Source organism: Sulfuricurvum sp. (genome assembly GCF_028710345.1).
In the GTDB taxonomy this organism is placed as follows: Bacteria; Campylobacterota; Campylobacteria; order Campylobacterales; family Sulfurimonadaceae; genus Sulfuricurvum.
Genome location: NZ_JAQTUH010000006.1, coordinates 115344 through 173014 on the forward strand (window position 1 = coordinate 115344; position 57671 = coordinate 173014).

Sequence of the window (57671 nt, forward strand, 5' to 3'; positions counted from 1 at the left end):
TACAACCCAATAGCCATAATTCCCAAAACATACAAAATACCGATATTAACGTCAGCGACAATCGGGTGAACGGTATACCCAAACACAGTAAACTGCGGCCAAAACGGAATAGCCGCTGAAGCCATGAAAGCAGTTGCCGCTGTTATAACCGGAGCAATTTTAAAAATCGGTTTGACAACGTTTTGAGGGACGATATCCTCTTTGGTAAAGAGTTTAATACCATCGGCCGCTACTTGAAGCAATCCAAACGGCCCAACGTGCATTGGTCCAAGACGACGTTGCATAAACGCCAAAACCTTACGTTCAAAATAGGTACCCAATCCCGCTAATGCTGAGAAAACCAATAATATGACAACGATTTTAGCAATCGTTTCGATGATAAATGCGATATCCATCGTTTACACCTTTTCTATCGTGACATTATTAAAACGGTAACCGCTAAACAATGCTTGAGAATTAATTTTGGAATCAAATGTCGGGAGATAGGTTATATCTCCATTGATTTTTGAGTCGATCATCGCTTTTAGCACCATCTCACCCATTTGCGTTTTCACACGGACACTCTCCCCTTCATTCAAACCGTTTGCTTCCATAAACGAAGAAGATCCGTATAAACCACCCTCTTCGTTAAGTTGGTGAGCACGTGCGGTAAATGGAGTGAATTGCAATACCGGATTAGCAAGATAGACAATCGAACCGCTAAGAGAGAGATTTTCATCCAGTTTTTCAACCGATTCATCACCGTTACAACTAACAACCTTAGTTTCAAGGAGATAGCCGCGAACCTCTTCACCGCTATTGGTGTAATGGTTTGGTAAACAATCAAACGCCACGTTTTTAAATCCTGCTTCAACAGGAAGTTGTGCCGTATAATCAACTGTCAATTCGGTACAGACACCTAATGCACACGCAATATCTTTAAGAGTATATCCACCGTACGGTAATGCCGCATTGGTTGGATTTACCCGTTTATCGATACTCGTTAATGTCCCCTCTTGCTGATTAAGTGATGGCATATCCAAATCACCCTCCCCTAGCGCACTAAGGGTAAAAGAACGTGGTGTATTATAACCAATTGTTTTACTTCCCTCAGTTGAATCCAGTTCACAAATGAGGGCAACACCTAGTGTATTGGCAATATTAGGAATCATTGTAACACTAAAGCGTGTATATTTCTCGATCAATGCCACCAAACGGGCACAATTGGTCGCATGTGGATGGGTGTAGAGGTCTGGTCCCACCATCAACGCGAACTTCTCTTTTTTCGCTAAATATTTGGTCATAGTGTCGGCAAATCCTGCTGGGGCATTTACCAAATCAAAGAGGCGGTTTTCATCTACATCCACCTCTTTAGAGACTTTTTTCTTGATGGTTTTAGTGACCTCTTCACTCACCTCTTCTTCCACACCGCTCTCTTCATTCAACACTTTTTTCACAACTGTTTCAGTCACTTTTTCATCGACGCTCTCTTCGATTGTGATTGTTTTAGTAGAGTGGAATGTTGCGAGATACTCTGTTACGGATGTCGGCATTGTTGCTTTATCCCCGAAAAGATCGAGCATAAGATACAATGCCGCCTCTTCCATCATCGGTGCATGGTTAAGCTGTGTGAGATTTTTGGACATCCCCTCAATCACAGGATCGTTAATCGGGTGGAAGTAAAGCCCCGCACCTTTGTTCATCGACAACGCATTATTCATCGCAAAGCGAGCATTGGGGTTATCGGTTTTGAGAGCACTTCCGATGGAGACCACGAAATCGGCTTCATGAACCTGTTTCAAATCACCATTGTAGAGAGCTTTACCACTCACACCGCTGTAACTCATCAAGAATTTTTTCAATGCAAGAGCTTCGTTATTCACTAAACGGTAACCGAATTTCTCTTTAAGACGTTGAAGAATCATCGCCTCTTCGTTCGTGATGGTGGAGGTAAAAGCAATCGTATCGCTATTTTTAAATACTTCAATCGCACTAGTAAACGCTTCAGGATTTTTCACTACATCCCGATTCTCAAAATCGAACCCGTAACGTCCTGCACCACACAGTGATACATAGTTCCACTCATTTTTCACACGGTAGATTTTCGGATCAGAATTTTCGATAGAGGTGTGTTTAATATCGTAGCTGATTTGACATCCTGCACTACAGTGGGCACACGTTGCCGGAATTTGGGTATGTTCCCATGCATTTGAGGTGTATTGGTAGTCACTGCTCACCAATGCACCGACCGGACACACAGAGCTACACTCTCCGCAATTGGTACAATCGAGTGTATCACCGCCATTAGGAGCAATCAACGATTTGTTAAGTTTGTTCCACATCGCGTAGGCATCTTTAGGCATACTCTCTTTAAATGTTGCTTCAATCGCGTCACTTCCACGAGCCGAGGTAGAGAGTGCCCCATCCCCGATCATATCTTTACACACCGTAATACAACGCTCACACATGATACACAACGCCGGATCATAGTGGATTAAACCCCAGTTTTGGGCTGGTTTATGGGTATCTTTGATTGAATAGTTTTGAGAATCTACCCCTATTTCTAACGTATAGTTTTGCAGTTCACATTCACCTGATTGGTCGCATACTCCACACTCTAATGGGTGATTGACATCATAAACTTCCATAATGGCACGACGTTCAGCCAAAATATTTGGGGTTGTCGTGACGATTTCCATCCCTTGTTTTGCTTTTGCATTACACGCATAGACCTGCTTACCATCCGCTTCCACCAAACAGACCCTACATGCCAAGGTTGGTGAACAACGGGTCAGATAACAAATGGCAGGGATAAATATCCCATTGGCACGTGCCGCATTGAGGAGATATTCACCCTCTTGCGTCGTGACCAATTTGCCATCTATGGTGATCGTTATTTCGTTCATGATTTAACTCCCCATCTTTTTAAGTTTAATTTTTTCAAACCGATACCTTTTAGGCATTGCACCAAATGCCGTATCATAAGCAGGCACAAGAGCAATAGTCCCTTTTAACGTTTCATCCAACACAAAAGTTCGTACTTGGTCGCATCCCTCTATTTGAACACTCTCACCATCTTGAAGACGTGCAGCAGCGGCAAATTGTGATGATCCACGCAACGCCGTATCCTCTTCTAGTTGAGATGTTCGTGCCGTGTAGCTATTGAATTGATTAATAGGATTACAATAGTAGGCAACCGTTCCATTGAATTCCGGTAAATCCTCTATCTCTTCGAGTTCACCACTAATCGGAGATTCTACACTCTCCAACATGTACCCTCGGTTATCCTCACCTAACACTCCGTAAAAATTGCCCAGTGTATCAAATTCAGCACCGCTAAACCCTTTTGAACGTGGCAGTTGAGCCGTATAATCAATCGTATACTTCGACACAACACCTAATGCACAAGCGATATCATTGAGGCAATACCCCTCAAAAGCGACCGCTACATTGGTGGAGAGAAGCTGATAATTGAGACTTACAAACGTCCCCTCTTGGCTATTGAGTGCCGGAAGAGCCATATCTACATCCCCGATAGAACCGACAACAAAATCTCCCGAAGCGTTATATCCGATTACAGGGGAGATCGCTTCATCATTGTCCAAATCACAGATGAGTGAAACACCAACGGTATTGACGTTTTGCGGTACTACCACCAAAGAAAAGTCGCTATTCGCTTCTATAAGCGCACACAGTTTTGCGATATTAGAAGCACGGTTATGCGCCAATACGTCTGAACCAATAATGAGTGTTTTGCGTTTTAAACGTCGGAATGTTGTTGTGATACGGCTAAACTCTTCATCACCGACATTACTTTCAGCACACAAGTATCCATCATCCAAGCCGTCCAAATAGCTTTTGAGTTCATCACTCAAATCACCGCTTTCCAAAAGTGTTTTTGCGAGCATTGCCATAACACCCTCTTCTGAACCCGCTTCGTATCGGATGTTTTGGGTGATTATATTTTGCAGCAATGCATCTTCCATCGGATGCATATAGACTACTTTTGCTCCGTTATGGCGTGCGGCGGTGGTCATTGCGTAACGGATGGCAGGATTATCACTGCTGATTCGTCCCCCTAGTACAATAATTCCATCGCTTTGCTTAATCGCATCGAGAGTTCCGCTAAAAGCACTTTTTCCACTGATAGAGCTGTAAGCACTCATAAACGATTGATACGCACGTGCTTCTTCGTTGAACAATTTCACCCCAAGTTTCTCTTTGAGACGTTGCAGTATCATCGCCTCTTCGTTGGTAATGAGTGAACTAAAACGGATCGCTTTTGCCTCGCTAAACGCTTTAAGTGTCTGGTTGAATAGGGCTTCATCTTTAGAGGATTGAATGTCAAAATCAAACCCAAAACGTCCCGCCCCACACAACGTTGCGTATTCAAAGTTATTCGTAACACGGTAGATTTTTGAGCTCCCGCCATTGGCAATCGAATCGTGTTTGACTTCATACATCAACGAACATCCCGCTGAACAGTGGGCACACGTAGCAGGGATTTGACTCAATTCCCAAGCGTTGGCAGTATATTGGAAATTAGAACTTACCAACGCACCAACAGGACATACCGCGATACACTCTCCACAGAAAGTACAGTCGAGTTTGTCACTGTTTTTAGGGACAACAGCAGATTTATACCCCCCAAACTGTAAGGTAATCGCATCGTCTCCGATAACTTCATTACAAACGTGAACACATTTCTCACACAAAATACACAATGAAGGGTCATAATTAATCAATCCCCAATGCTCAATGTGGCGATGCTGGTCTTTGGCACTAAAATGTTGTGAAGATACCCCAAACTCTAATGTTTTATTTTGGAGATCACACGCTCCCGATTTATCGCACACTCCACACTCTAAGGGGTGATTGACATCGTAAAGACGCATGATATTAGTTCGCTCGTTTTTCAAACGTTCAGAATCGATGGTTACCTCTAACCCTTCGGTCGGAGGTGTTTGACAGCTGAGGATGAACCCCTCAGTGACATTGGTTTCAACAACACACAAACGGCACGATGCACACGGTGTTGTTTTTTCGATGTAACACATTGTCGGGATATAAAACCCTGCCTTACGCGCCGCTTGGAGAATTGTTTCACCTTTTTGGGCGGTTACGGGTTGGTTATTGATTGTAAAATGTATCATGCCCGCCTCCATTAGTGCGCTACCATCGCGATATAATAACAACGCATACAGCGTTCCGCTTCTGCGAGTGCCTCTTCTTGGGTAAAGCCGTATTTCACCTCACGGTTATTATCCCGTCGTTCACCCACGGTAAGAACTTCACTGTGTTGACGCGGCAATCCCGGAAGCCAACCAGCAATCTTCTCTTTTTTGTTATAGACTTTGAGTTTGCGCAAGTGATCTTCCATAATCTCATCGTTCGACAATGTGATTTCACCACTCTGGACATAACGACTCATCACTGACGCGGCACGCTTAGCTTGACCCACGGCATTAACGATGGTCATTGGACCATACTCACAATCCCCAGCCGCAAAAATCCCTTTACGAGAGGTCATGTAATCTTTACCGTTGGTTTTGATCGTCGCCCACGAAGTACGTTCAATCTCCCACTCTTCAGGAATCAGTTTCAAATCGGCACTTTGAGAAACGGCAGGGATGAGATAATCACACTCCATCTCAAAACTAGCCCCTTCGATTTTTTCCAACGTTGCACGTCCACCGTTAGGATCAGGTACGAGTTCAAATCGATCAATCAACAACGATTTGAGAACATTATTCTCATCACGCATCTCCGCAACCGCAGAGTGGAAAATAAATTCTACACCCTCTTCTACCGCTTCATGATACTCTTCATAGGTGGTGTTATTGATGATGGTTCGCTCATCACGACGATAGATCATTACCACTTTTTTGGCATTGGCACGGATTGAACAGCGAACTACGTCCATAGAGGTAAATCCACCCCCGACACACACAACTGTTTTACCGCTCAAATCGACATAATCTTTATCCAACATATGTCTTTTTTGATCCGCTTCGGGAACCATAATGCCGTATTTCACTTCGAGATTCACTTTATCGAGAAAATCGATTGCTCCCCAGTACCCTTGAATCTCAGAACGTTCGTTATCACAATAGACTTTTTTCGAAATACGGGTACCCGTGGCGACCAATACCGCATCATAATCTGATTCATATTGACGCATCATATCGGCGGTCACTTTCGTATTCGTGATAAAGTTCACCCCCAAAGAGCGTACCGCTTCGATGTCTTGATTATATTTGTCAATCGGCATACGGTATTCCGGTACACCAACCGCAACTTCACCGCCAAGAACCGGAAGTTCTTCGAAGACATCCACATCGATTCCATCGAGTGCGAGATAATACGCCCCCGTTAGTCCCGCAGGACCGGCACCAATAACCGCCACTTTTTTACCAATCTTCGGTTTTTGCTCACTTGGGTGAAAAAACCCAAAACCGTGATCAGTCTCGTAATCGGCACCCAAACGTTTAAGTTCCATAATTGAAATCGGCTCATCGAGATTGGTACGTCGACACTCAGTCTCACATGGATGGGGACAAACACGTCCACACGTATGAGCAAGCGGCATTGTTTGACGCGTCGCCATCAACGAATCATCAAAACGCAAATCGCGAACACCCTCGATATAGGCAGGAATATCGACGTGTGCAGGACAAGCATCCATACACGGTGCGGTAATTTTCGCAATGTAGCTAGTATCTTCCAAATGGTAATGTTTGGACGGTGTTTGGTTCTCGATACACGCCATGAACTCAGACTCAAAGTGGGTCATAAGATCTAGCAATGGATTAGGAACCGTTTTGCCGATTTCGCACTTAGAAGTCTCTTGCATCGTCCGAGAAACCTCTTTGAGGTGTTCCATATCAGAAAGCGCACCCTCACCGCGAGCGATTTTATCGAGCAAATCGTACAATATACGTCCGCCCCATCGCCCAGGTGCACAACGACCGCATGCTTCGGAATAGACCTGATACTGTGCAGCATATTCAGTGGCTAAACGGACAACATCAACATCGGGGTTAAACAACGCAACACCGTCCCAACCGATAAACGCTTTGGAATGGGCATGCTCGTTATACTGCTCCGGAAGATTGTAGGCTGATTTTTCCCACTCTTCTTCGGGCTTACCGATATTGTTGATCTGCTCTCCGCGCCATGTGGAGAAATAGACTTTACTCACATTTAGTCCTTAAGCTTGACCACGATGGTCCAATCGACTTCATTGAATTTCAATGAGTTTACAAGTTCAAATCCGTTCTCTTTGACCACATCGGCTGAACGCTGAATAGGGGAAAAATCACCGATCTCAAACAAGAAAATTAAAACCTCTTTTGGCTCTTTCTCTTCTTTTAAAATCTCAACCATGCGGTTTTCAAAAGCACCTTTTAGGTGACGAAGGTCGTAACGTTTCATAAAGTGCTCCTCTTAGCGGTCAACTTCACCGAAGACGATGTTGGTCGTCCCGATGATCGATACTACGTCTGGGATATAGTGTCCCGGTAATAAGTCTGTCAAAATTCCGGTGTGCCAAAATGACGGTGCACGAAGTTTTAGACGATACGGATAAGCTCCACCTTGGCTATTGATGTAATACCCAAGCTCCCCTTTAGGTGATTCGGTTGGGATATACACCTCTCCTACCGGAGGACGCATTCCCTGAGTCACAAGGACGAAATGTTGCATCAATGAGTAGTTTTGGGTCATGATGTCGAGTTTCGGTGCAGAGATATATTGCGGTGCGTGTGCCATCAATGCCGGTTCAGTCCCCGCATACATGTCGATTACTTGGTACAAGATTTTTGCCGACTCACGCATCTCTGCCATGTAAAGTTTATAACGTGCGTAGTTGTCCCCTTTATCCGAAACCGGAACATTGAACTCAACTTCATCATAAAGCTCATACGGCTCCTCTTTACGGATATCCCACTCAACACCCGAAGCACGGAGCATTACCCCTGAACATCCCCAACTAAGCGCCATCTCTTTAGAGATTACACCCACATTCTCCATACGCATTTTCCAGATACGGTTTGTATCGAGCAAGTCTTCGTAGTCTTTGATGTTTTCCGGTAATTTATCCAAAAATTTACGGAGATCACCCAAGAAGTTATCCGGTAGATCAAGCGGAACACCACCGATACGCACTGCTGAATGGGTTAAACGGGCACCACAGTAATCTTCGATCAAATCCATCAAATATTCGCGCTCACGGAAAGCAAACAAGAAAACGGTCATAGCACCGATATCCAAAGCGGTTGTCGCCAACCAAAAGAGGTGTGACATCAAACGGTTCGTTTCCAACAGCAACATACGGATTACTTTCGCACGACGTGGTACTTCCAAGCCGATTAAACGCTCAACTGCCAATGCAAACCCGTAGTTATTTGAGCTTGAAGCGATATAGTCCATACGATCCGTTGTCGGCATGAACTCATTATAGATCATGTTTTCCGCCATCTTCTCCATACCACGGTGAAGATATCCTATATCGGGATGCGCTTTGGTGATTTGTTCTTGTTGCATGTGCAACATAAGGCGTAATTGTCCGTGTGCCGATGGGTGTTGAGGCCCAAAGTTGAGGATCATTTCATTGTCAGCACGATCAAACGTGATGTTTTCAAAAAAGGGTCTAAGACGATTGGATTGTTGCATTCATAGCTCCTTAACGGTCACGATCAGAGATCACAACCGATTTCTCTGCATCAAATTTTTCGATCAAGAATACACCTTCAGCTTCTTGATAAACAAGCGGGGTATCCGGTTCACCATTCGTGATATCTGTTCCACGAGGCACTTCGTGACCCAAACGGGCAAAACGTTCCGTATCATAACGATCGATTCGGGCTGGATCGCGGTTTTCAGGTCCGATAATCTCACGCGCCTCTTTACCGAAGATTTTGTCCACTTCATACCATGCGGCAAACTCATCCCCTTGGAGTGGGTAGGTTTTACGCAATGGGAACCCTTCCCAATCATCCGGCATCAAAATACGTTTCATAAACGGATGGTTGTTGACCACAACACCGAACATATCGTACATCTCACGCTCAGACCAATCAGCGGAGCGGAACAATGATGAGAGGCTTTGGATCGACTCTTTCTCATCGATTTTGCATTTCACCCGAACACGTTTGCGTTTGGACATACTGAGCATTTGGTAGAAAATTTCAAATTTCCCCTCTGCCGCTAACCAATCGATGGCTGAGAGCTCAGAGAGCTGATTATACTCAAGCTCATTTTTCATCAACTCGATAACGCCGAAATTATCAGCAGCCTTAATAATGACTACCATTTGGTCTACTTGGATATACGCATCCAATACGTCAAATTTTGCTTTAATCGCTTCGAGGTCGTGCGTAAACACATCATCACTGCTCACATCGTGTTTCGCCACTTGCGGAGCAACCCAAAAACGGTCAGTATAATACGGTTTTGCTTGGACGTTGTCTTTTGGAGTATACGCTCTCATTACATCAACCTTTTTGGCTTTTGAGCACGAGACGCACTCTCACGACGAATTTTTTGTTGGAGCATCATCACCCCATATTGCAACGTCTCAGGACGTGGGGCACACCCTGGAAGATACAAATCGACAGGGATAACACGATCTACCCCTTGAACCGTTGCGTAAGTGTTAAACATCCCGCCGGTATTCGCACATGAGCCCATAGAGATGACCCATTTCGGCTCTGCCATTTGGTCGTACAAACGGCGAATAAACTCAGCATGTTTTTTGGTCAACGTCCCTGCAACGACCATAAGCTCTGCTTGACGCGGAGAAGCACGGAAAATCGTACCGAAACGGTCAAAGTCATAGCGTGATGCACCCGAAGCCATCATCTCGATACCACAACACGCCAAGCCGTATGTCAACGCCCAAAGTGAATTAGATCGACCCCAGTTAACCACTTTATCAATCGTGGTTAATGCGACAGGTAGACCGCCGTCTTTTAAATAATTTACTTGATGTTGTGCCATTCGAGGGCTCCTTTCTTCCACGCATAAACAAATCCGATAGCCAGTAGCAAGATGAACATCATCATCTCAACAAAACCAAACCAACCAAGCAATTTAAAATCAATCGCCCACGGAAACATAAAAACGATCTCGACATCGAAAAGCAAAAATAGCAATGCAAACAGATAAAACTGTGTCGAAATACGGTTAGGTTGTTTACTCACCTCAGGTCCGCATTCGTACGGAGAGAGTTTTATTTTTTCCGTATCTTTAGCCGCGAGCGCGCGACTGGCTAAACGTGCAATCACCGTGGTTGCATAGAATGCCCCGAAGGTGAGAACAAACAGTACAAATACCCCAAAATAAGGATTTGCTACGTTGTAGTGCTCCATGAATCCGACCTTTTGTGTTGATGGTATCTCCGCAGTTTTACGTGCGGGAAATTAACAATTATTGCACTATAGCCAAGTTTTAGTTAAACATCCCCTTATGCAAAAGAACTTATATCCCTTCTGTTACCTTTCTAAACACTGATGTTTAATTCATAAGTTATCATGTTAAATTATGTCTGGCAACTGTGATTAAAAGCTCATTTAAGCCGTGAATAGGAAAGTTAAGGGGAAGTTATTATTCTCTTTTCGAATAGTTTATGCATTAGGAGATTGTTGAGATTAACAAAAACGTTACTAAAGGGAACAAAAATATTTTGATTTCTTCGATACTTTTAAGAAACTCATTTTTTTGATCTCATTCTCGGCATCCCATGCACCGACACAGAACCTAACTTTGGAAATAAAAGAAGTTGATTGAGTAAAAAGATTACTGCATATATACTTGAGAAAACTCTTTTGCTTTACTTTCATCGGTATAGAATCTTACATCACCCATCATTATATCGCCAGATCTAATAAAAGAAGTTATAAAATAATCTTCTGTTTTTTCGCGTAGCATATATCTATCCGCAAATATTATGTAACCGAAAACAATAGTAGGTCCCTCTATGCTAAATTGATAACTTCCTGCATCAGAATAGCTATTGTCACTATTATCAAAACGATGAACAGATGTTGCATCTGCATTAAATACCCATTTTGAAAAATAACCTAGCTTTCGTCCATATTCTGCTGATACACTATATAAAGTTTTACCAGCAATCATAGATTTAAATCGTTGTGCTTTTGTTTCATTAAGATGAGATTGTGTTTCTTGTAAAGATTTCGCTTTTCCAGTGTATCCAGGAATATTTTTTACTGCTTCGTGCAATGCTATTACATCTGATTCATTCGTAGGAAGACTAATACCAGTAGATTTTATTACATCGATAACATCTGATGTAATGATGATACCATTTGTAGCATTTCCATCTGTATCCAGTGTCTGAAGCATTTGTGCTACAGATACATTATCTTCAAAAATATCACCTTTATCGATGAGATCTTTTGCACTAATCGATCGTAATACAATCTCTCCTATTTTAAACGTACAATCTTTCCCTTTTTCAAATTGAAAACTTCCGTCTATACCTGTCGTACCATTTTGCTCACCACAAACATAATTAATACCACCTACTGCTGAATCAATATAATATCCTACCCCAATTGTAGAATTTTGACTCATGGTAGTGCCCGCATCTGAACTGCCCCCGCAACCTGTAAACAATAATCCTACCCCAATTAATAAACAAAAAGATTTAAATTTTTGACTCATATTCATTCCTTTATTTTGCTATTTTTTAGAATATCAAATATAATATAATAATCATATTAAAGTTGAATTATATTATTTATAGAATCATTTTTTATTCTAATACTATTACAATCTTTAGAGTAACATATTTTATAATGCTAGAGAATCTCATTTTCGATACACTCCTTCAATCAATATTAACTCGTATAACTCATTTTAAACTCAATGCTAAAACTATTTATCATTGTGACTACAAAAAACTCACTGGCACTGCCAAGCAATCCTCTCCAAACGATAAAACGTTTTCACCCATATAAAACACAATCCCCATTACGTGATTTTGACTATTTTTTTGAAAATCTCGGATGTGTTTAAAATCTTCTTTTCCAACACTCATAGATGCTTTGACTTCAATAGCGATAATCTGATTGTCACGTTTTAGGATAAAGTCAATCTCTTTTTTGTCGTTGGTTCGATAGTGATAGATATCGGTTGAGATTTCAGTGAAACTCAAATGTTTCATTAGCTCATTACATACTAATGTTTCAACCAATGCACCTTTATACATCGATTCCTCAAAACTCTGTTGGGTAGTTATTTTCAAAAAATAACTCATCACCCCTGTATCGTTTAGATACAGTTTGGGAGATTTTACGAATTGTTTTCCAATATTCTCAAAATACGGTCTGAGCATTTTTACTTGGAATGTCTGTTCTAAAATGGACAAATAGTTTTCAATCGTCTCAATACGAACTCCAACCTCTTTGGCTAAATCAGATTTCACCAACATCTGAGTACTTCGTGGAGCAATAATGTTCAAAAAGCGAAAATAGCTGTCGATATCGCGTAATTCGGCTAAGTCTCTCGCATCTCTCTCAACGTAGGTGCTAATGTAGGAGGAAAACCATAATCGACGCTCCATCGGCGTAATAAGCTTGAGAGCTTCGGGATAGCCACCCCGTATGATTTGCTCAACTATGTCAGCGTAAGCAATATATTTGCTCTCAAAGGAATGCTCAAACAATGCATCAATGATATTGGTTTTAGGCTCATGGGATTTTTCTTTGAGACTCAAAGGATAAAGCTCGAGTTCTATGATCCGCCCTGCCAACGTATCTTTAGCTTGTTTCATGTCCAATATATTGGCACTTCCGGTGAGGAGGAAATCGCCGTTGCGGCGGTTAGCATCCACATAGAGTTTCAATGCTTCGAGAAGCTCTGGTGCTTTTTGTATTTCATCAATACATGCCGGCTTAGGTAATCGTTGAATAAATCCAATAGGGTCTTCTTTCACGCTAATACGAACACTAATATCATCTAAAACAACATAATGGAGATTAAGATGCGTCGATAAGGTGGACTTGCCCACTTGACGAGCACCTTTTAAAAGGACAATAGGAGAAATTGAAAGTGCTGTTTTTACCAATGTATCAATGCTACGTGCTAACATGATTCAATCCTTTAAATAATACTAGTATAATAGCATATATTATACTAGTATTACAAAGATTGTTATCTTAGCACGACTGATTTATTCTTGAGAGAGATTTTATCGGTTCAAAAACCCAACCGATTTTTCGTTATCGAAGCTTCCCGCTTTCTCTTTTCGTATCTCATCTTCAAAATCGCTCAACATAAAAATCGCGTTATCGCGTGCGGCTACGTTGTAAGCGGTATTTTTTACAATCAGATTAATTTGCCCCCCCGTTAGTGGGTGCGATGTCAATTTGTTCACATCAAATCCCTCTTCAAACGGAGCATTTTTCGGAAGCATCATCTCCCACAGTTTTAAGCGTTGCGATTGATCGGGCTTTTTAAACTCGATTTTGTAGTTAAAACGACGAGAAAATGCTTGGTCAATGTTTTCGAGGAGGTTGGTGGTTGCAATCAAAATCCCTTGGAACTTCTCGATTTGCTCTAAAAAGATATTTTGCATCTGATTGTGCATTTGATCGGCAGATGAGCCTACTCCTGCGGAACGTGATGCTAAAAACTGGTCGGCTTCGTTGAGGAGCAAAATCGGCTCAGTTTTGGTCTGTGCCGTCAAATCGGCATAGGTATCGAAGATTTTACGGACATTTTTTTCCGATTCTCCCACATACATCGAGAGGATTTTGGAACAATCAAAACTAAGCACTTGACGCTTGAGTGAACGTGAGAGTGAGTGGGCGGTTAATGTTTTCCCAGTACCCGGAGGGCCGTAAAAAATAATACGGGCATCAATCCCCGCTTTTTTATCTTTTACCCCCCACGCATGGAGACGGGCAATCACTTCGCGATCCAACTGACGCATCAGGTTTTGGAGGGTTTTTTCGGTTGATGGATTCAGTACCACGTTCTCCAAAGAGGTGATCGGTTCGATGAGTTCAAAAATCTCCTGCTCTTTAATGAGCATATCGAGTTTAAGTTTGCTCGCTTTTTTCTTTTTTTGGGGATGCATAATCGACTGAAGTACCTCATCGACAATGTAAAATGCCCGTGAAATCCCCCCAAATGGGTTGAGCATCTCTTCATAATCGATCACGTCATCGTTAATAAGTCGCGCCCCATCTTCGAGCAACGCACGGTTTTTGATCCGCTCATAATCATCAAAACTAATCAAATCGATGAGGGTATTCATCTCTCTTAAATTCCCCTCGGTCGCACTGTACTCCTCTTTTAGCAGTGCTAAAAAAATCACTTGCTCTTTGGGCTCAAGCTTTTTTTGTTTAAAAAAACGATCCAATACCACATCTTGAGAGGTTTGTGCAATCCGCTCACCGATCCGTTTTTCGAGTAAGTCCAGTTTGCTCTGAATACGGTTCACTCCAAGTGAATGGTCGTTTCCGCTATGACGGACAATCGACATTTTTTGGTACAACTCGATACGAAAAAATTGATCTTGGAGATACTCCAAATGATCGGCATAAGGTTTAATCTCAGGGAGTGTCATCTCTAATGACCCCTCTTCGAGAAGTTTCATAAATATCGACGTCAATGCCACGGGAGTATTAAAAAGCTCCAACTGAGACAACTCACTAATTTTAATCGGAGTAAAGGAGTGGTGGGTAATCCATCCCAATTCCAAAAGGGTTTTGACTTCGTTAAAATGGGCAAGGTAATCGTAGCTTTCTGCTCCGTAAATCTCTTGCAATAGCTCAAAAACGGCTACGTCCTCTTGGGACTGCAAAAATTTTCGGGTGAGAAGCTGTAAAATTTTTGCCTCATCTATCGTACATTTGAGTTGGGCAAAAATGTGGGTTTTCTCGATATGTTTGTTCTCTAAAAAATCAATCAGATATTTCAATAGTTTCCTTGTTGTTTTAACACTCGTTTGAGTACTTTTCCGGTGGCAGTTTTCGGGAGAGATTCTACCACAGTTATCGTTTTAGGGATTTTAAAGGCGGCGAGATGCTCTTTGAGTTGAGCTTTGATTTGAGCGGGAGTTGTCTGTTCAAACCCCTCTTCGAGTTCGATAAACGCAATCGGAACCTCTCCGCTGTGCGGATCGTTCATACCGATTACCGCCGCAAGCTTAACACTGGGTAACAGCATCATCTGCTCTTCAATCTGGCGTGGATAGATATTGATCCCTTTCGAGATAATCAAATCTTTAATACGATCGACGATATAAACGTATCCCTCTTCGTCCACTTTGGCGATATCACCGGTACGAAGCCAGCCGTTTTGGATCGTTTCGGCACTCTCGGATGGATTGTTCAAATACCCCTGCATAACACAGTCCCCTTTGACAATCAACTCACCCGCTTCACCAATAGGGAGCTCAACCATCTCCTCATTGACAATTTTTACCTCATACCCATAGAGCGGTAATCCGACTGAGAGGGTTTTTTGTTTCTCTATCGGATTAATAATCACCGCAGGAGAACATTCACTCAATCCATACCCCTCTAACATCGTAGCACGCTTAAACGTTGCACGAAATCGGTTAAGGGTGTCTTGGTTTAGCGCCGATCCCCCGGAAACAAAAACACGAATACGGTTAAACCACAAAAAATACCACGGTAATTTCGCGCGGATAAGGGCATTGTAAATATCAGGTACACCCATAAATATCGTTACTTGTTTGAGTAATGTTTGCTTAATAATATTACTAAACGGCAGAATAGAAGGGATGATCACAAAAGAGGCCTGCACGAAAAACGGGAGTATCACCATAATCGAAAACGTAAACGAATGAAACATAGGGAGATAGACGATGAAACGATCCCGTGAACTCAAATCAAAACGCTCACGTGCAGCGACAAGGTTTGAAAAAAGGTTTCGATTACTAATCATCGCACCCTTTGGATGTCCCGTCGTACCGGAGGTATAAAAGATGACGGCGGTGTCATCGAGTTTTGCTGAACTTGGGGTATGGGTGTGTAAATGGGTAGAGAGAATCTCATCCAATACCAAATGGCATCGATCCTCTTTTGGGGCTTTATCAATCCAGATAGTATGTTCTAATGATGCGACGGCTGTGCACAGTGACTCAACCTCTTTGGCAAATTTAGAAGCAGTAATCAGTAGTTTCGCACCGCAATCGTCTAAAATATAGGAATATTCCTCATTTTTAAGCATCGTGTTAATCGGTACGGTTACCGCACCGAGCTTACTGATAGCAAAGACACTTTGGACAAACTCTACACTGTTGGGGCAGATAAGAGCAACCCTATCACCCCCTCCGATCCCTATCAGTTCTAATGCACGGGCAAGTTGATCAACACTCTCTAAAAATTGTGTATAGGTAAAGCTCTTATCCTCGATAAAGATAACCTTTTTGGAAGATTTCTCTTCCGAAACGGAGAAGAGCATTTCATAAAAGTTAGAATACGGATACGAGATCAAAAGCGGTACTCGATTCCGGCGGTAACCAAATAGGCTTTTGCGTTAGAAAACTCTCCATTGACGGGATTACTACCACTACTCTGGTGTACTTCACGTGATTCTTTCATATCAACTAATCCGGCTAAACCGATATTCCATGAAGGGGTGATTTGATAACGAGCACCAAGAGAAAAAATCCATGCATTAGAATCGGGAAGTTCATACCCTAATGTTGCTTCCGGTGTTGGACTTTCATCATACGCAATCCCTGCCATTGCCGTTAGTTTATCAATTTTTTGAGTCAAGCCAAGACGGTAAGTATTAGTGTTTTCATAATTTTTTGGTATAGGAGTCCCAAAAGCAACTGTCGCGGCATTTGGTGTTCCACTGTAGTCAAAATCCAAATTTTTATACGCTGACCAATAGGTTCGCTCATATACCGCTTCTACGGTAGTCTCCGTTTCAAACGTATAAGCTGTCGCAAGGTTGAGAGCAGCAGGCAGTGGAATAGAAACACTGGCTGGACCGCTGTAAGCAGCATGTGTTGGATAAGCAGATGGAAGATAATTAAGCGTTGCACTTCCCTCAACATCCAAAGAAATTTTTGAACGATAGGTTGCCGCAAGTGAAAGATTATTAAGAGGTCGATAATTAAGCGCCAAGTTATAACCATAATCGATTGCATCTCCGGTCAAATCGCGAGACACCTGTGTAGCTCCGGTATTACTTTTTACAACACCGTCTGTCCGAACGATTCGAAAGCCAACCCCTAAACTCATCGTATTACTCAACGGCACTGCCATAGTAGGGTTAACCTCTATCGTTTGAAGGGTAAACTCTTCCGCACTCGATTTCGCCGGTTGAGAATCCCACCGTTTTGACAATCCCGCCGGAGCAACAATACTCAACCCTACACGAGCACCGTTATCCCCCAATTTTTTAGAGGTAAAATGGAGTGTTGGAACCAAAAATGATTCACTTTTTGAATCAATATTATATGCACCACTGGTTGATGCATAGTGAATTTTAGAGAGTCCTATATAGGTTGCATCGACTTCGAGCAACCCCGCATCATCATTATAGACCATTGCAGCAGGATTATAATATGCCGCATCCGCGCCGTGTGCATTTGCCACATACGCTGCACCAAGTGCCGTTGCATTGAGTGAACTCTCTGGGATTTTATACCCCCCTGCCAATAGTGTTGCGGCAGTCAATACCGATAAAGTGATGATACGCATTATTTCTCCTGTAGTGAATATAAAAGTGCTATCTCTTGAGCCCAAATCGTCTCATCAATGGTTTCAAGGACGAGTGGAATATCATCCATCCGTGAATCATTCATGATAAATCCAAACGCTTCCAAACCTATTTTCCCTTTACCCAGTGAATCATGGCGATCCACATGGCTTCCTAGGTCTGGTTTAGAATCGTTAATGTGCATCCCTTTGAGATAGTTGAACCCTACAATTGTATCAAACTCTTTCCATGTTGCATCATACGCCTCTCGAGTTCGAATATCATAACCTGCTGTAAACATATGGCACGTATCGATACAAACACCTACTCTTGATTTGTCCTCTATACGCTCTATTATGGCATTTAGATGTTCAAAACGCCATCCTAAATTTGACCCTTGACCCGCCGTATTTTCGATTACGAGTGTGACACCATTCGTAACACTTAACGCTTCATTCATACTGAATGCGATACGATCAATACACTCTTCTTCACTGATTTGTTTCAAATGACTCCCCGGATGGAAGTTCAACCGATCCAATCCCAGCTGAGAACAACGATTCACCTCATCAATAAATGCTTCGAGCGATTTTTGCCGTTTATCCTCTTCGGGATGACCGAGATTGATGAGATACGAATCGTGAGGAAGAATGTGTTTTGGCAAGATTCCGCTTTTGGCAAGATTGGCTTGAAACAGTGCTATCGTCTCATTATCGAGAGGCTTCGCCGCCCACTGTTTTTGGTTTTTGGTAAAAAGGGCAAACGCTTTTGCCCCGATTTTCATTGCATTAAGAGGGGCGTTAAAAACACCGCCCGAAGCGGAAACGTGAGCACCGACAAATTTAGACATTAATATTCCTGATTATTTAATATCGCTATTTTAGCGCAATTTTCGAATTCGCATCATAGCCTCTTCGAGTATATCAAGCGGTTTAGAGTAGCAAAAGCGCACCATATTTTTCCCTGCATCATCGTGATAAAATGCCCGTCCCGGTACCGAAGCAACCCCTGTTTTTTCTAAAATTTCCATCGCTTTTTCAAAATCATCATTACCACGCACACTGCTCACGTCGCACATGACGTAATAGGCACCCGAAGGGACGCTTGGAATCAGCCCCGCATCACGTAACGCGTTACAAAAGAGGTCACGTTTATGCTCATGGATGATAGAGAGTTTCGTGTAATAACCATCGCCTATACTCTCTAATCCAACCGCTGCACCGATCTGTAACGGTGCGGGGGCACAGACATAGATGAGATCGTTGAGTTGTGCCATCGCTTCGATAACGCTCACGGGTGCTATCGCGTATCCCAATCGCCATCCTGTGATGCTGAACACTTTCGAAAAGCCTGATAGCACGACACATCGCTCTCTCAAACTTTTCACACTAAGTGCGGTGATATGGAGTGCATCGCCGTATACAAAGTGCTCATACATCTCATCGGCAAAGACTATCAAATCGTGTTTTTCGGCAAATTGCCCTATCTCTTCGAGTTCGTCGCGGGTGTAGACTTTACCGCTTGGGTTGGCGGGGTTACAGATAACCATGGCTCTCGTTTTTGGGCTCACCACTGCTTCGAGGGCTTCCATATCGAGTTTCCATTCAGGTGCTTCGAGACGGACAAAGGTAGAGACAACTCCCAATGATGTCAACGTGGAGCGGTGATAACCATAGTAAGGTTCGAACAATATCACCTCATCGAGTGGGTTGAGCAATGCCATACACGCCGTATAAAACGCTCCCGTCGCCCCATCAGAGACCAATACCTGCTCAGGCTGAATCTCAACCTCGTAAAACCGTTTCATTTTAGCGGTTATTGCATTGCGTAATCGTGGTAACCCTTCAGTCGGGGTATAGATATTCACCCCATCATTCATCGCCGCATACGCCCCCTCAATCACTTCACGAGGCACTTCGAGATCGCACACCCCTTGCGCCATATTGATTCCATCTAGGGCATTACACGCTCGTGTCATCGAGCGGATATGGGATTGTTCTACATGAGAACTTCGTTCACTCAGTCGCATTGTTCTCCTTTACATCTTCGATTCGTATCATTAGATTGTTCAATCGGTCTTTAAAATAGATCTCTCCCGCTGTCCGTTTATAGACAATATCCATCGCATCGTTACGTATGTATTGATAGATATTGCCACCACAACTCTCGCGCTTTCCCTCTCCTTTGAATATGTCCATATTTTGGAGGATTCGACGCATCGTATCACTCGGATAAGCAGGATTCAGATACTCTTTGACAAACTTCTCTTCGCTCATACACCCTGCACTAACACACACATCACTATCCAATGTAATCTTTTCGATAGAGACCCCGGCTGTGAATAACTCCACCTGCACGGCATCGTTGTCGTAGCGGAGATATCCCATGTCGGAATATTTGATTTTGGGTGTTTTTAGTGTTATTAGCTTGGGTTGACTGATAGTGAAATGGTGTGAGGAACACCCACTTATCAGAACCACCAATAGACTAACCCATAGGATAGAGAATTTTTGCATGTACTTCATCCAATTTTTGTAACACCTCTTGCGATAGGCTCACTTCCATCGCTGCCAACGAGGGTTCGAGTTGCTCAACCGACGTTGCTCCGATAATCGTTGAAGCGACAAAATCGAACTGTTTGCTCCACGCTATCGCCATTGTTACAGGATGAAATCCGGCTTCATGGGCAATTTTTAAATACTCTTGCGTAGATGCTAATGTTTTATCGTTCAAAAATCGTGCCGCCATAAGACGCTGACGACGATTAGGAGAGTTGACGTAATCACTAAAACGCCCTTGTGCAACACTGGATTGATTATACTTTCCACTCAGCACCCCTCCCCCCAACGGTGAATACGGAAGAAGTGAAATTTTCTCTTCACGGCATAACGCCCCTATCTCAGTTAAATCACGACGATTTAGGAGAGAAAAGTTATTTTGAATCGATTCGAATCGGGCAAGTGTTTCATATTTACTCACCATGAGCGATTTCATCGTCCCCCGCGCAGTATCGTTTGATGTTCCGATATAACGTACTTTTCCACTTTGCACCAGTGCATCAAACGCCCTCATCGTCTCCTCTATCGGCACTACCGAATCGGGCCAATGCATCTGATAAAGGTCGATATAATCAGTACCTAACCGTTTTAATGACCCCTCTATCGCTCGCTCGATATGAAACCGATCACACGCCGTATATCCGTGACGGATTGGGGGGACGAACCACCCAGATGCGGCACCGGCTACTTTGGTTGCGAGGATAACACTCTCTCGTGGTTTGGTTTTGAGCCACCGTCCCACCATCTCTTCAGTCAATCCAGATAGCTTCTCCTCTGGTGGGACAGGGTAAAGTTCGGCGGTATCGAAAAAGTTTACCCCCGCATCATACGCCCTATCCATGATCTTAAAAGCCTCTTTTTCATCGCACTGGCTCCCAAATGTCATTGTCCCCATGCACACAGGAGATACCCGTAAACCACTCCGTCCGATATAACGATATTCCATAGTTTCTCTTTTCATCAAGTAATCATTTAGTAATTGTATTCTACCGTTTTTAAGCTACAATACTTAAAATCATAAATATTAAAACAGGAGTATATAATGTTGGAAATCGTTCGACAAGCTCAAGCACAGTTTATGGAGATAGAGTCTATCCTTAGCTCAAATGTTGCTAAAGATCAAAATTATTTCACAATTTTGAGTGAAATGACCGACAAAGCCTACGTAACCATGAATAATGGGATGAGTGAAAGTGCTACCGTGTGCCATGAGTGTGCACAACACCGTGACTATCTTTTATCGATGCTTGATTTGCTTGAAGAGTTGAGTGCAGGTAAAGAATTCACATCGGACGATAAAGAACAACTTGATGCTTTTGCCCAAAAAATCGGTGAGATTCTCTCTAAAATTTCATCCGCACTGGAAGCTTAACTCGCAGCTCTGAGAGCGTCATACGCCTCTTGGAGGAGTTTAAATTTTTCAGTATATCGATTGACTACTTCAGGACTTTGAGTGCTGACGCTGTCGGGATGGTATTTTTTTGCCAACTGCCGATAGCGTTTTTTCAAATCATGAGGTTTACTCCCCATCGGCAGTTCAAAAATCGCATGATAACGGATCATTTTATCCATCTCATCGCTATTAAAACTCCATCCGCTAAATTGTCCGTATAACTTACTCATAAAATCATCGTCATAGCTGTAATTGATTTGGTAATGAAGTACTTCGCGACGGTTAAGTGCTTTTTCGAGACGCGTTTTTGCCGACATGGAACTTACATCGATATAAATTTGGTTTGACGTACTACTGAGAACCAACGAAGAGAGTTGTTGTTTGAGATAGCGCATAACCCAGCGATTATCACTCAAAAAAGTGATTTTAACGCGACTCGGGCCAAAGGCATACAACTCTACGTCAACTTTTTCACTCTGTCGATACGGCATCTCTATGCGTACCGCAGCGGTACGACATTTTTTGAGGGAACGACGATAAAAATGGCTGTTAAGATCATGTGCTTTGGTGTAACGATCACTTAAAGAGTCTAAAAATTCCTCTTTTTGCTCTGATGATGCGTCACTGTTGAGTACCAATACTCCATTATCCAAGAAAAGGGTATTTTGTATATGATGATCGAAAAACTCTTCCATCCACGGCTCTTCGAGGGTTGTATTTTCCCCTTGAACAAAGATAGCGTTGTTGCGTAAAACGACTCTCACGGATACCCCCCGAAGTAATTATTTACTTCAAGTAAAGCAAAAAGAGTTCCAAAAAATATTTTTTTCGCAATCAATCTATAATCATCCCTTGTACACTTTCTAACTTTATTAGAGGCTGACCTTACGCACTTTACCAAAAAGAGCGTATAAATACCACTGAAATTCTCAAAAACGTAGTTTTTGTAGCTTTAGGGGGTTGCAAGGGACATTTGTCCCTGCCACTAAAACGGATGCATTCGTTTCTATAGACGGGAGATTTTATGCTCGACCATGATGATGAGGGCAATACATTTTTAGCTATTTAACTTACTATATCTCTCGTAAATCAGCTTTTCCATTACACCTCTCACTAGCTTTTCAATTTCTCTTTTTTTTCCTAACTTTATTGCTTAGCCATTAAAAATATAGTCATACCACCAAAAAGACACTTTATTTTTCTACAGTTCTCTATTCTATCTTCAAGGAGTCTATATGTCTTATGCGACTAAACGATATTGGTTCTATGCCTTTGTCACCCTCTTTATCTTCACCGTTCCGTTTATGAGGGTCAATGACAACCACCTTTTGCTTCTCTCATTTGAGAAGCTCCAGTTTCATTTCATGGGATTGGCATACGATGTCAACGAGTTTTACATCATGCCGTTTTTGCTCATGTTTCTGTTTATCGGGATTTTTGCCCTCACCTCCATACTTGGTAGAGCGTGGTGCGGATGGGGATGTCCTCAGACAATTTTTCGAACCATTTATCGGGATTTGATTCAAGGAACCCTCCTCGATTTGAGAAATAATGCGAACAAACAAAAGCGGATGAATACCTCATCTCTTGAAAATAAGGTCAAAGTCGTTGTCGGTTTTTTACTCTGGGCACTGATCGCCATAACTGCATCGACCAACTTTATCTGGTACTTCGTCCCTCCCGAAGATTTCTTCACCTACATACAACACCCGCAAGATCATCTCTTTATTGTTATCTTCATTGCTACAACTGCGGCATTTTTGATTTATGATATTGTCTGGATGCAAGAGAGTTTTTGTACCTATCTATGCCCCTATTCACGTATTCAAACCGTACTTTATGATGATAATACCAAACACGTCGTCTATAACACCAATCGAGGCGGTGTGATTTATGCAGAAAATCAAAAACGAATTACCGATGTCAAACAGTGGATGGGTTCTGAAGAATGCACCACGTGCGAAGCATGTGTCAAAGTATGCCCTACTCATATCGATATACGAAAAGGGTTGCAGCTAGAGTGCATCAACTGTCTAGGATGCGCTGATGCTTGTACATCTGTCATGGGTAAACTGGGTAAAAAATCGCTGATCGAGTGGGGAAGTCCAAAATCGGTTTTACAAAATTTACAAAGTAGTATTTTTTCAAAACGCAACATCATGTATTTTATTGCTATGGCAGGGTCATTGATTTTTGCAGCGGTATTTGCATCGGAACAAGAGCGGGTGTTGGTCAATATCAATAAACCAAACGAACTCTACAAAGAGCAAGAGGGTATCGTGAGCAACAACTATATTGTCAATATTCACAATACCCAAAAACAAACCTATACCTACGATGTCAAAGTGGACGATAAAAACTTCCATATCGATAGCTTTGAAGCGCTACGTCTCAAAACCGACGGTATGCGAAAACGGATATTGGTGATCTCTACGAATCAGAATCTATCGCAGTCGGATCGAAGAGACACCGCGTTGAAAGTCAAACTGACTATCTTTGCAAAAGAAGATCCGAAAATCTCTGTCGACAAAGAGATCTCCTTTATCTATCCGCGAGCTCAGTGATAGAGCACCATCGAGAGGGTAAACGCGCTCCCCTCTCGAACCTTGCTCTCGACCTCTATTTTTCCTCCGAAGCTCTTTTCGATGATCATTTTGCACAAATAGAGCCCGATCCCGCTCCCTTGTGATTTCGTCGTAAAATAGGGGTCAAAAATCTTTCCGAGCGTATCGCTTGAAATCCCGCTCCCGTTATCTTCGAGTCTAATCATTGCTTCGCTCCCGTTGCTGTGGCTACGAAGGATGATCTTTGGTTCACTCACCCCGCTCAATGCATCCGATGCATTCGAGATCAACGCCAAAAGAACCTGTGAGAGCTCATTCTTTTTTCCAAAAATAGCGATCTCTTCATCACAACCAACAACCTCCAATACGATTCCCTTACTCTTCAAATCGGGGGCAATAACAGCAACACTATTGCGGATCGCTTCGGTGAGGGAAAAAGGCTCTTTCGCTTTGGCAGGGGTATAAAACTCTTTGAAATCATCAATCGTCTTGGATAAAAACTGCAACTGTTCCTGCGCCGAAGCGATTTTCTTATCAAAATATGCATCGTCTATCGTACGGTTTTCATACCGATTTTTCAAATTCATCAACAGGTAGGAGAGGTTATTGAGGGGTTGACGAAACTGGTGAGTGATATTGGCGATCATCTCACCGCTTTTTGCCATTTTGGACTGTTGAAACAACATATTTTGATGATCGAGCGCCTGATTTTTGAAAAGATTGTATTTATACGAAATCGAGATCGTAAACAACACCGCTTCCACTGCAAATGCCACCAATACAATATCGATATAGCCGTGTTCAACGTACACCTGTTTGAGCTGAAACACAAACAGCAAAATACATAGCAACGACCATCCGATGACATAAACGATCGTCGGTTTAAACCCTGAGCGGAGATTAAATACGATTGAGAGAAACAAAATCGCATACACCACCGTATAGGGAAGATATTCAAAAAGGATATAGTGATAAAAGGCGGTCAAAATGACGACATTGAGCAAAAGGGTATTGATCACCAACTCTTTAAAATTAGCAATCTTTGGAATCAAATTTCCCTCATGAAACGTTATCGCAAAGATAACGGCACTTAGCGTTGCTAGCAGAAGAAAAATCTCCTGCACAAAAGGAGCAAGAGCGAAAAGATGACTATAGGCGCTGATATATCCCAGAGAGAAAACCTGCATGGCGCAATAGCTGATATACATGATCTCTTTGGAGTAGACATAGCGCACAAGCGTATAGACGATACTCATCAGCAAAATGCCGAACGTTGCGCCGTAGGCTAAGTGGGTGAACGCTTCAGCACTCAATTTTGTACCCTGTCCCTGAGAGGTTGGAAATGAGATTTGCAGGGAGTTTTGCCTTGAGATTTTTCATCAGGGTTTTAAGGGCATCGCTACTCATGGCACTCTCTCGCCAAACATGGTTTTCGATCTCGCTATAGGTGACATAGCGGTTTTTATATTTGAGGAGCAGGCTCAACATTTGAAGTTCTTTCGTCCGTAAAGCAACAACGTCACCATCACGTACAAGGGTCTGATTGTACGTGTCAAAATAGGTGTTATCCGGAAGGTTGATGATATTCGAATCTTTATGATGGATGCTTTCGATACATTGATGCAACGCTTCTTTAAAAGCGCTCTCCTGCACCGGTTTAATGAGGTATTTGACTAACTGCAACTCTATGGCCTGAAGAAGATACGTCGTGTCACTGTACGCGCTAATGACAATAATTTGAGTCTCTTTATTCTCTTTACGGATTTGTTTAATAAACTCTAAACCGTTGAGTTTAGGCATCTGAATATCCGTAATGATGATTTCGGGATGAACCTCCCGATAGAGTTTTAATCCTTCAAAAGCATCCGAAGCGGCATGAACATGATCGAAGTAGTTTTCGAGGTACTCGATACCGTTTTCACGCGCGACATCATCGTCTTCGACATATAAAACGTGAAGATTTTTTGTGGCTAACTTTTCCATATCGTTATTGCTTTACAATCTATGATTGGCGATCACGGACTAATACCCCTGAATCATAAAATCATAAGCACCCAATAGGATACTTCGATCTTTTTCAAGATTTCCAATAACACTACCGTATTCATTGATCGGATACGATGCCATCAAATGAAACATCACCATGTAGTTTTTACCATTAACTTCGATCATAGGGGTAAAGGGTAAACTTTTATACTGTTTCGGAGATACAGCTAACGGCACGGTTAGCCTTGTATTCAGATCACCTAAAATATCGGATTGAATATCTAAAAGAAACGGATACATTTCATTGGTTTGCGTGTTTTGGTTCTCATACAAATCAAACTGTGCCATCAAAAAGCTCTATATTCTGAGGCAAATACGCCCGATTTCACCGTAAAATCGTTCAACGCTTCAATCGCTTCTTTGTTTTCCGCACGCCAACGCTCAGCTTTTTGCTCTCGTTCATATCGTATTTCAAACGTTTTGAGACGTTCAAGTCGCTCAGCATCGATAATAGAGAGCGTTCGAGCTTTTTGGTTTTTTGGTTTGATTTTAACGATAATCTCACCCATCGCATCGAGCATTTCCCCCACAACATCCGCTTTTAAATGGCTAAATGTACCGAAAGATACTGTTTCCATTTTAGCACTCCTTTGTCGATAAAATATCGATAATTTATCGATAGTATAGCATGAGAAATAATGTATAGAGTTTAATTTCTCTCTGTAATTTTCCCATAACACTCCGGACGGCGGTCACGAACAAGACCCCAATAATGGCGATGTTCGCAAATAGATACAGGATCAAACTCGCTGTAGAGAATCTCCTCACGATCTCGCGATGCTTCCGCTACTTTTTGCCCCGTATGATCGGTGATAAACGAAGAGCCATAAAAGGTCAAAGTACAGCTCTCACCGACTTCTTCACCGATGCGATTGGCGGCGATCACGGGGATGATATTCGCCGCAGAGTGCCCCATCTGTACCCGCTGCCAATGCGACGCCGAATCAACTCCGATTTCGGGCTCAGATCCGATAGCGGTCGGATAGAAAATCATATCGGCTCCCATGAGGGTAAGTGAGCGAGCGGTTTCGGGAAACCACTGATCCCAGCAGATACCGACACCCACATTTCCAAACGCGGTTTTCCACACTTTGAATCCCGTATCCCCAGGCTCAAAATAAAACTTCTCTTCATACCCAGGTCCATCAGGGATATGGGTTTTGCGGTAGTTTTCCATCACGGTACCATCAGAGTCGATCATCACCAGTGAGTTAAAACAACGCTCACCGTCACGCTCAAAATAACTAATCGGCAACACAACCCCAAGCTCTTTTGCCAACGCGCTAAAATGCCCAACGAGGGGATTATTTTGTAGGGGTTGAGCCCATTCGAAATACTTTTTGTCCATATCTTTACAAAAATAATACCCCTCGAACAGTTCAGGAATTAAAATAATATTAGCTCCGTTAGCGGAAGCTTCACGTACCATCGATTCGGCTTTTGCGACATTCGAAGTTTTATCCGTGCTCATTTGCATTTGAATTGCGGCTACTTTTACCATCATACCAACCTCAATAGATTCTTTCTAAAATTATAACGGAGTGCTTATTAAATCTTAAACAATAGCGTGTTATCCTAGTGTAATAAAATGTCTCATAGAGGTTTTACCATGAAAATTGAACCATCTTACAATACCTTACCTCAGATGAATATCGACTCTTCCAAACGGGACAAAACATTAGAAAAAATTGCATCCTCTGTTGCACTAGAAATACAAGACAGTGCTTCTCGCTCCATTGCCGACAGCTTGCAAAATGATATTTCTATGATGTCTCAAGGGGTTATGAACGCTAATGATGGCATATCAATGATGCAGATTGCCGATGGAACACTCAATTTTTTAAATGACCAAACACAAACACTCAATGACCTAAGCGTCCGTTACAACAGTGCATCATTAAATGAATCGCAAAAACAAGCATTACAAAGTGAGTTTAACCATACTGTAGCATCGATGCAACAAAGCATTAGCGGTAGTAGCTATAATGGTCAATCTCTCTTTGGCAGTAACCAAACTTTTTCATTAGGGGAGAGTAGTATCACCTCATCTATCCCCTCACTTACTCCCTCTTCGCTTTCTATAGTTAATCAAGATTCCATTCAAACCTATCGTGACTCTTTAGCACAAGCGGGATCAGACATAGGGTCTACCACCAATAGTTTGGTTACTGCATCAAATAACCTACTTGACAAAATGAGTGCAACATCTGCTGCGAAAAGTCAACTATCTGATACCGATATTGCCAAAATAATCAGTGATTTTCAACAAAGCAATACCAAACTTAATATGGCAGAAATTGCGATGGCACATCAACATGATGCGCTTCGTCAAACAATTGGAAAATTATTAGGATAAAACCGGATTTACATCCGGTCTTTGGCTTGGATGCCGAGGAGAGAGAGCCCTGTTTTAAGCGATAGTGCAACGACAAGGAGGAGTTTAAGAAGCTTTGCTTCGTCTGCTTCACCGATAACGCGGGTATCATAATAAAACTTATGGAGTTTCGCCGCTAATGCTTTGAGATAATCGGGGAGTTTTTGAACTTGACGTGACTCATACGCATCATCGATAATCTCAGGGAGCAATAGCGCTTCAAACAACAATCCATCCGCATCACCACTCAATCCTACCAAAGAAGTACCCATAATTGTTTCCATCTCTATCTCACTTTTAGAGATAAGGGTTTGGATACGTGCATGCGCGTACTGAATGTAATAGATTGGGTTAGAGCTATCTTGACGTTTGAGCTCTTCGATATCAAACTCTAATGCCGTATCGCATTTTTTACTCGCAAACATAAAACGCAAAGCATCTGATCCAATCTCTTCCACCACATCACCCATTTGAATAACCGTACCTGCCCGTTTAGACATTTTAAACGGTTCTCCGTCTTTGAGAAGACTGACCATTTGAGAAAGCTGTACTTCTAGCTTTTCAGAGTCATATCCTAAAAAGGTGACCGCCGCTTTTACGCGAGCGATATATCCGTGATGATCGGCACCCCAGATATTAATGTAGTGTTCATATCCACGCTCCAATTTTTGGTTGTGGTAGATAATGTCTCCAGCGAGATAGGTTGGGCGTCCATCTTCACGGACAACAACACGGTCATGGTCATCTCCGAATTCAGATGAGCGAATAAAGGTTTTCCCCTCATCCACATAAACACCCTCTCCCATTTTTGCCATAACACGATCCCACTCACCATACAATGAGGCCTCACTGACAAATGTATCAAAATGGACATTAACCCCCGCGAGATCATCGACAATGAGAGCTAAAATTTTATCTTTAGCCCAAAGCGCCAGCTCTTTTTGGCGACTCTCATCCCGCAACGCCTCTTCACCGAACTGCTCAAACACATCGCGAGCAAGGTCTGACATATACTCACCGCGATAATATTTCTCCGGCCACTCGATCTCTTCGCCTAAAAGAGAACTTCGACCTTCGAGCTGAAGCGATACACCCAACAAATCGATTTGATTTCCCGCATCATTAACATAATACTCTGCGGTAATATCGTACCCCAAATGGCGACCGAGCCGTAAAAGGGTATCTCCATACACAGCACCGCGAGCATGACCAATATGGAGTGGTCCTGTAGGATTAGCACTCACGAATTCGAGAAGAACCGTCCCTTTTTTCTCCGCACATCCGAACTCTTCACCATGAGAGAGTGCCCACGAGGCATACTCATTTAAAAACGACTCAGAGAGACGAAAATTGATATACCCTTTGACCGATTCAACCGCACCAAACATCTCCTCATCGGCAAATGAATTAGCAATCTCTTCAGCAATAATCATAGGGGATTTTCGAAGTTCTTTGGAGAGTGAAAATGCTATAGGGGTAGAAAAATGGCCGAAAGAACGATCTTTTGGCTTTTCCAAGACAACGTCACAATTAAATTTATCGCGCAAAAGCGCGCTGACTCGTTGCTTCAAGGGTTACGCTTGTGTATGTGTTTTAGGAGCTTCAACACCAGTAGTAGCTACTGTGTCCACTTGTTTTGGAGCTTCAGGAGTAGCAGGTGTATCTTCTTCTTTCATCTCTTTTTTGAAATTACGAATCCCTTGACCCAAACCTTTTGCTAAATCCGGTATTTTTTTTGCCCCGAACAATAAAACTACAATTGCAAGAACTATTAACCAATGACTTGTGCTAAAACTACCCATAGATATGTTTCCTTATTTTATAAAATACATTCAAGCAGTATAACGGCTCGTTGCTGTAAACGCCCTTATATTTTTATCCTGATTATTATCAAAAAATACTATTATTCGCGTCACATATCCCATTGCTGAACAAATTCGTTAATACGCTGTGCCGGAATTTTCATCCGCGCCGCTTTGGCAATCGTAACAAGAGCTTGAGCGGCCACTTCGATATCATCATTGATAATCACAAAATCATATTCTGTGATACGTTGAATTTCCCGTGTTGCCATATCAATACGTTTAGCGATAGTCTCTTCGCTGTCTGTTGAGCGATTATGCAAACGTCGTTTCAATTCATCCATTGTGGGAGTCGTAATAAAGACCGATGTAGTAATATCGGCTAGACGATTTTGTACCGCATCATTACCTTGTACATCGATATCAAAAATAACCAGTTTCCCCTCTTTAAGAGCTTGTTTAACTGGACTTAGCGATGTACCGTAATAGTTTCCATGAACAAGAGCATATTCTAGAAACATCTCCTCATCTACTTCACGCTTAAACTCCTCATGAGTCACAAAATGGTAATGAATACCATCAATCTCACCCTCACGCATCGGTCGTGTTGTTGTCGATATCGAAAAATAGCTCGAACCGATATCATTAAATACTTTATTAATAAGAGAACTTTTCCCAGCTCCGCTAGGTCCTGAGAGGACTAAAATAGCTCCATTTTTTTCAATCACTTGTCATTCCCAAAGTTGATATTTATACTTATATTAAGCCCTTTAAGCGATTTTGCTACCTCATCGTTAGAGAGTGCTTTTAAAAGTGCTTGCAACGCTTCCATCCCCTCTTGAGGCGATTTCGTCTCTACACTATCCATTTCGGTGGAAAGATCCAATTCATTGCCTAAATCTTCAATCGATGAAAGCTTGAGAGCTTCATTTAACGCTTCAGCATCCAAAGAGGAGTGTACTCCACCACCGACACGGATTTCAGGCTCTTCCTCATCCTCTTCAACTTCTTCACCAAGAGTTCGCTTAATCTCTTTCTCATCAAGCATATCGAGTGAATCAAGTCCATCCAATGATCCCAAAGAAGATAATGGTTCCAGCTCAAGTGAACCTAAATCATCCTCATCAAATTCGCTCTCCAAATCGTCCATATCAAGTTCACCGACGGCATCGTGAATCTGCTGTTCTAAATCATCAAATTCATCATCGCTAAGTGGAGATTTCAATTCTTCTTCCATCTTTTCTGATTCTTCCTCGATTGAGAGTAAATCTGTAAAATCTTCACTCCCTTCTTCGACACCTTCTTCACTCTCTTCTTCCAATGACAGTAAATTTGAAAAATCATCATCCTCTATCTCATAGGGTGGCAAACTTCCAATACTACTCTCCTCCGGTGAATCCAAATCTTCCATCATCATATCATCGAGTAATGCATCATCGTCTACAGAACTTTGTAAATCATCGTCCAAATCATCCAACATAGATGACTCAAGTATCGTATTATCATCTTTTTCGATCAGTTCATTTGGTTGATCTAGAGTATCTTCAAGCTCCAAATCTTCCATCATCGCATCATCAAAAGAATCAAATTCCAAACTCTCTTCTTTTGGAGAATCGTCATTCAGCATTGCGAGTAGGTCATCTTCATCTTCTCCAATATTCTCTGATAAATCTAATGGATCTTCACTCAATTCATCAAGATCATCCAAGTGAACTTCATTCATAGAGAGTGGTTCATCAAATTCAAAATCATCCAATGATATCTCTTCACCATCGGTACCGACTAAGAGTTCTTGCAACTCTTGTACTTCATCATGATCAAGGACATTGGTTTTAACACTTCCTATTTCACCTTCATCAATCAACTCATCCAACTCTTCATTATCCAATAGCGTATCCAACTCAATCATTGGAGTTACACGCTCTTCCACTTTCATTGCTTCGGACGTAGTTGAGAGCGATTTCTCAATTGATGTAAAGAGCTCGACAAGATCTGTAGGTAAAAATGGCTTATTAATAACTTTGTCAAATCCGGCAGGGGTAGCACTTCCTCGTGTTGCCATCAACAAAGAGCTCTTGTAAGTAATCTTATAGTTGATTGCATCCATTGCATCATCACTGTACTGAGCATCATCAATAATCAACAGATCATACGTTTCATGCTCTATTTCATCCATCGACCACACAACATGCAAATCATCTTTTGTCTTTTGTGCACTCAGTGCAACTAATTTACGAACAACGGGATTATCGTTTAATAATAAAATTCTCATAACAAATTCTGCCTTCTTGATGTTCTATGGGCTAAATGGTATCATTGTAACCAAAAAAGAATAAAATGATAAAATATCTTTCCCTAATTTTACTTTTTACCACACTTAACGCTCAGACATTCACTTATCTTCTTCCCGATGAGTATTCTACTTTTATAGCGGAGATTACACAGATGTCAAAAAATCACCCGATTACTATTCTCACTTCAACGATGAATCATCTCTCTTTAAAAAAGATATTACTAAAAAACACTACAAAAGGGTACCCACTCACACTGATAACATCAACACCTAAAAACGATCCCGCTAGCCTTATTGCGTATAAAAATGTTGAACTTACCCTCTATGATAAACGAAAATTAGAGGGGACATCAATTCTCATCGATACCCTCTATGGTTGTCAACTCTCCACTTCACTGGATGAAGAAATACTCCTAAACACCACACAAATCGTATTTTGTAGTGATGAGCCAGCCTTTATATCCACTATGGACAAAGAGTTCCAAACGCTCCAAAAACGTTCACACTCGTATCTAAAATAATTTTTCTAAAATATGAAATGCATTTTGCATTTGAGAATTGACGATCAGCATCGTCGCACTCAACGTCGCCATTAATACCAAAAACGCAACACCGATTTTAATCGGCATCCCGATAACCAACAAGTTAAATTGCGGCATCGTTTTCATGAGCATTCCAAAAATAACATCGGCAAGCATCGAGAGTGCCGTAATCGGGAAAGCAATCATGAAACCGACCACAAACATATTGACCATACCATGGATAATAAATTTAAAAAGTTCCGGTGTCACCATAAATCCCCCCAAAGGGACTGTTGATAGTGACTCTGAGGCAAAGAGTATTATCCAATGGTGTAAATCGAGAGCCAAAAGTATCATCAATGCTACCAATGCTAAAAATTGCCCGATAATCGGCATCGAAACTCCCGATTGGGGATCAATAGCCGATGCGAGGGTAAAACCCATCATAAACGATATTTGCCCCCCTGCGAACGTGATAACATGGTACGCCAATTGTAAAATTATCCCTACGGTGAGCCCAAAAAGCATCTCACCAAGTATCGCCACAGTAAGGGTCATAGCATCCAGTGGGATATGAAGAGGAGGGAGAGAGCTGTAAAATACGATAGTAAAGAAAAATGCCATCGCCGCTTTAAGTGACATCGGGATATTAGCATGGGAAAAAATCGGAACCGCCATAAAAAGTGCACTAAAGCGGGTAAATAGGAGGATAAAAGCGGCCGTTCTCCCCTCGCTAAATATCTCCGCCCACTCCATCTTATTTCCCTAAAACCAGTTTCCCATCTATCAAACGATAGAGATGAGTACAACGGGATGCTAACACTTCATCGTGCGTTACCAACACCATCCCCGCACTATGCACCTCTAAATAATCGACAAAAAGATCCATCACTTCACGAGCGGTTGCATGATCGAGATTTCCAGTCGGCTCATCGGCGAAAATCAGACGCGGTTTTTTAGAGAGGATTCGGGCAATCGATACACGCTGTTGCTGACCACCGGAGAGTTCTGTCACTTTTTGCGAGATAACATGTTCGATTCCTAGCCGTTCCAAAAGAGCATTATCGATTTTTTCCCCTGCTAATATCGATGCGACTTCGAGGTTTTCATACGCACTAAACCCTTTAAAGAGATAGTGGCTTTGGTAGATCAACCCCAAATCGTGACGGCGAAGTTTTACCAGTGCTTTATCATTAAGAGAATAGATATCGTTACCGAAAAGTTCCACTTCGCCGCTATTGGGTTTTAAGAGTGAGGAGAGGATATGCAACAACGTTGATTTACCACTTCCGCTTACTCCAACAATAGCGATTGATTCTCCGGCATCAAGAACCATGGATACATCGTTAAAAAGAGGATAATCAAATGCATGAGATAATGATGTTGCTTTTAATAGTGTCATAGGGGAATTATAAAAGAAATTAGATTAATATATGTTGCGTGCTATTATACTATGAACATTCTATCAAGGATTAAACAATGAAATATATTCTTTCAATTTCCACACTAATACTTGCCATAAATTGCCAAGCAGATATTCAGACAGCACTTACCCAAAACGGTACACAGGTAATTTTAGATGATAATGGGACATGGCGATATCTTGAACAGAAGGCAACTATAAATATTCAGCTTAATCCTAACATATTTACTAAATCAAAAGAACAGACCTTCGCAATCCAAAGTCAGAAAAATCCAACTCAACTTTGGATTGATCCAAATACATGGTCGTTTAAAAAAAGTGATGGTACTGGTGAATATGAGTTTCGCTATAAACAGGGAGAAGTTTATGCAGCAATGATTAATGAATCAATCGGATCACAAACTGAGGATATTATTAAAATTGCATTTCAAAGAGCACGTAAAGTAGCACCTGATGCCAAAATAGTTCAGACTGAATATCGTAATGTCAATGGAAAAAAGGTAATATTTATGCAGATGGAAGGCACTATCAGCGGGATTAAATTTTCTTATCTTAGCTACTATTTTGCCAATAAAAATGGAATGACTCAACTTATGACCTACACTGGTTCTTCACTTGTAGAACAATATAAAGAGGCAATTGAAATTTTTCTTAACGGTTTCGTAGCAGGAAAAGATTAAATTTTACGAGTTTTAAAAGAGGAGATAAAATTGGGTATCAAACCAAAAGGTTTGATTACGCCATTTGTGCAGCAACTTCAGCTGCGAAGTCATTGACTTGTTTTTCGATACCTTCACCGACTTCGTATTTCACAAATTCAACGATAGTAGCAGTTCCACCGTGAGCAGCAGCCTCTTTTGCAAGTGCTTGTGCCACAGTCAAAGAATCGTCCATAACGTATTTTTGGTCTAACAATGCTTGTTCTTTATCCAAAGTAGTATTGTCATCCACAAAACGTGCCAATTGACCAGGGATGATGTTCGGCCAGATTTTTTCCGGTTTACCATCAGCAATCAATTTCGCTTTGATAGCCTCTTCTGCTGCTGCCATAACTTCTGAAGTAAGTTGTGACATAGAGATGTATTGAGGAACGTTTTTAAGAGGTTTTTTCAAACGTGCTAACTCTTCGTTCTCTGTTTTGATCGCTTCGATACGTCCGATAGTCTCTTCAGCAACGTATTGTGGATCGAAATCTTGGTAACTCAAAGTTGTTGGTTTCATCGCTGCTGCGTGCATTGCTACGTTTTTAACAAATGGAGCCATTGCATCCGCAGTTTTTTGAGAATCACATGAAATAGCTACGAGAACACCGACACGACCGTTTGAGTGAACGTAACCGTTTACGATTCCGTTGTCACCTGCATTGAGGGTTACAAAACGACGTGTAACAATTTTTTCACCGATACGAGCTACTTGAGCAGTGAAATACTCAGAGAAAGTTCCAGCATCGTATGATGTTTCATTAAGCTCTTCTACACTGCTTACACCCGTAGTAAATACGTGCGCCGCTGTGTTTCCGACAAGAGAAATGAAACCATCGTTTTTCGCAACGAAATCGGTTTCAGAGTTGATCTCAACCAATGAAGCAGATGCAAAAGTATCAGAGATTTTGATCCCCAATAGCCCTTCAGCTGCTACACGGTCTGCTTTTTTAGCAGTTTGAGCCATACCACGGTCACGCAAAAAATCTTTTGCTTTTTCCATGTCGCCATCACACTCTGTAAGGGCTTTTTTACAATCCATCATCGGCGCATCAGTTGCTGCGCGGAGGTCTTTGACCATCGCTGCTGTAATTTCTGCCATGATTACGCTTCCTCTGCTACAACTTCTTCTGAAGCCGCTTCGAAAACTTCTTCAGCCGCAACTTCTTCTTCTACAACCGCTTCTTCGCTTCCACCGTTACGAAGTGCTTTACCTTCATTGATCGCTTCTGCCATTTCTTTACAGAAAAGTTGGATAGAACGGATTGCATCATCATTTCCAGGGATTGGAATGTCGATAACGTCTGGATCACAGTTAGTATCCAATGGTGCAACAACACGAATACCGAGGTTACGAGCTTCTTGAACCGCAATGTGTTCTTTTACCGCATCGATAACGAACATCATATCCGGCAATGTTTTCATGTTACGGATACCACCAAGGTATGCAATCAATTTCTCTTTTTGACGATTCATCATCAACGCTTCTTTTTTAGTCAAAAGGTTGATTTGTCCGTTTGCTTGCATCTCTTCGATGATTTCAAGTTTACGGATTGATTTTTGGATTGTTGGGAAGTTAGTCAACATTCCACCCAACCAGCGGTTATCAACGTATGGCATTCCACATGCAAGAGCACCGTCACGGATCGCAACGCGAGCTTGTTTTTTAGTTCCTACGAAAAGAACTGTTTGACCCTCAGCAGCAGCATCTACTACTTGTTGGTAAGCAGCACGGAAAAAACGCAATGTTTTTTGAAGATCGATGATATAAATGTTTTTACGAACACCGAAAATGTATTTTTTCATTTTTGGGTTCCAACGACGTGTTTGGTGACCGAAGTGTACACCGCACTCTAAAAGGTCTTTCATAGTTACCATGAGTAACTCCTGTATTAAAATATTTGTCCTTCGTTGTCTTGGGCGAATGGTAAACAGAGCCAATGAAACATCGGATGCACGAGAACGATTTATTCGCTTGCGAATTTTTACTCACGTCATTAAGAGGAGAGAAAATCGGGCGGATTATACTGAAATCGCTCTTAAATTTAGCTTTGTTTAATATTAACACCCATATCACGCTTATATCACTTTTTTTAATTACTTTCAAATTCCTTTTATATAATTTTTGTTAATATCATGAGATAGCAATGTACATTCATTGAATAATGTATTCCACTCACGACTTAAGGAGTCAAGATGAAACAACGGTTTTTAGGTTCTATCGTTGCGGCAGCACTGATCACTACCACTGCGGTAGCTGATGATGCACTAATGCAACGATTTGATAAAATGGAAAAAGAGATGAATGCGCTCAAAGCTGAGCTTAATACCCTAAAAGGTGAAAAAGAAGCAGCAGCAAAACAATCAGGAACGAATACAGCAGATGTCTCGAAAGATTTGGATGACATCAAAGATCAAATCTCAAATCTCAATAAAAAAACCAATGGCAACAATGTAAAATTTGGTGTTGATTTTCGTACCAGTGTTGATAATTTGCAATACACAATGGCTGATGGTAGCAAACAAAGCAACGCTGCTTTCCTAAGCAACCGTTTATGGCTAAATATGAACTATGTAGCCACCAAAAATCTCAGTTTCACAGGTCAACTGGCTTACAACAAAGCATTTGGAGACCGTTCAAAATCACCCGATGGTGCACTAAGCTCGTATGATGGTTTTGATTGGATCAGCAGTGAATCAGCTTACAACGATACCATGCGTGTTCGCTCAGCCTATTTCTTTTATCAAGATGATGAATTTTTAGGAACAGATATCCCATGGACGATTAGTATCGGTCGCCGTCCTTCTACTGAGGGGCATCTTATTAATCTTCGTGATGACGACAAAGCCTCATCTCCACTTGCCCATACTGTCAATGTGGAGTTTGACGGTGCCAGTGCAAAATTCGGGATGGAAAATCTCATTGGGCTTAATGGTTCGTATTTTAAACTCTGTGCCGGTCGCGGTATGAGTAATGCGGAACCGCGATTTAACTCTGCTCCCTATGCACACAGTGGTGATTTAGAAACCAACGATATTGATATGGTTGGTATTATCGTTGTCCCTTATGATGATAAACAATACAGTACCGGTTTCCAATACACCCATGCAAACAACCTTATCGATATGCTTAATCAAAATCCTGCATCTGGAATGACAACTGTTGGTGCTCTCGATACCGCAACGGCATTTGCTATGGTTAATGGTGTAGGTAACGATTGGGGTGAGTTTTTAGATAATACCATACTCTTTGCTAGCGTAGCTATGTCAAAAACAGATCCTTATGCGAATAAAACAATGCTTGGCTCACCGGACAGTAAAACCGGACGCAGTTATTGGATCGGCGCACAATTTCCATCGTTTATCAGTGAAGAGGGGAAATGGGGAGTTGAATTTAACCGAGGAACCAAATATTGGCGTCCAATCACCTATGGTGAAGATACCCTTATCGGTTCTAAAATCGCTACACGCGGAAATGCGTATGAACTCTATTTTACAGAGCCACTCGTGAAAGATATCTTAACTTTCCAACTTCGCTATACCTATATCGATTATAAATTTAGCGGTAGTAACGGTTTCTTTGGAACAACTACCGGTATGCCTATGAGTATGAGCGATGCGGTAAATGCAGGATACGGTGGACAAATCGTCGATAAAGCTCAAGATATTCGCGCCTATATCCGTTATAAATTCTAAACACTATTCTTGGACGTGGGACTTTAGTCCCGTCTTTACTTTCCGACACTAAAGTGTCGGTTCCGATTTTCACCCTTGCAACTTCATCAACTCTTCTTTTACTTTCATCACATGATCTTTGACTTTAACATTTGTCCATGCCGCTTTCACAACCCCTTGTGGATCGATGATGTACGTTGAGCGGACAATCCCCATATACTCTTTACCGTAATTTTTCTTCATCGCCCATACGCCGTAATCTTGCATCATCTGTGTGGTCGGATCACTAAGTAGTGTAATTTCAAGCGATTTTTTTTCAATAAAGTTACGATGAGATTTAGTGCTATCGGCACTTACACCCAAAATAATCGCCCCCATATCGTCATACGCATCCACTGCCGTACTAAACTCACACGCTTCGGTCGTACATCCCGGAGTAGAATCTTTCGGGTAAAAATAGAGTACTATCCATTTTCCGCGCAAATCGCGTGAACATATCTCTACGTCGTCTTGGTTACTCAAACAAAAATCGGGGGCAGTGCTTTCTAGTTCTAACATTTTTAATTTCCTTTTTTAGTGTTTATGTACTTTTCTTTTTAATAAGAAAAGTACCAAAAGAACATACCATAATCCAAAAACGCTACGTTCCTCTCGGCACTACTGCCTCCGGAACGGCTCTAGGTGTTGGATCATGGAAATTTTACAAAATGACTATCGATTTGATTTCGCTAAACTCTTCGATAGCAAAGCGTGGTCCTTCACGCCCGACACCGCTGAGTTTCACACCGCCATAAGGCTGAATATCGAAACGCAAGGTCGGCATATCGTTGATAACCACCCCTCCTGCTTCACACTCATCGATCACTTTTGTTGCATGCGCTAAATTATTGGTAAAAAGCGAAAACTGTAATCCATAGGGTGAGTTATTCATCCTCTGGATTGCATCATCGATTCCATCCACCCGCACTAAACTCACGATGGGGGCAAATACCTCTTCACAGACAATTTTCATCGATTCGGTAACATCCGCCATCACACACGGATAAAAAATACGCCCTTCTCGGTGCACAATTGTAAGTGGTCTAGCCCCCTCTTCCATCGCACTCTCCACCCAGCTCATAGCACGCATCGCTGCTTCATCATTAATCAATGGTCCTAAAAAAGTATCGTCATTGTACGGTGAACCAACGACCAATTTAGCAGTCGTATCTGCTATTTTAGCGGCAAATCTGTCATAAATAGAGCTCTCCACATAAATCCGTTGCAGTGAAATACACACCTGCCCCGAATTTACAAACGCCCCAATAGCACAGCGCGATGCCGCGTAGTCGAGATCGGCACTGGTGTCGATATAGGTTGCGGCATTCCCCCCAAGCTCCAACGAGATTTTTTTAATCCCTGCATTGCGGGTAATAATATTACCAATCCCCACCGACCCTGTAAAACTGATAACACGAGGGATGTCACTGGTAACGAGAGCATTTCCAACCTCTGCATCGCCATAGACAACACTCAGAGCATCAGGTGTCGCAAAAGGGCTTTCGATAAAAAGTTGTGCAAGCTTATAGGCACAAAGAGGAGCTTCAGGTGTCGGTTTGAGTACAACCGCATTTCCCGCAACCAATGCAGGGGCGAGTTTATGAGCCACCAAATTGAGGGGAAAGTTAAATGGTGTAATCGCGACCACCACCCCCACTGCTTCACGACGCCAATACGCATGAGCTTTACGTCCGCTCGCCATCGCGTCGGTATTAATCGTCTCACCGTGCATTGTCCGCATCGTCTCTGCGGAGAGGGTGATGGTTTCGATGCATCGATCCACTTCAACGCGTGCGTAGGTAATCGGTTTTCCTACCTCATTACATAGCGTAAGGGCAAATTCTTCACGTTGTTCACGGAGTTTAGCTGCGACATCCAACAGCCATGAGCATCGCTGATGGAGTGGAACTTTTTTGGCGATTTTAGAAGCCTTTTGAGCAATTTGCAGAGCTTGACGTGCATCCTCAGCACTGCACTCAGCCATGCGCGAAACAACACGTCCGTCATACGGGCTGAGACGCTCCGTGTAACATTGTGTTACAACCTGACGTGACCCCATCCATATATGTGCATCCATTCAACTCTCCGCTCACTAAATTATGTTTCAATTATACAAATCATCACCTAAAACGAGGGGAAAGAGGAAATTTTAAGCTCTTTCTTTTCATCTTCTCTTTAGAATGTGTCTCAAAAATACGCAGAGGATTATCATGCTTGAACTTAAAATTACCGACGGTGCACTTGGAGTTCGCCCTCCTGTTACCAAACCCCATCCGGGATTCTATTTCCAAGTGGGCGAAGAGCGTTTCCGCAAATTAATCGATGATCACTATGAGATGATCCGCAACAGCGATATTGCTTTTTTATTCCCCGTCAATGATGAAGAAGATTTTTCTAATGCCAAAAAACACGCCGCCGATTTTCTCATCCAAATTTGCGGAGGACCCGATTATTTCAATCAAACACGTGGAGAGCCCCGCATGGTAGGTCGTCATGCACCATTTCGTATTGATGAACCAGCTCGTCGCCGATGGCTTGAGTTTTACGGTGTTTTACTCCCAGCACTCGAAGATGAAGGGGTAAGCCCTGAGTACATCCAATCGTTTTGGGATTATCTCGATATTTTCTCGATTTGGATGATTAATACACCATCGCATTAATTTTCCCCTCTTGGGGAACATCCATATCCCTACCAATCTTATAGCGAAATCTTTATATTTAAACAAGAATTTAGATTTAATCGTTTAATATTGTTAATTATAATCTACAAAAAATAGGGAAATTCATGTTCGGCATAAGATTTATTAAAGTTACACCTACTGAGTTTGTAATACAATTTAAACGAGGGGAAATTGTACGAGAAGGAGTTGGACTTTCATTTTTTTATTTTGCTCCTACTACATCCCTTATTCGTATTCCAATTGGAAGCGTTGATATCCCCTTTATTTTTGAAGAAGTAACAGCTGATTTTCAACAGGTTACCATCCAAGGTCAACTTACTTACAAAATTGCAGAGCCAACAAAACTAACACAATTAATGAACTTTACCCTAGCTTCAAATGGGAAAGATTATGTGTCAGACGATCCAAAGAAACTAGCACAGCGACTTATTAATCAAGTGCAAGTCCTCACACGAACTTCACTAAAAACACTTCATCTAAAAGAAGCGTTAGGGCAATCAGACATACTAGTAGCAACTTTGAAAGAAGGGTTACAATCAATTGAAATGCTTGATGCTTTAGGAATCGAAGTTCTTGGATTATCTATTTTAGCAATTAAACCTACTTCTGAAACCTCACGTGCATTGGAAGCTGAAGCACGTGAACAAATTCTTCGTGAATCTGATGAAGCCATCTATGCCCGACGCAATGCAGCTGTCGAGCAAGAACGTTCCATCAAAGAAAATGAACTAAATACTGAAATTGCCGTGGAACATAAAAAACGCCAAATTAAAGAAACTCAAATGGAAGCGGAAAAAGCCGTTCAGCAAAAAAAGCGAGAAATTCAAGAAGCTGAAATGGCTACAAAAATTGCTTTAGAAGAACAAAACAAAGAGCTAGTTGCCCTTTCAACAGCTAATGCGCATGAGGAAGCTGATTCTAAAGCATATGCTATCGCTACCGTTATGAATGCATTTTCTGGAACAGACCCAAAAACACTTCAAGCATTAGCCAGTGTAGGGATGGATCCAGGGCAACTGGTTGCACTTGCTTTTAAAGAGTTGGCGGAAAATGCAGGTAAAATTGGACAGCTTAACATCTCTCCTGAATTACTAAGAGAACTTCTCAATCGAGACAATAGTATAAATTAATGGAACGGCGGACAGAAAATAAAATTGTAATGGTTGTTAGGCGAACACGTTTGGATGAACTGATTGTCCGCTTCAATACGGAGGATCAGGCTCGTTTTTATGTTGAACATTTAGGAGCCGATTTTTCGGATTATCAAGAAGAAGATCGTATCTATAAAACAGCTGTTCACTTTGCAGAAAAGTCACTTTCACACCACGGACGTGTTCAAGTGATCGACCGTTCTTTTATCCCTAACTTTATCTTTGGTTCACACGATACGGTAGTAGCTGTCGGACAAGACGGGTTGGTTGCAAATGTTCTAAAATATTTAAATGGGCAATTGCTCATCGGCGTCAACCCAGATCCAAAGAGATGGGAAGGTGTTTTGCTCCCTTTTACCGTATCAGATTTAAATCGAATCATATTGGAAGTCTTTGCACAAAAACGTCCCATTGTCGATGTCACAATGGCTAAAGCAAAATTAAATACAGGAGAAACTCTATACGCAGTAAATGACTTATTTATTGGTCCACGCAGTCATACTTCTGCACGATATACCATCCACGTCGGAGAACGTTCAGAATACCACTCCTCAAGTGGTATTATAGTCTCAACTGGTCTTGGGTCAACAGGTTGGTTTAGAAGTATTTTAAGTGGTGCAACTGGTATTCTCAGTACATTATCAGGTCAAACAATTGATTTCAATGAGAGCCATGGACTCGCATGGAATGCCGATTATTTATATTTTTCCGTTCGAGAACCATGGCCAAGTAAAACGTCCAAAGCAGAAATTACCTTCGGAAATGTAACTCACGCTCAACCTCTCATCCTTGTTTCACAGATGCCAGAAAACGGCATAATATTTAGCGATGGGATAGAATCTGATTTTATCCAATTTAATGCAGGAACAGAAGCAAGAATAAGTGTAGCACAAAGAAAAGGACACCTTGTAACCTAAATTACGAACGATTTAGTCGTATTAGTTACGCTCTAAAAACCTCTATCTCCAACTTTTTGACGATACAGTAATGTTTACCATTGGCGGTAATGAGTTTCATCCCTTACGTCGTCGTCGCACTAAAAATTCAGCAACATCCCCCCAAGCCCTTTGGAAGCCATTCCAAGGGGGACATTAATCCCTTTTGCCATGTGATCGGCAAACATCCGTGTTAACCAAATACGATTGGTTTTAATGTTTTGTAGAACAAGGGTATCTTCCCCATCAATCTTTTGCGTATAATATGAGCCGATATCAATCACAAGCTTTTGGGTCTCACCCTCTGGCATCAATGTAAAATGGAGAGTTTTTTGTTCAGAATTAATCGTAGCATTCTCTACTTTTCCATACCCTTTTATTTCAAAATAGGCAGAGACGGCAGCAGTAAGAATTTTAGAACGGAATGAATCTATCGTTGATGTATCGGCATAACTCGAAAATGCAAATATTAGTAGTAGTAAAAACGGGCGCACTATCATGATTTAAACCTTGTTTTTTTGAAATTATAACAAAGCATCTCACACTTAATCATCGTTAAACTCCAACTGCGCTAAAATCACACAATTTTTTATCTTCAAATGGAGAATATGTACTATGAATGAAGCCAAATACATTTGGATGAACGGCAGTTTAAAACCTTGGAATGACGCGAAAATCCACGTCCTTTCCCACACATTACACTACGGTAACGGTGCTATCGAGGGGACAAAAGCGTATAAAACCCCAAAAGGGTACGCAATTTTTCGTCTAAACGACCACACAAAACGGTTGATTGAGTCTGCAAAAATGACCCTGATTAAAGTTCCTTATACGGTTGAAGAGTTAAACCAAGCACAAATTGAGCTTTTGCGTGCCAATGAATTTACCGGTGAAAACGTCTATCTCCGCCCTATCGTTTATCTAGGATACGGTGTTATGGGTGTCTATCACAAAGAAGCACCGGTTGAAGTAGCCGTTGCCGCATGGGAATGGGGTGCTTATCTTGGTGAAGAGGGGATGAAACGGGGAATTCGTCTTAAAATTTCATCATTCAGCCGTCCGAACAACAAATCGAACATGGGTAAAGCCAAAGCGGTCGGAAACTATCTCAATTCTCAAATGGCAAAATTTGAAGCGGTTGAAGCGGGATATGATGAAGCCCTTCTTCTCGATGATGAGGGTTACGTTGCTGAAGCGAGCGGTGCCGCATTTTTTATGATTAAAGATGGAGAGATTATCACCCCTCCAAATGATAACTCACTCGCCTCTATTACCCAAAAAACAGTTTTAGAGATGGCAGAAAAAATGGGATACAAAGTAACCCGCAGAAAAATCACTCGTGAAGAAATCTATGTCGCTGATGAAGCATTCCTGACGGGAACCGCTGCTGAAATCACCCCAATTCGCGAAGTTGATGCACGCGTTCTCGGTGCAGGAGGACGTGGACCGATCACTGAAAAGATTCAAAGCAGCTATTTTGATATCGTATACGGACGTAACCCTGATTACGACCACTATCTAACCTATATCAACTAATGTAAACACTAAAACGAATACATCCGTTTTAGTGGCAAGGACTAAAGTCCTTTGCAATCCCCTAAAGCTACAAAAACTAAAGTTTTTGAGATTAAATATCAATCGAAGGATCTATATGGCAACCGATATGAACGATTATTTTAACAAGAAAAAAAATGAGGAAAAAAAATCAGCTGGTAACAACGGTGGATTTAATACCCCTAAGCCTCCTAAATTTGATTTCAATATGAATCCTCAAAAAACAGGTTTCTTTTGGCTAATTGGCGGAATTTTGTTAATTCTTTTACTTGCCAAACCTTTTGTCATTATCACTGAAGGGGAGCGCGGCATCCTCTCTACCAATGGAAAATACGAAGATCAAGCACTTATGCCTGGGCTTCATTTTATGATTCCACTCATCCAACGAATTTACATTGTCGATACCAAAATGCATATCATCAACTATACTGCTAAAGTTGATACCGTTGCCACAGCGGGTGATGGTATTATTCTCAAACCTGCCATCACCGTTTTAGACAAGCGGGGGCTTCCTGTTGCCATCGACATTACCGTTCAATACCGTATGAATGCCCAACTTGCTTCTCAAACGGTTTCAAATTGGGGCTTTAACTGGGAAGACAAAGTCATTGATCCCGTAGCTCGTGATGTCGTTCGTAACGTTGTCGGTCAATATGAAGCAGAATCGTTGCCGATTATGCGTAATGCTATTGCTCAAAAAATTGAAAGCGGTATTCGCAGTGTGGTCGAACACGGCAAAAATTCTCCCGCTGCTCTCGAATCGGTTCAATTACGCGAAATCACTCTTCCTCAAAAAGTAAAAGATCAAATTGAGAGGGTACAAGTCGCGAAACAAGAGGTTGAAAAAGCTCAACAAGATGTAGAGCGTGCAAAACAAGAGGCATTTAAAAAAGCGACGGAAGCACAAGGTATTGCAAACTCTATCACCATTCAAGCCGAAGCACAAGCTAAAGCTAATCACCTGATTGGTGCTTCATTGACTCCGGGATTACTCAAACTTGAACAGATTCAGGTACAAGGAAAATTTAACGAAGCACTTAAAGAGAATAAAGATGCTAAAATTTTCTTAACACCGGGAGGCTCAACCCCTAATATTTGGCTCGATACCAAAAGTGGCGATAACCAAAAAATAAGCTCAACCGGAAAATAAATCATGAATCTAAATCAAATTGACTGGGCAAAATCTGAACTTCTCCCCGTCATCGTCCAAGACTCTTCCACAATGGAAGTGCTGATGATGGCATACATGAACCGTGAATCGTTAGAACTCTCACTCTCTACCAAAATCGCCCATTACTATTCTCGCTCCAAACAACGGTTATGGAAAAAAGGGGAAAGTAGCGGTCACCTACAGCATATCGAACGGTTTTTGCTTGATTGCGATAACGATACCCTATTGATTCTTGTACGTCAAGAAGGGGTTGCGTGCCATACCGGACGTAAATCGTGCTTCTTTACCGATATAGAATCAGAGGAGAGTGTTAGCGAACCTCAAATCGATACGACTGCCACTTACGGCATTATAGACGAGCTCTATCACACTATATTAGCGCGAAAAAACAGTGATCCCTCCAGCTCATGGACGGCTAAACTTCTCAGTAGCGGAGACAATGCTATTCTTAAAAAAGTAGTCGAAGAGGCGGGTGAATTTAGTTTCGCTATCAAAGATGGTAATGAAGATGAAATTATTTACGAATGTGCCGATTTAGTCTATCATGTCTTAGTCGCACTGGGACACAAAAATATATCTCCCGATCGTATCAAACAAGAGCTTGCTCGTCGTTCAGGGGTGAGCGGGATCGCTGAGAAAAACTCTAGGAACAAATGAAAACAACTATTCTCGCCTTTATGGATACTCTTAAACTTTTTGATTATCTCTTATTTGGGGGAATATTATTTTTCTTCCTTTTTTTTCTCATTTTAGCCATTTTATTTCATAATAGACTTACCTTGGCACTCTCTCTTATCATTGCAGCCTTTATTATCCTTGTCACTGCACCGCTTCAATACATGCTGCTTCATAAGTACCTTTACAAACACACTATAACTCTCACAACCGTCCAAGATCTTGAATTTACAGATGCTTTATTAGTACGCGGAGATCTCAACAATACCTCTCAACAAACCATTAACGAATGTAGTGTTTATGTCTCGATTTCAAAAGTATCCCCTTTTAAAATAATCAACAATATCTATGTTTATGTCCCTTTTAAGACACAAGTTTTACACTTTAAAACCCCTCTAAAACCAAAAGAATCCTATAATTTCAAAATGCTTATTGAACCATTTAGGTACCAAAAACACTTTCAAGTCATCGCAAGGGGGCAATGCAAATGAATACCTACTTCACACTTTGGCATTATGCAGCTATAACCCTTATGACACTAGGGCTTATTGCTTTAATCATTATGACCCTTCGAAAAGAAAATGAAAAATATAAATTTTCAATTATTTTTACCTATATTTTAGCAGCCTTGGGATTTATGTTTGGTGCTATTTTAATTATCGATAGTTATACCAAAAAAATCACCCTATCCGACGTAAAAGATACCCGTTTTCTCCCTACCGAGAAAATATTTTTTACGGGTTACGTTAGCAATAGCGGGAACTATACTATAGGTGAAGTGAGTGTAGAGATTAAAATTGTCAACAGAGATACTCCTGAATTAGAAGGGAAACCTGCCTATCAGTCCAACGCATTTGCAGAATTGATTGGGGATAAAGGGGTTAAACCTTCGTATTTAGTCGTTACGGAAGTTGTCGCAACCAATCTCAAACCGGGGCATCGTAAAGAGTTCCGAATCATTATGCGTCATCCCCCTTATTTTAAAGGATACACGAAATACATTCGTGCTTTTGGACAGTAATTTAATACTTCAGCCCTACGCTCTTAAGGGAATTATTAATAGAGCGCAGTTGAGCATTTTTATCTTTGCACCATTGCGGTGCAATGAGAGAATCATCATTAATCCCTGCCGTAAGCCTCTGAACACTAATAAAAGGAGGTTTTATTCGTAATGCTTCACAAAGCACTTCGAGATAAAGTTCTTCGCTAATAGGCTCAAATTCACCCCGTGCATATTCATTGGCTAATGCAGTACGTTTAACCACATACAAAGGGTGGTATTTCAACGAATCAACCCCTAAATCATACGCCGCTTGAGCTGTTTGAAGCATCATCTCTTTGCTCTCTCCGGGAAGTCCGAAAATAAGGTGTCCACATACGTTTAAACCATGCGATTTCGCTTTTAAAATCGCTTGTTTGACATTTTCACTGGTATGACCTCGATTTATTTTTTCCAGCGTCTCATCAAAGATTGACTGTATCCCAAACTCAATCCAAAGCTCTGTTTTTTTGGAAAGCTCTGAGAGATATTCAAATGTCTCATCACTGATACTATCCGATCGAGTTCCGATACTAAGTCCCACTACATTCTCAAACGAAAGGGCTTTTTCGTACAACGCTTTGAGAGTTTCCAGAGGTGCGTACGTGTTAGTAAAACTTTGAAAATAGACGAGATATTTTTGGGTTCCGTTATTTCGACTCAGCTTTTGAGAGAGGGCATTAAACTGCCATTCGAGCTGTTCGAGTTGTTTCTCTAAATAGGGATTATGAGAAGATTCGAGATTAAGAAAAAAACCTTTGAGCGGTTTTGCTTTGTCTAAACTGGGGCTAAAAGAGTCATTTTCACAAAAAGTACACCCACCTTTGGCAACACTACCATCGATATTTGGACAAGTGAATCCTGAAATCGAAACAGGAATTTTGGAGACTTTACACCCAAATTTTTCACTCAAATAGTTTCCAAAAGTAAAAATCTGGGTACGCAATATCGTCTCATTTCTCAAAAAACAAAGTTTATAAACACGTTCGTTTTAATGTATAACATCAAATAATATAATTTCCTGTAAAACAGGCAGTACAATAATTCTCTTCTTTTCCATTGACACTGAGGAGTAACCCCTCGTTACTGAGATATCCTAACGAGTCGGCTTCGATAAAGGCACAAATCTCTGCATTGGTCATATTAGCCGCAATCAGTTTCTCTTTATCGGGGGTATCTACTCCGTAAAAACATGGATCCGTTGTCGGAGGGCTAGAGATTCGCATGTGAACTTCACGTGCACCCGCAGCTTTAAGCATACGAACGATTTGACGGCTGGTTGTTCCCCGCACAATCGAATCATCAATTACGATAACACTTTTCCCTTTGATTAAATGTTCAATCGGAGAGAGTTTCATTTTGACTTTCAAATCCCGCATCTCTTGGGTCGGTTCGATAAAGGTACGTCCGATATAGTGGTTACGCATAATCGCCATCTCAAAGGGGATACCGCTTTGTTGTGAATAACCGATTGCCGCAGGGACACCGCCATCAGGGACAGGAACAACCATATCCGCCATAATAGGTTGTTCAAGTGCGAGTTTTTTACCCATCGCTTTACGCATCTCATAGACGTTTTGTTTGTAAACATTGGAATCGGGACGGGCAAAATAGACGTATTCAAAGATACAGTGTTTAGGGGTCGGCTCAAACACTTTAATCGATTGTGGTGCTTTCCCTTTTTCAAAAATGAGCAATTCACCCGGTTCTACATCACGGATATATTCAGCACCGATGAGATCAAAAGCACAGGTTTCCGAAGCAACGACGTATCCGTCTCCGACACGTCCAAGACTCAGTGGTCGAAAACCGAATCGGTCACGCATCGCAAACATTTTACTACGGCTCAAGAAAACGAGTGAATACGCCCCCTCAATCTTTTTAACGGCATCGATAATACGGTCGCTCAAATGGTGCTGATCGCTTTTCGCAATCAAATGGATCAAATTTTCGGTATCCATAAAGGTTTGAAAAATCGCCCCTTTTTTGATCAGAGCATCACGTACCTCTTTGGCATTAGTGAGGTTTCCGTTATGAACTATTGCCATCTCTCCGAGATCATAGCGGGCAAATACCGGCTGTGCATCGAGAATAGAGTCATCTCCTGCTGTTGAATAGCGAGTATGTCCTATCGCCATTTTACCTTTAAGGGTTGCGAGCTTTTGGTTATCAAAAACTTGTGTTACCAAACCGCGATCTTTGATCGTATAGAGTTTTTGACCGTCACCCGAACTAATCCCCGCAGCTTCTTGCCCACGGTGTTGTTGCGCATGAAGCGAAAAATAAGCTAATTTAGAAGCCTCCGGATGATCAAAAATACCGACAACGGCACATTTTTCATTTAAACTGCGCATTTATTCTCCTAATTCCAAACAATCGCTAATTGCGTATAATCCATTCTCTTTGCCTACCAACCACTCAGCTGCACGAATGGAACCTTTTGAAAATGTATTTCGACTCGTTGCCGTATGGTGAAGCTCTACAAATTCACCGTCATTGTAAAAACCGACCGTATGACGCCCCACGATATCACCGCCACGCAATGCCATGACCGCAATCTCATCTTTGGTACGTTCGCCGATATTTCCATCCCGACCACTGATACGAACACGATCCAAATCCAAGCCTCGTGCCATAGCCGCAGAGTGTGCCAACGTCAATGCCGTACCGCTTGGCGCATCTTTTTTATGGCGGTGGTGCTGTTCAACAATCTCAATATCAAAATCTTTGAGTGTTTTCGCCGCTGAATGAACTAATTTATTGAGCAACGCTACCCCTAATGACATATTCGTTGCGTACAAAATCGGCATCGATTCACTCGCCGTTTTGAGTAAATTCAACTGATGTGCATCCATACCTGTCGTCCCGATAACCAGCGGACGAGGGTGTTCAAGGGCACACTCTAAAAGTTTTTGAGTTGCTTCAGGGAGAGAAAAGTCGATGATAACATCTGAACTTTTGAGTAATACATTCATATCATTGGTAACAAGCACCGATGGATCAATCGAAAAATTGAGCTCATTACGGACATAAACAGCTCCCAATGAGATATTGCTCATCGAATGTAAATCCTCGATAATCAACTTACCGACACGTCCACCCGCGCCAAATACACCTACTCTTATCATTGCTCAGTTCCCCTGAATTGTATTGTGACCGTATTTTACCGCGTTAGCCTTTAATCACCACTTACTATCTTTAAATGAGCCTACTGCTGAAGTAAACACAGTGTTAACGTAGCCAATCGGGATGTATTCCGTTGGCGTTAAAATTAATGAAAATGCTCATCCACATACGAAATTGCCTGCAATGCTGCTACTGCACCATCACCTGCTGCACATACCACTTGTTTTGGAGCCGATTCACGCATATCTCCCGCCGCAAATAATCCACTAACTGAAGTTTTCATACTCAAATCAACTTTAACTTCTCCAGATTCGGTCATATCACATAAGAATGTCCCATCTTCTTGGATCAATACTTGATTGTTCACGTTATTCCCGATAAAAACAAAAACACCGGGTACATCAATTTGACGTGTCGAGCTGTCTTGAAATACAACTCGAACACCGGTGACTCCCATTGCATCCCCCAACACCTCTTCAGGTGATCCATTAAGAACCAACTCAATATTTGTAGTCGCTTTGACCCTTGCAATCGTATTAGGAGCTGCACGAAACGCATCACGACGATGAATCAAATAGACCTTGGTGCAAATTTTTGCCAAATAAAGTGCCTCTTCGAGTGCCGTATCACCGCCACCGATAACCGCCACCTCTTTCCCTTTGTAAAAAAAACCATCGCACGTCGCACACGTACTTACACCACGACCAAAATATTTATCTTCACCGATAAATCCGGCTCGCTTAGGAGCTGATCCTGTCCCAACAATCACACTTTTTGCCAAATCAGTCGATCCATCTGACTTTAAAATTATAAATATTCCATCTTCATTGCGAGAAATGCGTGTCACCTCAGACATCTCATGTTTGAGTCCGAAACGTTGACACTGTTCTGGCCATGGTGTCATAAAATCCATACCACTCAAATTATGCGCTGTTGCCCCAGGATAATTCTCAATCTCCGAGCTCATCGTGATTTGCCCTCCGGGCATCCCTTTTTCAAACATAACGACATTATCAAGTCCACCGCGTGTAGTGTACAAACCTGCCGTTAATCCTGCTGGTCCTCCTCCGATAATCGCGCAATCCAACATAGTTATACCTCATCGATTTGATTTATTTACAATAACCTGTATAGTACTCTATTGCGGTTAAATAGCACCAAAAATTGATATAAAGAAAAATCGTTTTAGAAAAGTTTTAGATGAAGATAAGTGGGGAGGAAGAGTCTGACCCAAAAGGGTCAAGAGTAGGTTATAACAACGCGTTTAATTTATCAGTAAATGCTTGTTTAGAAGCAGCACCTACCATTTGATCAACCATTTCACCATTTTTGAAGAAAAGGATAGTTGGGATTGAACGGATACCAAATTTTACTGCAATTTCTTGCTCTTCATCTGTATTTACTTTACAGATTTTTGCTTTTCCCTCAAAATCATTTGCTAATTCTTCAATAACCGGAGCGATCATACGACAAGGTCCACACCATGGAGCCCAGAAATCTACAAGAGCAACGCCCTCTTTTGTTGTGTCAGCGAAATTTGATGCTGTTAATTCGATGTATTTACCCATTTTGTTTCCTTGAGTTTTATATGATGAGCAATTATAACGCCCCTTTCTTTAAAACGTCTTATTATAAAATTTTCATCACTTTTCTAAGTAAATGTGTTACAAAGTAATATTTTCAATCCACTCAATCCCATCATCGGTAACGATTAGGGCATCGACACAATAATCCAATGAAAACTTTTTTTTCTGTAAATAGGTTTGAATCGTCCGATTAAGTTTTTGGAGTTTTGAGGGGGTTATATTATTCACTGCTTGCTCATAACTTAGAGCACTTTTCACTTCGACAAAATGGAGCACGTTATCACGCAACGCGATAATATCGATCTCACCGAAGCGGTTGTAGACATTTCGATCGATTATTCGAAACCCTTTGGCTCTTAAATAATCACACCCTTTTTCCTCAGCCAGATTTCCTTTGGCTTTGGTGTGCATGACTTAATCCAAATAATCGGGTTTAATAATATCCACTTTAATCGATTTAAAGCGGGCTGTCTTAATCAGCTCATCCGATTCATCGCCAAAGAGAAAATTGATGTTACTTTGTGCATGATGAAATGTGGTAAAGAGTGTCCCTTTCTTAATAGTAGAACTCACTTTTACCCTCAATGGTGCACTTTGTCCATACTCACTGCGAAGAACTACAAAGTCTTTGTACTCAAAAAAATCTTCATCTTCAACACTCACCAGCAATGTATCTTCACTATGGGAACGGTTCAATTTATCGCATGCTTTAGTTTGTGCGGCATTGTTGTAATGAACTAAAATACGCCCTGTGGTGAGATAATACCCCTCATGTGTTTGTCTATTGAGCAACTCTTCAACTTGACCGCGTGGAGTATATTGATGATAATGAAACGTCCCAAATCCATCTTTGGTACGGAATGTATCGATGTGTAACACCGGTAAATCCTCTTCTTGTACCGGCCATTGCAATCCCCGCAAGCGATTGACTTCAAGCTTTTCATAACTCGCTCCTCCAAAACGGATAGGTGCATCCACCCTGACCGCTTCCCACACATCACGAGAGGTTTTAAACCCAAGATCCGTACCATATCGCTTCGATATTTCGGCAATAACTTCCCAATCATCAGGCATCGTGACATTAACAAGCGGTTGAGAGAGATGGAGACGTCGCTCCGCATTCACATAAACACCCGTTTTCTCGTAAGCACTTTTTACCCCGAAAATAATGTCGGCAAATTTCGTAATCTCATTATTAAAGAGCTCATTCACCACCAATAAATCCAAATTTTCCAATGCCGTATGAATTTTGGTTTGGTTCGGATGGATATGGGCGATATCTTCGCTGATGTTATAGAGGGCTTTAATCTTTCCCTCCACCATTGCATTGATCAAATCGGGAGTCATCATCCCTATCTCTTTAGGGGGTTGATAATCGGGAGCGTAGTAAGGCAACATTCCCACATCGCAGGTCCCCTGAACGTTATTTTGACCACGTAAAGGCATAAGCCCTGCCCCACGTTTACCGATATTTCCGGTAAGCATTGCGAGATGAGTAATTGCCATCACCGCATACGATCCGTCCAAATGTTCGGTAATCCCTAAGCCCCAGAAAAAGAGGCTTTTGCGTGTTGCGTATTTGCGGGCAACCGTGCGGATCTCCTCAACCAACGATTCATACCCTGGAATCTGTAGAAGATATTCAGGATTGGCGTACGGATCATTCAAGATTGAGTCTTTATACTCCTCATACCCTTTGGTTCGTGTATTAACAAATTCGGTATTCACCAAATTCTCAGAAAGTATGACATACGCCATCATATTGAGAATCATCAAATTGGCTTCATAAGGGATACTCAAATGGTGCGTCGCCGATTTCGAGAGCTGTATACGGCGCACGTCCAAAACGGCAAGCTCAATCTCTTTTTGTTTTATCACATCGAGCATACGGTTAGCGACGATGGGATGCCCCTCAGTGGTATTGCTTCCCATAACCACCATATATTCCGTCTCATAAATATCGTCAAACGGATTAGTCATCGCCCCTTCACCGATGGTCGTACGCATCCCTTTGAGCGACGGTGAGTGGCACACGCGCGCGCAGTTATCGACATGGGGAGAGCCGACAACATGACGGGTAAAATGTTGGAACAGATACGAGCCTTCACAACTCGTCCGCGCTCCGCCGATAGCGGCAAAACTGTGTGCTCCAAACTCATCAGTGATAGAGCGGAGCTTACGGGCAACCAGCTCATACGCACTCTCATAGCTGATCTCATAAAAATCGTGATCGACGGGTTCGAGATAATCCATATCCAAATCGGCGAAAAGGGCACTATTTTTGGCTAAAAACGATTTTCGGACACGGGCATTACGGAGCCGTTTGGGGTGAGTAACAAAATCCCATCCCTGTTTTCCTTTGATGCAGAGGCGTCCTTGAGAGACCGTCCCCTCCTCTTTGGCAGAAATTTTTTGGATTTTGTTGTCTTCTACCTCAGCAGAAATATCGCATCCTACACCGCAATAGGTACAAACGCTGTCGATAATCATCGGATATTTCCTTGATAGTACGGGTTATGCACCCTTTTTAAAATTAAGAAAGTGTACAATTTTGTCTCTTAAGGGTTGTGGAAGTAACGTAAGAATTCGAATCATTAAGCTAAATCTAAAAGGGAAAGCGTAGCGTATTTTTTTTCGTTCAATCGCATGGGTAATCCGCTCTATCCCTTTGTCCGTTGACAACAAAAATGGCATTTTAAAACGATTCTTCTGCGTCATCTCTGAATCGATAAATCCGGGCATGATGGTCATAATGGTAATACCGTATGGTTTTAACTGATAATGTAACCCTTCTGCATACGCATTAAGTGCCCGCTTGGAACTGCTATAAGCGATGGAGGTGGGCATACTAAAAAGCGATGCGAGAGAAGAGATAAAAACAATCTCCCCAAAACGCTGCTCTATCAGCTTTGGGATTATCGGTTCCAACAGCGCATGAACACTCAAAAAATTGGTTTTAAAAACACGATGAAAATCCTCAAACGGCGTAACACCCCCACCGTGACCGACCGATACTCCCGCATTGAGGATGATTCGGTCAATCGGTTGTTCACCCAAATAATTCCCAATCACTCTCATGCGCTCAAAATCATTAACATCAGCAACTATCGTCTCAACCTCGGAACCTCTGTCTCGACACCGTTGTGCTACTGTAGCGAGACGATCTTCTCTGCGGGCTATTAACACCAATCTATTTTCATTTGTTGCATAGTGCAAAGCCAACGCCTCGCCTAATCCACTACTAGCACCTGTAATTATAATTCTCATTTTTTCTCTCTCAAGCAAATAGTCGATATAATTATACCCATGAATGAAACATTAAAAATCGGGGAAATAAATATCCTCACTATCGATAGAGATACAACACCGGGGCTTTTTTTACGAGCACTGGATGAGAGCGATATTTTATTGCCCAACCAATACGTCACAGACACAATGCACATCGGCGATACCATCGACGTATTTGTGTACACCGACAGCGAAGATCGCCCAGTAGCCAGTACCGTAATGCCAAAAGCGATGGTCAATCAACTCGCCTTTGTCGAAGTAGTGGATACTACCGCTATTGGCGCATTTGTCGATTGGGGATTGCCCAAAGATCTCTTTGTCCCGCGTGTGATGCAAAAAGTCCCTTTCAAAGTGGGAGAAAAACGTATCGTCCGTGTTATCTTAGATGAGCTAACAAACCGTCTGGTGGGAACCGAAAAAATCTCTCAAGCACTCATAGAGGCCCCTAGAGATTTTTACCCCAACACCCCTGTTGAATTTATGATTATTGCTAAAACTCCCATGGGATACAAAGCGATTGTGGATGATAAATACGAGGGGATGATTTATGCCAATGAGGTATTTGAAAAAGTACACTCGGGACAAATCAAAAATGGATTTGTAAAGCTTCGCCGTGACGATGGTAAACTCGATCTCTCATTGCAAAAAATCGGCAAAGCAAAATCAGACGATGCAGGTGAAAAGATACTAGAGCTTTTAGAAAAAAATGGGGGGATGCTTCCCTATAACTCCAAAAGTGACCCTGACCTTATCCAAAAAACATTTGGAATGAGTAAAAAGAATTTTAAAGCCGCTCTCACTAAACTGAGTGAGTCAAAAAAAATAACTATCAAGGAGAATGGAATTTATGGGATATAGACCACTCAAGAACAATGCCATCATTCAACTTCGTCCTCGTAAAATTTCATACACTGAGGGGGATCGAACCATCACACTGATTTCTATGAAACGAGCCTCTATGGATTTAGAAGTAGAGATCAAAGAGGGTGATGAAACCAAAATCGTCACCGATTTTCCATTTGCTCATCTCCCTAAAAAAATCAAAAAAGAGATCAATCCGCTATAATTGCGCCAATATTTTTTAGGAGAATTCTATGTCACAATTTACCAACGTTACCGCTGATAAAAAAGCAAATATCTATTTTGAGGGAAATGTTACTAGTCGAACACTCCGTTTTGAAGATGGAAGTATCAAAACTCTAGGAATCATGTTACCGGGCGAATATACCTTTAACACTGCTGATGCTGAAATCATGGAGATCATGAGTGGCGAAATGGAGGTTCAGCTTCCGGGATCTGAGGAGTGGGTTATGATTACAGGTCCTCAAAGTTTTGACGTTCCTGCTAACAGTGCTTTTCATCTCAAAGTTAAATCAGTGAGTGAT

The 57671-nt window shown here is 41.8% G+C and carries 60 protein-coding genes (2 of these 60 cut by a window edge); 17 read left to right on the plus strand and 43 right to left on the minus strand.

From position 1 onward, the window contains the following. The 18 genes from nuoH to PHC76_RS09465 form a co-directional block, all read right to left on the minus strand. Positions 1-395: the beginning of an NADH-quinone oxidoreductase subunit NuoH gene (gene nuoH / locus PHC76_RS09380; RefSeq protein WP_299969578.1), read on the minus strand. 595 nt of this gene lie to the left of the window's left edge; only the first 395 of its 990 coding nucleotides appear in the window; it begins with the start codon at positions 393-395; its stop codon lies beyond the left edge, outside the window. A 3-nt stretch (positions 396-398) separates the two neighbouring features. Beyond that, positions 399-2885: an NADH-quinone oxidoreductase subunit G gene (locus tag PHC76_RS09385; RefSeq protein ID WP_299969575.1), complete on the minus strand. Its 2487-nt coding sequence runs from the start codon at positions 2883-2885 to the stop codon at positions 399-401. 3 nt (positions 2886-2888) lie between these two features. After that, positions 2889-5132 (minus strand): 2Fe-2S iron-sulfur cluster-binding protein, encoded by a 2244-nt coding sequence (locus PHC76_RS09390; protein WP_299969572.1) that lies wholly within the window; start codon positions 5130-5132, stop codon positions 2889-2891. An 11-nt stretch (positions 5133-5143) separates the two neighbouring features. Further along, the gene (locus PHC76_RS09395; protein ID WP_299969569.1) at positions 5144-7180 is read right to left on the minus strand and encodes an FAD-dependent oxidoreductase; all 2037 of its coding nucleotides are present in this window, start codon (positions 7178-7180) and stop codon (positions 5144-5146) included. 2 nt (positions 7181-7182) lie between these two features. Next, the gene (locus PHC76_RS09400) at positions 7183-7413 is read right to left on the minus strand and encodes an NADH-ubiquinone oxidoreductase subunit E family protein (protein ID WP_299969566.1); all 231 of its coding nucleotides are present in this window, start codon (positions 7411-7413) and stop codon (positions 7183-7185) included. A 12-nt stretch (positions 7414-7425) separates the two neighbouring features. Continuing rightward, a complete protein-coding gene (gene nuoD, locus PHC76_RS09405) occupies positions 7426-8652 on the minus strand; it encodes an NADH dehydrogenase (quinone) subunit D (protein WP_299969563.1) in 1227 nt (408 codons plus the stop codon). A 10-nt stretch (positions 8653-8662) separates the two neighbouring features. Continuing rightward, a complete protein-coding gene (locus PHC76_RS09410; protein WP_299969561.1) occupies positions 8663-9469 on the minus strand; it encodes an NADH-quinone oxidoreductase subunit C in 807 nt (268 codons plus the stop codon). Further along, positions 9469-9978 carry an NADH-quinone oxidoreductase subunit B family protein gene (locus tag PHC76_RS09415; protein ID WP_299969559.1) on the minus strand — a complete coding sequence of 170 codons (510 nt, stop codon included), beginning with the start codon at positions 9976-9978 and terminating at the stop codon, positions 9469-9471. The genes PHC76_RS09410 and PHC76_RS09415 overlap by 1 nt, the downstream gene beginning before the upstream one ends. Then, entirely contained in the window at positions 9960-10349 is a 390-nt protein-coding gene (locus PHC76_RS09420) for an NAD(P)H-quinone oxidoreductase subunit 3 (RefSeq protein WP_299969556.1), read from the minus strand. The genes PHC76_RS09415 and PHC76_RS09420 overlap by 19 nt, the downstream gene beginning before the upstream one ends. 427 nt (positions 10350-10776) lie before the next feature. Further along, entirely contained in the window at positions 10777-11664 is an 888-nt protein-coding gene (locus PHC76_RS09425; protein ID WP_299969553.1) for a hypothetical protein, read from the minus strand. 229 nt (positions 11665-11893) lie between these two features. After that, a complete protein-coding gene (locus PHC76_RS09430; protein WP_299969551.1) occupies positions 11894-13093 on the minus strand; it encodes an ATP-binding protein in 1200 nt (399 codons plus the stop codon). 99 nt (positions 13094-13192) lie between these two features. Further along, the gene (locus PHC76_RS09435) at positions 13193-14929 is read right to left on the minus strand and encodes an ATP-binding protein (protein WP_299969548.1); all 1737 of its coding nucleotides are present in this window, start codon (positions 14927-14929) and stop codon (positions 13193-13195) included. Then, positions 14926-16470, minus strand: a complete 1545-nt coding sequence (locus tag PHC76_RS09440) for a long-chain-fatty-acid--CoA ligase (RefSeq protein ID WP_299969870.1) — start codon at positions 16468-16470, stop codon at positions 14926-14928. The genes PHC76_RS09435 and PHC76_RS09440 overlap by 4 nt, the downstream gene beginning before the upstream one ends. Beyond that, positions 16470-17693 (minus strand): outer membrane protein transport protein, encoded by a 1224-nt coding sequence (locus PHC76_RS09445; RefSeq protein WP_299969545.1) that lies wholly within the window; start codon positions 17691-17693, stop codon positions 16470-16472. The genes PHC76_RS09440 and PHC76_RS09445 overlap by 1 nt, the downstream gene beginning before the upstream one ends. After that, complete coding sequence (gene nfo, locus PHC76_RS09450) at positions 17693-18541, minus strand: deoxyribonuclease IV (protein WP_299969543.1); 849 nt, start codon at positions 18539-18541, stop codon at positions 17693-17695. Before nfo ends, PHC76_RS09445 begins: the two co-directional genes overlap by 1 nt. A gap of 30 nt (positions 18542-18571) precedes the next feature. Further along, the gene (locus PHC76_RS09455; protein WP_299969540.1) at positions 18572-19720 is read right to left on the minus strand and encodes a pyridoxal phosphate-dependent aminotransferase; all 1149 of its coding nucleotides are present in this window, start codon (positions 19718-19720) and stop codon (positions 18572-18574) included. Beyond that, positions 19707-20216, minus strand: a complete 510-nt coding sequence (locus PHC76_RS09460) for a hypothetical protein (protein WP_299969537.1) — start codon at positions 20214-20216, stop codon at positions 19707-19709. The genes PHC76_RS09455 and PHC76_RS09460 overlap by 14 nt, the downstream gene beginning before the upstream one ends. Beyond that, positions 20179-21195 (minus strand): aldo/keto reductase, encoded by a 1017-nt coding sequence (locus tag PHC76_RS09465; RefSeq protein WP_299969867.1) that lies wholly within the window; start codon positions 21193-21195, stop codon positions 20179-20181. The genes PHC76_RS09460 and PHC76_RS09465 overlap by 38 nt, the downstream gene beginning before the upstream one ends. Positions 21196-21291: 96 nt before the next feature. Here PHC76_RS09465 and PHC76_RS09470 point away from each other — a divergent pair, with 96 nt between their 5' ends. Next, positions 21292-21621 carry a hypothetical protein gene (locus tag PHC76_RS09470; protein WP_299969534.1) on the plus strand — a complete coding sequence of 110 codons (330 nt, stop codon included), beginning with the start codon at positions 21292-21294 and terminating at the stop codon, positions 21619-21621. Here PHC76_RS09470 and PHC76_RS09475 read toward each other — a convergent pair. Then, on the minus strand, positions 21618-22406 hold the full coding sequence (locus PHC76_RS09475; protein WP_299969532.1) for a J domain-containing protein: 789 nt from the start codon (positions 22404-22406) through the stop codon (positions 21618-21620). The genes PHC76_RS09470 and PHC76_RS09475 overlap by 4 nt on opposite strands. 471 nt (positions 22407-22877) lie before the next feature. Here PHC76_RS09475 and ccoG point away from each other — a divergent pair, with 471 nt between their 5' ends. Further along, entirely contained in the window at positions 22878-24206 is a 1329-nt protein-coding gene (gene ccoG / locus PHC76_RS09480; RefSeq protein WP_299969530.1) for a cytochrome c oxidase accessory protein CcoG, read from the plus strand. Here ccoG and PHC76_RS09485 read toward each other — a convergent pair. The 5 genes from PHC76_RS09485 to aguB all read right to left on the minus strand — a co-directional run bounded on the left by PHC76_RS09485 (position 24200) and on the right by aguB (position 27753). Next, positions 24200-25519 (minus strand): HAMP domain-containing sensor histidine kinase, encoded by a 1320-nt coding sequence (locus tag PHC76_RS09485; protein ID WP_299969527.1) that lies wholly within the window; start codon positions 25517-25519, stop codon positions 24200-24202. The two genes, ccoG and PHC76_RS09485, sit on opposite strands and share 7 nt — an antisense overlap. Then, positions 25509-26189 (minus strand): response regulator, encoded by a 681-nt coding sequence (locus tag PHC76_RS09490; protein WP_299969525.1) that lies wholly within the window; start codon positions 26187-26189, stop codon positions 25509-25511. Before PHC76_RS09490 ends, PHC76_RS09485 begins: the two co-directional genes overlap by 11 nt. 39 nt (positions 26190-26228) lie before the next feature. Further along, the gene (locus PHC76_RS09495; protein WP_299969523.1) at positions 26229-26540 is read right to left on the minus strand and encodes a CcdB family protein; all 312 of its coding nucleotides are present in this window, start codon (positions 26538-26540) and stop codon (positions 26229-26231) included. Further along, positions 26540-26830: a type II toxin-antitoxin system CcdA family antitoxin gene (locus tag PHC76_RS09500; RefSeq protein WP_299969520.1), complete on the minus strand. Its 291-nt coding sequence runs from the start codon at positions 26828-26830 to the stop codon at positions 26540-26542. The genes PHC76_RS09495 and PHC76_RS09500 overlap by 1 nt, the downstream gene beginning before the upstream one ends. Positions 26831-26901: 71 nt before the next feature. Then, positions 26902-27753, minus strand: coding sequence for an N-carbamoylputrescine amidase (gene aguB, locus PHC76_RS09505; protein ID WP_299969517.1), 852 nt, complete (start codon positions 27751-27753; stop codon positions 26902-26904). 108 nt (positions 27754-27861) lie between these two features. Here aguB and PHC76_RS09510 point away from each other — a divergent pair, with 108 nt between their 5' ends. Beyond that, positions 27862-28608: a flagellin gene (locus PHC76_RS09510; protein WP_299969514.1), complete on the plus strand. Its 747-nt coding sequence runs from the start codon at positions 27862-27864 to the stop codon at positions 28606-28608. Positions 28609-28616: 8 nt separating this feature from the next. Here PHC76_RS09510 and argS read toward each other — a convergent pair whose 3' ends face one another. The 4 genes from argS to PHC76_RS09530 form a co-directional block, all read right to left on the minus strand. Beyond that, positions 28617-30197 carry an arginine--tRNA ligase gene (gene argS, locus PHC76_RS09515; RefSeq protein ID WP_299969511.1) on the minus strand — a complete coding sequence of 527 codons (1581 nt, stop codon included), beginning with the start codon at positions 30195-30197 and terminating at the stop codon, positions 28617-28619. A gap of 3 nt (positions 30198-30200) precedes the next feature. Further along, on the minus strand, positions 30201-30428 hold the full coding sequence (gene tatA, locus PHC76_RS09520) for a twin-arginine translocase TatA/TatE family subunit (protein ID WP_299969508.1): 228 nt from the start codon (positions 30426-30428) through the stop codon (positions 30201-30203). Positions 30429-30538: 110 nt separating this feature from the next. After that, a complete protein-coding gene (gene gmk, locus PHC76_RS09525; protein ID WP_299969505.1) occupies positions 30539-31156 on the minus strand; it encodes a guanylate kinase in 618 nt (205 codons plus the stop codon). Next, the gene (locus tag PHC76_RS09530) at positions 31153-32700 is read right to left on the minus strand and encodes a hypothetical protein (protein ID WP_299969502.1); all 1548 of its coding nucleotides are present in this window, start codon (positions 32698-32700) and stop codon (positions 31153-31155) included. The genes gmk and PHC76_RS09530 overlap by 4 nt, the downstream gene beginning before the upstream one ends. Positions 32701-32765: 65 nt before the next feature. On the opposite strand from PHC76_RS09530, the gene PHC76_RS09535 reads away from it, so the two are divergent. Then, entirely contained in the window at positions 32766-33242 is a 477-nt protein-coding gene (locus tag PHC76_RS09535) for a hypothetical protein (protein WP_299969499.1), read from the plus strand. On the opposite strand, the gene fliR is transcribed toward PHC76_RS09535, so the two are convergent. Both fliR and PHC76_RS09545 read right to left on the minus strand, forming a co-directional pair. Further along, a complete protein-coding gene (gene fliR / locus PHC76_RS09540; RefSeq protein ID WP_299969496.1) occupies positions 33234-33998 on the minus strand; it encodes a flagellar biosynthetic protein FliR in 765 nt (254 codons plus the stop codon). The genes PHC76_RS09535 and fliR overlap by 9 nt on opposite strands. Before the next feature lies 1 nt (position 33999). Beyond that, the gene (locus PHC76_RS09545; protein WP_299969493.1) at positions 34000-34644 is read right to left on the minus strand and encodes an ABC transporter ATP-binding protein; all 645 of its coding nucleotides are present in this window, start codon (positions 34642-34644) and stop codon (positions 34000-34002) included. A gap of 77 nt (positions 34645-34721) precedes the next feature. On the opposite strand from PHC76_RS09545, the gene PHC76_RS09550 reads away from it, so the two are divergent. After that, entirely contained in the window at positions 34722-35345 is a 624-nt protein-coding gene (locus PHC76_RS09550) for a hypothetical protein (protein ID WP_299969490.1), read from the plus strand. Positions 35346-35400: 55 nt separating this feature from the next. Here PHC76_RS09550 and tsf read toward each other — a convergent pair whose 3' ends face one another. Both tsf and rpsB read right to left on the minus strand, forming a co-directional pair. After that, entirely contained in the window at positions 35401-36468 is a 1068-nt protein-coding gene (gene tsf / locus PHC76_RS09555; RefSeq protein WP_299969487.1) for a translation elongation factor Ts, read from the minus strand. Positions 36469-36470: 2 nt separating this feature from the next. After that, positions 36471-37244: a 30S ribosomal protein S2 gene (gene rpsB / locus PHC76_RS09560; protein WP_299969484.1), complete on the minus strand. Its 774-nt coding sequence runs from the start codon at positions 37242-37244 to the stop codon at positions 36471-36473. A gap of 318 nt (positions 37245-37562) precedes the next feature. On the opposite strand from rpsB, the gene PHC76_RS09565 reads away from it, so the two are divergent. Continuing rightward, entirely contained in the window at positions 37563-39062 is a 1500-nt protein-coding gene (locus PHC76_RS09565; RefSeq protein WP_299969481.1) for a DUF3373 family protein, read from the plus strand. A 69-nt stretch (positions 39063-39131) separates the two neighbouring features. Here PHC76_RS09565 and PHC76_RS09570 read toward each other — a convergent pair whose 3' ends face one another. After that, complete coding sequence (locus tag PHC76_RS09570) at positions 39132-39599, minus strand: peroxiredoxin (RefSeq protein WP_299969478.1); 468 nt, start codon at positions 39597-39599, stop codon at positions 39132-39134. Positions 39600-39741: 142 nt separating this feature from the next. After that, on the minus strand, positions 39742-41157 hold the full coding sequence (locus PHC76_RS09575; RefSeq protein WP_299969475.1) for an aldehyde dehydrogenase family protein: 1416 nt from the start codon (positions 41155-41157) through the stop codon (positions 39742-39744). A 133-nt stretch (positions 41158-41290) separates the two neighbouring features. Here PHC76_RS09575 and PHC76_RS09580 point away from each other — a divergent pair, with 133 nt between their 5' ends. The 3 genes from PHC76_RS09580 to PHC76_RS09590 all read left to right on the plus strand — a co-directional run bounded on the left by PHC76_RS09580 (position 41291) and on the right by PHC76_RS09590 (position 43829). Further along, positions 41291-41740 (plus strand): globin, encoded by a 450-nt coding sequence (locus tag PHC76_RS09580; RefSeq protein ID WP_299969473.1) that lies wholly within the window; start codon positions 41291-41293, stop codon positions 41738-41740. Positions 41741-41865: 125 nt separating this feature from the next. Next, positions 41866-42891 (plus strand): SPFH domain-containing protein, encoded by a 1026-nt coding sequence (locus PHC76_RS09585; protein WP_299969471.1) that lies wholly within the window; start codon positions 41866-41868, stop codon positions 42889-42891. Then, on the plus strand, positions 42891-43829 hold the full coding sequence (locus PHC76_RS09590; RefSeq protein WP_299969469.1) for a hypothetical protein: 939 nt from the start codon (positions 42891-42893) through the stop codon (positions 43827-43829). Before PHC76_RS09585 ends, PHC76_RS09590 begins: the two co-directional genes overlap by 1 nt. A gap of 119 nt (positions 43830-43948) precedes the next feature. Here the strand turns inward: PHC76_RS09590 and PHC76_RS09595 are convergent, their stop codons facing one another. After that, positions 43949-44347 (minus strand): hypothetical protein, encoded by a 399-nt coding sequence (locus tag PHC76_RS09595; protein WP_299969467.1) that lies wholly within the window; start codon positions 44345-44347, stop codon positions 43949-43951. 115 nt (positions 44348-44462) lie between these two features. Here PHC76_RS09595 and PHC76_RS09600 point away from each other — a divergent pair, with 115 nt between their 5' ends. From PHC76_RS09600 to PHC76_RS09620, 5 genes are all read left to right on the plus strand, one after another. Then, positions 44463-45383: a branched-chain amino acid transaminase gene (locus PHC76_RS09600; protein ID WP_299969465.1), complete on the plus strand. Its 921-nt coding sequence runs from the start codon at positions 44463-44465 to the stop codon at positions 45381-45383. Between the two features lie 115 nt (positions 45384-45498). Then, positions 45499-46551, plus strand: coding sequence for a prohibitin family protein (locus PHC76_RS09605; RefSeq protein ID WP_299969463.1), 1053 nt, complete (start codon positions 45499-45501; stop codon positions 46549-46551). 3 nt (positions 46552-46554) lie between these two features. Then, positions 46555-47229, plus strand: coding sequence for a bifunctional phosphoribosyl-AMP cyclohydrolase/phosphoribosyl-ATP diphosphatase HisIE (gene hisIE / locus PHC76_RS09610; RefSeq protein ID WP_299969460.1), 675 nt, complete (start codon positions 46555-46557; stop codon positions 47227-47229). Further along, positions 47226-47738 carry a DUF2393 family protein gene (locus PHC76_RS09615; RefSeq protein ID WP_299969459.1) on the plus strand — a complete coding sequence of 171 codons (513 nt, stop codon included), beginning with the start codon at positions 47226-47228 and terminating at the stop codon, positions 47736-47738. The genes hisIE and PHC76_RS09615 overlap by 4 nt, the downstream gene beginning before the upstream one ends. Continuing rightward, complete coding sequence (locus tag PHC76_RS09620; protein ID WP_299969457.1) at positions 47735-48268, plus strand: DUF2393 family protein; 534 nt, start codon at positions 47735-47737, stop codon at positions 48266-48268. Before PHC76_RS09615 ends, PHC76_RS09620 begins: the two co-directional genes overlap by 4 nt. A gap of 1 nt (position 48269) precedes the next feature. Here PHC76_RS09620 and PHC76_RS09625 read toward each other — a convergent pair whose 3' ends face one another. From PHC76_RS09625 to PHC76_RS09660, 8 genes are all read right to left on the minus strand, one after another. Then, positions 48270-49232, minus strand: a complete 963-nt coding sequence (locus PHC76_RS09625; protein WP_299969456.1) for a TIGR01212 family radical SAM protein — start codon at positions 49230-49232, stop codon at positions 48270-48272. A 58-nt stretch (positions 49233-49290) separates the two neighbouring features. Then, entirely contained in the window at positions 49291-50640 is a 1350-nt protein-coding gene (gene purF, locus PHC76_RS09630; protein ID WP_299969454.1) for an amidophosphoribosyltransferase, read from the minus strand. Next, the gene (dapB, locus tag PHC76_RS09635) at positions 50641-51414 is read right to left on the minus strand and encodes a 4-hydroxy-tetrahydrodipicolinate reductase (protein ID WP_299969452.1); all 774 of its coding nucleotides are present in this window, start codon (positions 51412-51414) and stop codon (positions 50641-50643) included. Positions 51415-51557: 143 nt separating this feature from the next. Next, positions 51558-52502 carry an FAD-dependent oxidoreductase gene (locus PHC76_RS09640; protein ID WP_299969450.1) on the minus strand — a complete coding sequence of 315 codons (945 nt, stop codon included), beginning with the start codon at positions 52500-52502 and terminating at the stop codon, positions 51558-51560. A gap of 160 nt (positions 52503-52662) precedes the next feature. Continuing rightward, a complete protein-coding gene (gene trxA, locus PHC76_RS09645; protein ID WP_299969448.1) occupies positions 52663-52980 on the minus strand; it encodes a thioredoxin in 318 nt (105 codons plus the stop codon). A 96-nt stretch (positions 52981-53076) separates the two neighbouring features. Then, a complete protein-coding gene (locus PHC76_RS09650) occupies positions 53077-53409 on the minus strand; it encodes a YraN family protein (protein ID WP_299969446.1) in 333 nt (110 codons plus the stop codon). Between the two features lie 3 nt (positions 53410-53412). Beyond that, complete coding sequence (locus PHC76_RS09655) at positions 53413-55488, minus strand: molybdopterin-dependent oxidoreductase (RefSeq protein WP_299969444.1); 2076 nt, start codon at positions 55486-55488, stop codon at positions 53413-53415. 24 nt (positions 55489-55512) lie between these two features. Beyond that, positions 55513-56265, minus strand: a complete 753-nt coding sequence (locus PHC76_RS09660) for an SDR family NAD(P)-dependent oxidoreductase (protein ID WP_299969442.1) — start codon at positions 56263-56265, stop codon at positions 55513-55515. Between the two features lie 39 nt (positions 56266-56304). On the opposite strand from PHC76_RS09660, the gene PHC76_RS09665 reads away from it, so the two are divergent. The 3 genes in view from PHC76_RS09665 to PHC76_RS09675 are tightly spaced (at most 28 nt apart) and all read left to right on the plus strand, a layout consistent with a single transcriptional unit that may run on beyond the window. Then, positions 56305-57144, plus strand: a complete 840-nt coding sequence (locus tag PHC76_RS09665) for a S1-like domain-containing RNA-binding protein (protein ID WP_299969440.1) — start codon at positions 56305-56307, stop codon at positions 57142-57144. After that, positions 57134-57352 (plus strand): hypothetical protein, encoded by a 219-nt coding sequence (locus tag PHC76_RS09670; protein ID WP_299969438.1) that lies wholly within the window; start codon positions 57134-57136, stop codon positions 57350-57352. The genes PHC76_RS09665 and PHC76_RS09670 overlap by 11 nt, the downstream gene beginning before the upstream one ends. A 28-nt stretch (positions 57353-57380) precedes the next feature. Continuing rightward, positions 57381-57671: the 5' portion of a pyrimidine/purine nucleoside phosphorylase gene (locus tag PHC76_RS09675; protein WP_299969436.1), read on the plus strand. It continues 24 nt past the right edge of the window; only the first 291 of its 315 coding nucleotides appear in the window; it begins with the start codon at positions 57381-57383; its stop codon lies beyond the right edge, outside the window.

Coding starts and splice junctions, on each gene's coding strand:
- hisIE (WP_299969460.1), top strand. CDS start 46,555: ATGAATCTAAATCAAATTGACTGGGCAAAATCTGAACTTCTCCCCGTC.
- PHC76_RS09605 (WP_299969463.1), top strand. CDS start 45,499: ATGGCAACCGATATGAACGATTATTTTAACAAGAAAAAAAATGAGGAA.
- nuoD (WP_299969563.1), bottom strand. CDS start 8,652: ATGCAACAATCCAATCGTCTTAGACCCTTTTTTGAAAACATCACGTTT.
- PHC76_RS09530 (WP_299969502.1), bottom strand. CDS start 32,700: ATGAGAATTTTATTATTAAACGATAATCCCGTTGTTCGTAAATTAGTT.
- PHC76_RS09570 (WP_299969478.1), bottom strand. CDS start 39,599: ATGTTAGAACTAGAAAGCACTGCCCCCGATTTTTGTTTGAGTAACCAA.
- PHC76_RS09640 (WP_299969450.1), bottom strand. CDS start 52,502: ATGTTGGATTGCGCGATTATCGGAGGAGGACCAGCAGGATTAACGGCA.
- dapB (WP_299969452.1), bottom strand. CDS start 51,414: ATGATAAGAGTAGGTGTATTTGGCGCGGGTGGACGTGTCGGTAAGTTG.
- nfo (WP_299969543.1), bottom strand. CDS start 18,541: ATGTCTAAATTTGTCGGTGCTCACGTTTCCGCTTCGGGCGGTGTTTTT.
- PHC76_RS09420 (WP_299969556.1), bottom strand. CDS start 10,349: ATGGAGCACTACAACGTAGCAAATCCTTATTTTGGGGTATTTGTACTG.
- PHC76_RS09470 (WP_299969534.1), top strand. CDS start 21,292: ATGTTGGAAATCGTTCGACAAGCTCAAGCACAGTTTATGGAGATAGAG.
- PHC76_RS09620 (WP_299969457.1), top strand. CDS start 47,735: ATGAATACCTACTTCACACTTTGGCATTATGCAGCTATAACCCTTATG.
- purF (WP_299969454.1), bottom strand. CDS start 50,640: ATGCGCAGTTTAAATGAAAAATGTGCCGTTGTCGGTATTTTTGATCAT.
- PHC76_RS09575 (WP_299969475.1), bottom strand. CDS start 41,157: ATGGATGCACATATATGGATGGGGTCACGTCAGGTTGTAACACAATGT.
- PHC76_RS09615 (WP_299969459.1), top strand. CDS start 47,226: ATGAAAACAACTATTCTCGCCTTTATGGATACTCTTAAACTTTTTGAT.
- PHC76_RS09655 (WP_299969444.1), bottom strand. CDS start 55,488: ATGATTATCGACAGCGTTTGTACCTATTGCGGTGTAGGATGCGATATT.
- PHC76_RS09545 (WP_299969493.1), bottom strand. CDS start 34,644: ATGACACTATTAAAAGCAACATCATTATCTCATGCATTTGATTATCCT.
- PHC76_RS09660 (WP_299969442.1), bottom strand. CDS start 56,265: ATGAGAATTATAATTACAGGTGCTAGTAGTGGATTAGGCGAGGCGTTG.
- PHC76_RS09590 (WP_299969469.1), top strand. CDS start 42,891: ATGGAACGGCGGACAGAAAATAAAATTGTAATGGTTGTTAGGCGAACA.
- tsf (WP_299969487.1), bottom strand. CDS start 36,468: ATGGCAGAAATTACAGCAGCGATGGTCAAAGACCTCCGCGCAGCAACT.
- PHC76_RS09495 (WP_299969523.1), bottom strand. CDS start 26,540: ATGGCACAGTTTGATTTGTATGAGAACCAAAACACGCAAACCAATGAA.
- fliR (WP_299969496.1), bottom strand. CDS start 33,998: ATGGAGTGGGCGGAGATATTTAGCGAGGGGAGAACGGCCGCTTTTATC.
- PHC76_RS09595 (WP_299969467.1), bottom strand. CDS start 44,347: ATGATAGTGCGCCCGTTTTTACTACTACTAATATTTGCATTTTCGAGT.
- PHC76_RS09650 (WP_299969446.1), bottom strand. CDS start 53,409: ATGCACACCAAAGCCAAAGGAAATCTGGCTGAGGAAAAAGGGTGTGAT.
- trxA (WP_299969448.1), bottom strand. CDS start 52,980: ATGGGTAAATACATCGAATTAACAGCATCAAATTTCGCTGACACAACA.
- PHC76_RS09600 (WP_299969465.1), top strand. CDS start 44,463: ATGAATGAAGCCAAATACATTTGGATGAACGGCAGTTTAAAACCTTGG.
- PHC76_RS09500 (WP_299969520.1), bottom strand. CDS start 26,830: ATGGAAACAGTATCTTTCGGTACATTTAGCCATTTAAAAGCGGATGTT.
- ccoG (WP_299969530.1), top strand. CDS start 22,878: ATGTCTTATGCGACTAAACGATATTGGTTCTATGCCTTTGTCACCCTC.
- PHC76_RS09665 (WP_299969440.1), top strand. CDS start 56,305: ATGAATGAAACATTAAAAATCGGGGAAATAAATATCCTCACTATCGAT.
- PHC76_RS09430 (WP_299969551.1), bottom strand. CDS start 13,093: ATGTTAGCACGTAGCATTGATACATTGGTAAAAACAGCACTTTCAATT.
- tatA (WP_299969508.1), bottom strand. CDS start 30,428: ATGGGTAGTTTTAGCACAAGTCATTGGTTAATAGTTCTTGCAATTGTA.
- PHC76_RS09415 (WP_299969559.1), bottom strand. CDS start 9,978: ATGGCACAACATCAAGTAAATTATTTAAAAGACGGCGGTCTACCTGTC.
- PHC76_RS09465 (WP_299969867.1), bottom strand. CDS start 21,195: ATGGAATATCGTTATATCGGACGGAGTGGTTTACGGGTATCTCCTGTG.
- PHC76_RS09535 (WP_299969499.1), top strand. CDS start 32,766: ATGATAAAATATCTTTCCCTAATTTTACTTTTTACCACACTTAACGCT.
- PHC76_RS09510 (WP_299969514.1), top strand. CDS start 27,862: ATGAAAATTGAACCATCTTACAATACCTTACCTCAGATGAATATCGAC.
- PHC76_RS09585 (WP_299969471.1), top strand. CDS start 41,866: ATGTTCGGCATAAGATTTATTAAAGTTACACCTACTGAGTTTGTAATA.
- PHC76_RS09425 (WP_299969553.1), bottom strand. CDS start 11,664: ATGAGTCAAAAATTTAAATCTTTTTGTTTATTAATTGGGGTAGGATTA.
- PHC76_RS09490 (WP_299969525.1), bottom strand. CDS start 26,189: ATGGAAAAGTTAGCCACAAAAAATCTTCACGTTTTATATGTCGAAGAC.
- PHC76_RS09670 (WP_299969438.1), top strand. CDS start 57,134: ATGGGATATAGACCACTCAAGAACAATGCCATCATTCAACTTCGTCCT.
- PHC76_RS09385 (WP_299969575.1), bottom strand. CDS start 2,885: ATGAACGAAATAACGATCACCATAGATGGCAAATTGGTCACGACGCAA.
- PHC76_RS09460 (WP_299969537.1), bottom strand. CDS start 20,216: ATGAAGTACATGCAAAAATTCTCTATCCTATGGGTTAGTCTATTGGTG.
- PHC76_RS09455 (WP_299969540.1), bottom strand. CDS start 19,720: ATGCGACTGAGTGAACGAAGTTCTCATGTAGAACAATCCCATATCCGC.
- PHC76_RS09390 (WP_299969572.1), bottom strand. CDS start 5,132: ATGATACATTTTACAATCAATAACCAACCCGTAACCGCCCAAAAAGGT.
- rpsB (WP_299969484.1), bottom strand. CDS start 37,244: ATGGTAACTATGAAAGACCTTTTAGAGTGCGGTGTACACTTCGGTCAC.
- aguB (WP_299969517.1), bottom strand. CDS start 27,753: ATGGTAAAAGTAGCCGCAATTCAAATGCAAATGAGCACGGATAAAACT.
- PHC76_RS09445 (WP_299969545.1), bottom strand. CDS start 17,693: ATGCGTATCATCACTTTATCGGTATTGACTGCCGCAACACTATTGGCA.
- PHC76_RS09410 (WP_299969561.1), bottom strand. CDS start 9,469: ATGAGAGCGTATACTCCAAAAGACAACGTCCAAGCAAAACCGTATTAT.
- PHC76_RS09550 (WP_299969490.1), top strand. CDS start 34,722: ATGAAATATATTCTTTCAATTTCCACACTAATACTTGCCATAAATTGC.
- PHC76_RS09400 (WP_299969566.1), bottom strand. CDS start 7,413: ATGAAACGTTACGACCTTCGTCACCTAAAAGGTGCTTTTGAAAACCGC.
- PHC76_RS09580 (WP_299969473.1), top strand. CDS start 41,291: ATGCTTGAACTTAAAATTACCGACGGTGCACTTGGAGTTCGCCCTCCT.
- PHC76_RS09565 (WP_299969481.1), top strand. CDS start 37,563: ATGAAACAACGGTTTTTAGGTTCTATCGTTGCGGCAGCACTGATCACT.